Genomic DNA, 55,081 nt, shown 5'->3' on the forward strand with positions numbered 1-55,081 from the left:
GCGGTACTCCGGGTCCTCGGTGTGCTTGTCCTTGTCGAACTCGGGGGAGCCCTTGATCTGGTCCTTGGTGCGACCGATCCAGACGGTCTCCTCGGTGGCGTCGACCCGGGTGATGGTGCCGGCGGGGAGGAGGACCTCCTTGCCGAAGATCCACGGGCCGGTGTCCACCACGATGTAGGAGGAGTCGACGTCCTCGGTGTGCTTGTCGATCTTGCCGATGTGACCGTCCGTGGCCTCGACCCGGTACCCGGTCAGGTCGGTGCCCGCCACGTAGCCGCCGGCCCCCTCGTAGCCCCACAGTCCGCTGGTCATCGCTGCCTCCTCGGTGTTGCGTTCTCGCTGACGCTGGGTCGGCTACCCGGACCGCCGGAGCGCATTCGTCCTCTTTGCGCGTTCCCGTTGTCCTCCGGCCAGCGGGGGCCGGTGCGTCAACCATGAGGGTGGCCGCGGGTGTTGGCGGCGCGAGCGGGGGCAGGCGGTGGCGCACCAGACCACCCCCAGTCCAGGCCCTCGTGGCGGCGGATGGCGGCAAGGGTGCGCCCGAGCGAGCGGACGTCCCGGCTCAGCGTTCCACCGCGAGCCCGGTGCGTGCTCGCAGGCTCTCCGAACTCGGCGCCGGGAGACGCCCGGTACTCGGTGCCGTTGACCGTCACCGTCCCGCTTCTTCCGGTTGCTCGAACGCCCGCCATCATCACATGGCGGCCTGACTGGGCCGGGCGGCTCGCTTCGGCCCGGTGCGGGCCGTGTGGTATCCAGGTGTCCGCATGATCGCGCCCCGGCTTCGGGGCTGGACAGGGGGACGATCCGTGACCGCACAACCGCCGGGGCCACCGCCCGCGCCGAACCGCATTCCGCCACAGCCCGCAACCCCGCCCTCGGCTGGCCCCCACCCGCCGTCCCGGCGCCAGCTGGACCTCCAGGGCTGGGGGACGATGATCACCGCCGTGGTGGGGCTGGTGACAGCTGGCGCGGGATTCGCCGGCGGGTTCTTCACGCAGTCGCAGGTCGGCGAGGCCAGGCCGCAGCCCACCGTCACGGTGACCGTGCCCGGCCCCACGGTCACCGTGACCACTCCGGCCTCTCCGGCCGCTGCCACTGCTGCTACGGCCCCGGCCTCCGGGGCGTCGGTGAAGGCCCTGCCGTCCGGTGCCGCGCCGAGCCCTTCGGCCACTGGCCGCCCGCTTCTGTCGGCGTCGCCGGATGCGGGCAAGGGCGGTACCAAGGTCCTCGTGGCCGGCACCGGCTTCCCACCGGGTGACGCGGTGCGGGTGTCGTTCGTGGTGAAGGACTCGACGATCGGGGATCTTGAAATCCGCGATCTCCGCGACACGATGTCGGGCAGCGACGGCGCCTTCTCGGTGGAGGTTCTGATCCCGTCGGATCTGAGCTCCTTCGCGACCTACAACACCTACCTGCGGGTGAAGGGCGCCACCGGGCAGAGCGAGACGGTGTTCGACCTGACCCGCTGAACCGTTCGCGGTGTGCCGGCCAGGGGATGCGGGCGTGATCCGCAAGCGACGGCGTCGTTGAAGGGGATGCACGCCCGCATCCCCCGGCCGTTCCCGGCGCGGCCCTGACACTTCTTCGGCGCTCGGACGGTTGGACGGTGATCTGCTTCTGGCCGGTGGGGCCAAGGCGCCCATGTGCCGGTGCGTGCGCCTTCAGACCGTACTGCGGTGGTCAGGCCGACTGTCGGGTGAAGGTCCGAAGGAGACCTGAGATCATCGCCGCCGCCGACCACGAGTACCGGGCAGCCTGGGACACGCAGCGCCGGCCCGGTTCGGCCCGGTGTCCGGTCGCGGTGGCGCCGGTGAAGCTTCGGCGCCTCGGGTAGGGGCGTGGTGGGCGTCCACGGCCCGCGGCTGCCCACCACGGCCCGGGGCGACACCTCGGGGGACGGGAGAGGAGCGGAGTCATGGGAGTGTCGACCGACCACATCACCGGAACCGCCGATACAGAGGTGGACCTGCTCTGGTTCACCAGCTCGTGCCTGGACAACGTCCTGCGCCTGGCCTCCTGCGTCAGGAACGCCGAGGACTCCGGCGACACCGACGCGGCGGAGCTGTTCCGTAAGGCTCAGCACGCGAGCCGCCGGGGCGCGGAGACCGGCAAGCGCCTGCTCGCCGCCCGCCTGGCCCCCCTGGCCGAGCAACCCGGCGGCGAACGGACCCGCGAGGGGCAGCCCGAGGGCGGGTCGGAGGATTTCGCGGACGAGCGCCCGGCCGGACGCGAGGCCTGGGCGCCCGACGTGCGCGGCGAGAGCCCGCCCGAACACGAGCCCACCGACGCCGGCACGGACAGCCGGCTGCCCCAGGACCCGGAAAAGCCCTGACACAGCCTGCCACTGCCCTGCCCCCGCCGGGCTGCGCCGGGCCCGCGTCCGAAGGACCGCACCCACCAGGACAATAGGTCTCACCGGCCGTTGACCGACCGAGTGCGCGCGTGACATCTCCGCCGGGGTTGCTGGTGCGGCGCCTCAGCTGAGCGCGAAGCCGGCACTGGACGGGCCCGGCGGCGAGCAGGCCCGGAACTGCGGCTCCGGCCGCCCGGTATCAGTCGCGGGGCGGGCGGGTGGCGGTGTCGAGGTAGAAGGCGTCGATGCTCTGCACCGCCTGCTCGAACTCGGCGAGGTTGACCGGCTTGGTGACGTAGGCGTTGGCGTGGCTGCTGTAGGCGCCGTTGACGTCGTCGGGGGCGGCGGAGGTGGTGAGGACGACCACGGGGATGGTGCGCAGGTCTTCGTCGGTCTTGAGGACCCGCAGCAGGTCGCGGCCGTTCATCCGGGGCATGTTGAGGTCAAGGACGATCAGGTCGGGGCGGACCGTGCCGGGGGTGCGCAGGTGCTCGAGGGCGGCGAGGCCGTCGGTGACCTGGACGAGGTTGCGGGCGCCGCGCTCGGTGAGGGCCTCCTCGATGAGGATGGCGTCGGCCGCGTCGTCCTCGACGAGCAGGACGTCGAAGGCGCGGTCGGGGCTGGTCATGGTCAAGGTCTCCGTGGGTGCTTCATCGGAATGGTCGAAGATGCCCGGCCAGCGCAGCCGGGCGCCCTGGCGGGTGAGCCCGCAGGCCGAGCCGAGCTGCGGATAGCCGGCCCCGGCGCGCGCGGCGGTGACCGCGGCCTGGCGCTGGAGGCGCTCGGCGGCCCGCTGGACCTGGTCCAGCATGTGAAGCGCGCTCAGCGCCGGCGCCATGCCGCCAGCGCCAAGGGACGCGGGCTCCTCCAGGAGTTGCAGCACGAGGCGCTGCGCGAGGCGGGCCACCGCCGCTTCCGCGACGGCGGCCGTCTCCTCCGGAGTGGAGCGGAGCACGAAGTTCTTACCGGGCATGACCGGTACCTTAGGCCGCGATCCGACCCTCGACAACACCGCTTGTCGCGATGGCTCTACAGTATGCGCTGGCCTCCCCGCCGGGACGGCCGCCACCTGGAGAGGCACACGATGCACGACGACCGCAGGCCGCCGCGTACGCGGTCCCTGTCCACCTGGACGACCAGGCGCTGGCTGCGCGTCGGCGTCGCCCTGGCCCTGACCGTCCTGGCCGCGCTCGGCCTCACCGGGGCGTGGGTGCTCCAGCGGACCGAGGACATCAGCGTCGAGCTGGTGGACACCCGCTCACCCGCGCTGACGTCCTCGTTCCGCCTGGAAGCGGCGATGCTCAACCAGGAGACCGGCATCCGTGGCTACGGGCTGACCGGCAACCCCGACTTCCTGCAGCCCTACCGGCAGGGGACGGCCGACCAGGCCACCTACGTCAACCGGCTCACCGAACTGCTTCCCGACGACCAGGACGCCCTCGGCGACCTGGACCGCGTCAAGTCGGCCATCGCCGCCTGGCAGGAGAAGGTCGCCCGCCCGATCGCCGCCGAACCCCCCGGCGCCCCCAGCCCGCTGGCCACCAGTCTGTCGGCCGACGGCAAGACCTCCTTCGACGCGCTGCGCGCCGCGATGACCGCCCAGCAGGACCGCCTGCGCACCGACCGCACCGCCTCCCGGGACGCCCTGACCTCCACCTTCGACCTGCGCAACTGGATCTTCACCGCCATCGCCGCCGTCATCGCCCTGCTCACCGTTCTCGTCTTCGAGGGGCTGCGCCGGGGCATCAACCAGCCCCTGGAGCAGCTGGGTTCGGATGCGCGCCGGATCACCAGGGGCGACTTCGAGCACCCCATCGCCCAGACCGGGCCGGCCGACCTGCGACACCTGAGCGCCGACGTCGACTCGATGCGGCGGCGCCTGGTGCGCGAGCTCGCCTTCACCGAGGAGGCGAGGATGCGCCTGGACGCCCAGGCCGCCGACCTCCAACGCTCCAACACCGAGCTGGAGCAGTTCGCCTACGTCGCCTCGCACGACCTCCAGGAGCCGCTGCGCAAGGTCTCCAGCTTCACCCAGCTGCTCCAGCGCCGCTACGGCGGGCACCTGGACGCCCGGGCCGACCAGTACATCGACTTCGCCGTGGACGGCGCCAACCGGATGCAGACGCTGATCAACGACCTGCTGGACTTCTCCCGGGTCGGCCGGGTCCTGCACACCACCGACGAGGTCGACCTGGAGGAGACCCTGGAGCAGACCCTGGACGCGCTCAGCGTCAGCGTCCAGGAGGCGGGCGCCGACATCACCCACGACCCGCTGCCGGCCCTGGTCGCGGACTCCACCCAGATGGGCATGCTGTTCCAGAACCTGATCGGCAACGCGGTGAAGTTCCACCGCCCTGGCCAGCAGCCCCACATCCACATCACCGCCGAACGCGAAGGTGTGCTGTGGCGCTTCACCGTCACCGACGACGGCATCGGCATCGCCCCCGAGTTCGCCGACAAGGTCTTCGTCATCTTCCAGCGCCTGCACACCAAGGACGCGTTCAGCGGCAGCGGCATCGGCCTGGCCATGTGCCGCAAGATCGTCGAATTCCACGGCGGCACCATCACCGTCGACCCCGAGTACCGTGACGGCACCCGCATCGTCTTCACCCTCGTCGCCGAACCGCAGCACACCCCCGGCGCTGCCGCCCTGCCCGAGGCCGTCCGCGCCGGATCCGAAGCGGAGCAGCAAACGCCATGAACGGCATCACCGCGCCCGGCCCCGCCCCGGCGGACGAGCTGTACCGGGTCCTGCTGATCGAGGACGACGACGCCGACGCCATGCTGGTGGAGGAGCTGCTGCTCGACACCGGCCTGCGCTTCGAGCTCACCGTCGCCACCACCATGGCCCAGGCCCGCACCACCCTGGCCGTCCAGCCGATCGACTGCGTGCTGCTGGACCTGCACCTGCCGGATGCGGCAGGCACCGCTGCCGTCACCGCAGTGCGTGAACTCGCGCCCGGCCACGCGGTGATCGTGCTGACCGGCCTCGCCGAGGCCCGGGCCGGCACCGAGGCGATGGCCGCCGGCGCCCAGGACTACCTGGTCAAGGGCAAGGTGGAGCCCGACCTGCTGCGCCGTACCCTGCGCTACGCGGTGTACCGCAGCCGCACCGAACGGCTCGCGATGGAGGCGCAGTCGGTCCGGCTGCGGGCGGAGGAGAACGCCCGGCTGGAGCGCGGCCTGCTGCCGCCGCCGATCCTCGGAACCTCGACCGTGCAGGTCACCAGCCGGTACCTGCCCGGTGTCGCGATGGCCCTGCTCGGCGGCGACTTCCTCGACGTCGTCGTCGGTGACGACGGCCTGCTGCACGCGGTCGTCGGCGACGTCAGCGGCCACGGCCGCGACGCCGCCGCCCTCGGCGTCCTGCTGCGGGCATCCTGGCGCGCGCTGGTTCTCGGCGGACACCACGGGGAGGACCTGCTGCACCTGATGGAGCGGGTGCTGGTCGCCGAACGCGGCAGCGACTCCCACTTCGCCACCGTCACCCTGCTCACCCTCGACCAGGACAAGGGCACCGCCACCGTGTTCCTGGCAGGCCACCACGAGCCTCTGCTCACCAGCCAGGGCGGCACCACTGAGGTGCGCGCCGCCCACGGCATCGCGCTCGGCATCCTGCCGGGCCTGCGGAACTGGCCGAGCACCACCGTCCCGCTCCCGGCGGCCGGCGCACTGACCCTCTACACCGACGGCCTCACCGAAGGCCACAACGGCACCACCGGCGAGCGCCTCGGCGTCGAAGGACTGCTCAACCTGATCAACACCGCCGCCCCGGCCGACGCGGCCACCCACGTCGACCTGCTCATCAAGCAGACCCAGGCCCTGAACGCCGGGCGGCACACCGACGACCTCGCCGTCCTCCACCTCCAGTGGAGTCTGCCGTAAGGCGGAGAGTGTGCCCAGGCCACTCGCCGCTGCGGGACGGGCAGGGCTGGTCTACGAGTGCGGGCTCGTCGCCGCCAGGGACGGCAACGCCGCCCTGCCCCGGCTCGGCCGAGCCCGGGCGCCCGACCGAACCCGACCCGACCCGATGCGGAGCCGGGGCTGCCGCCCAGACCGTCATCGTCGCAGTTCTCGACGCCCTCGGTCACCGAGGCCCGGCCCTGGCGGAGATCAAGGAGATCACGGGCAGACCACGCCTCCCTGGCCGGCGCAGCAGGGCGGGGCCGTGTCTGCTGTCCGGGGCCGGTGCTGTGGGTCGGGCTTCGCGTGGCGCGTCGGTCCGTGCGTAGCGTCGAAGGATGCGGTTCGGTGAGCGGCCCACCGCTTCGGCCGGATCGTGCGAGGTTCGGGCGGAGGTGGTTTCTGTGGTGCAGCAGGTGCTGGTGGTGCGTTCGGAGCTGACGATGACCGATCCCGAGGCCGCGTACGAGTTCATCCGCAGCACCTACGTCGATCTCCGTGTACGTGCTGCCGGCGCCCGGCAGGGCAGTACCGGATGTCGGTGCGCAGCCTCGCCAGCGGGGCGTTCTCGATCAACGACATCCACTATCCGATCCGGGTGGAGATGGACACCGCCCAGTTCGCGCTGATTCCGTTCGTCTACCTGCGCACGGGGCGGCTGAAGGCGGCGGCGGGCCGGGAGGAGCACCGGTGGCTTCCGGGCGGCTGGGGGAGCTACCGGCCGGGTGATCCACTGGACTTCGACATGGACTGCCCGGACGTGCGGGTGGTGGCGCTGCCTCCGGAAGTGCTGGTGCGGGCAGCGGCCACGCTCGACGGCGACGGTGGGCCGCTGCGGTTCACCGGGTGGGCGCCGGTGTCGGCGTTCCGGTTCCGGCTGTGGCACGAGACGGTGGAGCTGGCCTACCGTCAGCTCGCCGCGCAGGACAGCGCGTTGGAGGAGCTGCTGGTGCGCGAGCGGATGCTCGACCTGCCGGCCGCCGCAGCGCTGGCCGCCTTCCCGAACTCCACCATGGCCCACGTCTACGAGCCGGGGCCGGGCCGGGGCGACGGCGAGGGTGAGGGCGGCGGCGGTGAGCGCGCACAGCGCGGTGATCTTGTTCATGACGACGACGTAACCAGGCGACTTGCCCGGTGGCGACGGCCGCTGTGCCAGGTTGCCCAGCCCACGCCGCTTCACCCCCGGCGGCCGTGGGCTGGGCCACCTGGGGCGGGAGTGCCGGGCACGGCCCACTACAGCCCCGTCCAGTCGACCGGTAGCCTGCCTTCGCCCGAGAGCAGGTGCCACATCGCGGCCCGTCACGCCGGGACCGGTGGCGACCACGGCACGACAGGCCGCGGCGAGTGGGTGGGGCAGGGCGCGGTGTTGACCCACCCGGTGATGCCTTCGCTGACATCGCCCTGGGGCTGGCGCTGGAGAACCTCGGCCGTTCTGGTGGTGTGGATCCGGTCGTCGGTCGAGGACTTGTGGAGCCGGGGCAGGGCGATCCGGCCGAGGAGATCGAGCACCAACGGCAGAGCGTGCGGCCACGCGGGGGGCTACTGGGTCACCGGGAGGGCCGTTTGGTGGCGAAGGTCCAGCGGTTGGCGGCCAGCGGGTCGTCGTGGACCGGGCGGGGCGCGCGCGGGTGGTCGGGCAGGTGGTCGAACGGGGTGGTCACCGTGACGTGCCAGCGGCGCTGCTCCAGGTCGGTCGCGGTGTCGGGTCTGGGCCCGGGGGCGAAGAGGGTGAGGAGGTCGATGCCGATCCGCTCGCGGGCCGCGCGGTAGGTCGTGCCGGAGCGGACGGCGGTGCTCTCGATGGCGAGTTTGACCTCGTAGGCGAGGGTGCTGCCGGGGGCGCTCAGGGTGTCGACGGCTGCGATCAGCCGTTGCTCGGCGGCGCCCGGCAGGTACAGCAGCAGTCCCTCGGCGAGCCAGGCGGTGGGCTGGGCCCGGTCGTGGCCGGCCGCGCTCAGGGCGGCGGGCCAGTCCTCCCGGAGGTCGGTGGCGACGGTGCGCCGGCGCGCGGCCGGTTCGGCGCCGAGGCCGTCCAGGACCCGTTGTTTGAAGGCGAGCACCTCGGGGCGGTCCAGTTCCCACACCGTCGTCCCGGCGGGCCACTCCAGCCGGTGGGCGCGGGAGTCCAGCCCCGCTCCGAGGAGCACCACCTGGCGGATGCCGGACCGGGGCGCGGCCAGGAGGTGCTCGTCCAGGATCCGGGTGCGCAGGGCGAAGTAGCCGGCCAGGCGGCCCCAGAGCGGGTCGTCGGGGTCCACCCGGGCGGGGTGCGCCGGCCAGTCGGCGCACCCCGGTTCGGCCTGGACGAAGTGTTCGGCGTAGGGGTCGCGGGCGAGGGCGTCGGGGCGGTGGGTCTCGATGGCGCGGGCGGCGGCGGTCAGCAGTGCGGTGCGGCCGATCGCGGTGGTGACTCCCGGAGAGTGGGCGGCCTGGGTGCTCACCTGCCGCCTCCGGCCGCGATAGGCGTCAACTGGGCTGCGGTGAAGTCGAGTTGGTCGAGGTCGGTGACGCGGGCGCCGTAGACCCGGGCCATGAAGCCCAGGATGTCGTCGTCGCTCAGGTGCAGGGCCGCCGTGCAGTCCCGCAGCACGGTGAGGTGGAAGCCGCGCTGGAAGGCGGTACGGGCGGTGGAGTCCACGCAGACGTCGGTGAAGAGCCCGGCCAGGACGAGGTGCTCGATGCCCCGGCGGCGCAGGTGGGGCTCGAACTCCGGGTCGAGGAAGGCGTCGAAGCAGGCGAGCTTGGTGAAGACCGCTTCGCCGGGCAGGGGGCGTACCGCGTGGAAGTCCGCCCCGGGGGTGCCCTCGACGCACTTGGGCTGCTTGCCGAGTGCGGCGTCCCGACGGCGCCAGGCCGGCCCTTGGTGGGCCGGGTCGCCGAGGAAGCGGACGAAGGTGACCTCGGTGCCGGCGCGGCGGGCGGCGTCCACTGCGCGGGCGCAGCGTTCGGCGGTCGTAGCGAGGCGGGCCGGGTCGCCGGGGTAGCGGGCCGCTGCCACCGGTCCGGCACAGAAGTCGTTCTGGAGGTCGATGACGACCAGTGCCGTGCGGTCCGGCTGTTCCCGGGCGTCGGCGGTCTGGTGCGGTCCGGAGTGCGGGCTCATCGCGCTCACCTCGGCAGCGCGGTGGCGACCGGCGCCGGGCCGGCGGGAGCGGGCACGGCCGGCCCCGGGGGGCGGTCGAGTTCGGACAGCAGTGTGTCCAGCACCTGGGTGGTGGAGGCCGTGCCGCCGAAGTCCGGGGTGCGGACCCCGCGGGCGTGGACGGCGGCGAGCGCGGTTTCGACGACGGTGCTCGCTCCCGGGCACCGCGCGTGCTGCTCGGCGATCCGGGCGGCGGCACGGATGGTGGCGACGGGGTTGACCAGATCGCGACCGGCGAGGTCGTCGGCGGAGCCGTGCACGGTCTGGTACTCCGTCAGGCCGTGCAGGTCCGGGTGGAGGTAGGTGTTCTCGGTGAAACGGCGCTCCTGTTGCTCGAAGCCGAAGCGGTCGAGCAGCACCACGTGCATGATGTCGGCCCACTCGTTGCCCGCCACCAGCACGGTGCGGTCCCGCAGTCCGTGGGCGATCAGGTTCCGGTTGACCGTGTCGGGCTGGTAGAGCGTGATCTCGACGCCGAGCTCGTCCGCGAGGCCGGCCGTCCAGTTGTCGAGCGCGCCGTCCAGCAGGTGGTGCTTGTAGGCCATCACCACCGTCGCCGGGCCGCTGTCGGGCCATGCCCGGCGGGCTCGCAGGACCGCGTGCCGGACGACCTGCCGGGTGACGGCACGGCTGAACTCGGTGGTGCGCACCACCCGGTCCAGGGTGTGCAGGTTGGCTCCGGTGTAGAAGCCCTGTGCCTGGTCGCGGACGAGCAGCAGCCTGGCTCCGTCCGCGTGCAGTTCCTCGACCTTGACGGCGGCCAGGTGCTCGCGGACCAGGTAGAGCGACTGGGCGTTCACGGCGGTGCGGAAGACGGCCTGGGTGCCGGCGGCGGCCTGCTCACGGCAGAACGTCTCGTAGTGGGCGGCGTCCTGCTGGGTCAGGCGGGCGGCCCGTTCGGTGTCGTCGGTCTCGGCGCGCAGCGAGGCGTAGGAGTGGTAGGTCCGGGGGGAGCGCAGGATGTCGACGTGGACGCCGTGCTGTCGTGCGATCCGGTGTAAGACGCGCTCGAAGACGGTGGCGAGTTCGGCGCCGGTGCCCCGGCCGACGGCCAGGGCGATACGGGCTGTGTCCATGCGGGGTGTCCTTCGGATAGGGCCGGCGGGGCCGGCCCAGGCAGTGGGCCGGCCCGGTGGCGGTCAGGCCTGGAGGGTGACCAGTCGGTCGCCGGGGATGCCGGTCTTGTCGGGCGCGTAGTAGTCGCGGATGGCGTCGGCCCAGGTGGTGACCGGGATCCGGTCGGCCCCGCCCTGCGCCAAGGCGTCGAAGAGCGCGTCGGTGTTCGCCGGATCGAAGCCGATCGCGGTCATCAGCGCGAGGAAGCGGGGCCGCTCGATCAGGCCGTCGCCGTCCGGATCGCCGAGCGTGGCGAGGGCGTCGGCGAACGCCGAGGCCGTCGGGGCGAAACGCTCCGCGTCCAGGACGAAGCCTTCGAACTCCGCAGGGCTGATCACCCCGTCGCCATCGGTGTCCAGCGCATCTGCCAGGACCTGCCAGTAAGCGCTCAGGCTGTCGGCCAGCGCCTGCCGCTCCTCATCGGCAGAGTCACCGGCCACCGCCGACACCCGCCGTGTCATCAGGTCGAAGTCCTGGACGTCCAGCACCCCGTTCCCATTGACGTCGAACACCTTGAACACCAGCGCCGCGCGCTGGATCGCCTCGTCTCCCACCGCTCCGTCCTTCCCTGAGCTATCTGCCTCCGGCCGGGAAGTCCCCGGACCGGCCACGGTCCGGGCGCTCCACGCGGCCCGGACCGGCTTCCCACCCTCGTGGCCCCTGCGGCAGGATCGGCGCGTTCCGGAGGATCTTCACCCGGGCGAGTGAAGTGATGCGATGAGACGACATGGGGCCGAGTGACATCACGTCGATGCGGCATCCCGAAGAGCGCACGTACGGGCGATCTGAAAGTGCCCGGCCACGGCGATTCACCCGCCAGGAGCTGCCCGCCGCCCCACAGGGGTGACCACCGGACCGAACGGCTCGTTGTGGCAGACATGACCAGAGGGCCTCGGCGAACCGTTGCTCCTGCTGGACGCCACCCCTGCCGTCCGCCTCCGGTCAGCGCCGGGCGCTCACCGGTGCGCGAACGAAGGGGCTCCGGACGGGCATTGGCCGCGTCCGCCTGCCCAAGTACCGTCAGCTCAGTGGACCCGGGTGCTCACTCCTTCGGCGTCGGGCTCGGGACGGATCCGGTTCCGACGGGGGCCAGGTAGTGGACTGGGTGGGCATGCAGTCGGGCGCCGGGCTCTGCATCAGACCGGCCTCAAGGTGGCGGAAGCCCTCCTGCGGGTCGGTCTTGGCGAGCGGCAGGTAGATGTGGAGGATCAGATCGGCGCGGATCACGCCGGGACGGATGGCAAGGACCTCCCGGTGGCCTCCCGAGCCCGTCGCCGGGCGTATGTCCCAGCCGTAGGCCGCCAGCCGGTCATGCTCGGCCTTGGCCGAGGTCTCCGGTGCGAAGGCGGGCAGAGCCGGGAGAGGGGCATCGCATCCGGGTTCGCCGGCGTAGACGCGGCTTCGGACGCCGACGCGGCCTGGCGTGTCTTTCGGCGCCGGGAATGTCCCGCACAGGCTGGTCGCGGGTGCGCGACCAGCCTGTGCGGGTCAGAGCGCGATGTCCGGGTGCAGTCGTGCGACGGTCCACACCCGCCGGCGGTGGACAGCCACGGTGGTCAGTGCCAGGAACGCGACTCCGAAGGCGAGCAGCACCACGCCGTCGCGCAGCAGGTGGGCCGACTGTCCGCCGGAGACGGTGACCCGTAGGCCGTCGATCAGATACGTCATCGGGAGCAGCGGATGGATCGCCTTGAAGAACGCCGGGGCGGTGGACACCGGGTAGAGGCCGCCGGCTGCGGTGAGCTGGAGGATCAGCAGCACCAGGGAGAGGACGTCGCCGGCCACTCCGAGCCAGGTCCGCAGGAAGTGGTCGACGGCGACGAAGGAGGCGGCGCCCAGGACCAGGAGGCCGACGGTGGCCCATGGATGCGCCGCGTGCAGGCCGAGGGCCAGGTCCACCACCGCGTAGAGGACGGTGGCGGCCACCGCGCCGAGCAGGGCGGCCGGGAGCCAGCCTGCGGCGGCGATGTTCCACGAGCGGGCCCGGCCGGCCAGCGCCCGCAGGTTGACCGGCCGCAGCAGCAGGTAGGCGAACAGCCCGAACACCCACAGCGCGATGCCGAAGAAGAACGGTGCCATCCCGCGTCCGTACACGCCGGCGGGGTGCAGGTTGGTGCGGTCGATGCGGGCCGGGGTGCCCAGCACCCGGGCGGCGTCGGCGGTCTGCTGGTCCGTCAGGTCGGGGATGCGGTGCAGCCCGTTGTCGACGGTGTCGGCGAGCCGGGTGGCACCGTCGTGTGCCTGGTCGGCGGCGGAGGCTGCTGTACCGGTCGCCGAGCGGAGCGAGTCCAGGCCGCCGGCCACGGTCGCGGTGCCTGCCGCCACATCGGATGTCCCCGAGTCCAGGAGCCGCAGCGGTGCGTTCAGCGCTGAGGCGTCGCGGCGCACCGCCTCGGCGGTGCGCTCCAGCTCCCGGGCCGAGGCCAGCTGGCGCTGGGCAGCGGTGTCGGCGGCCCCCGCGCGCTCGTCGATCCCGGCAGTAGTGGCATCCACCTGCTCGGCGTCCCGCAGGGCTCGCGCGAACAGCGGGTCCTGATTCAACTCGGAGTGGGAGGAGACAAGTTGGCGCAGGTCGGCGAGGGTGGCGGCCGTGCCCTGGCGGACCTGCGAGGTGCCGGTGTGCACGGCGCTGACGCCTTCGGCGGCCACCGAGGCGGCGGTCACCAGCTGGGCGGCGGCCTGCGGCAGTCGGTCGGCCGCCGCGCGGTTGAGGGTCTCGGCGGCCCGGTCGACCTGTCCGACGGCTTGGCTGATCTGCTCCGCCCCGGCCGCGATCCGCGCGCTGCCGTCGTGCGCCCCGCTCGCGGCGTCGGCGAGCGCCGCAGCGCCCTGGCGTGCGGTGGTGGTGGCACCGACCAGCTGGTGCGCGCCCTCCGACGCCGCCTTCAACTCCTGCCGGAAGTCGGCGAGTTCGCCGTAGATGGCGCGCACGTACGCCTCATGCACCGCCGAATCGACCTGGGACTGCAGCTTCGACTGGACCACCTCCGTCATCATGCCGGCGATGTAGTTGTTCGCATCGTCGAGCCGCAGCAGGACGCCGCTCTGCTGCGGGTGGGTGTCGGTCGCGGTGGCCAGCCTGCCGCTGAAGTCCGGCGGGATCTCGACCGTGAACGCGTACCGGCCGCTGCGCAGCCCGGCGTCGGCCGTGGCGGGGTCGACGAACTGCCAGCCGAAGGTGCCCGACGCCTTGAGCTGCTCCACCAACTGCGCGCCGGCGTCCACTGGCCGGCCCTCGGCGGCCACGGCGGGCTGGTCGAGGTTCACCACGGCGACCGGGATCCGGGCGGTCTTGCCGTACGGGTCCCAGTTGGCCCACAGGTACATGGCGCCGTAGAGCAGGGGGATCAGGCACAGCAGGAGCGGCACCAGCCGCCGCAGCGGGCCGCGGAAGCGGCGCAGTTCGAGCAGGGCGAGCCGGAGGGCGGTCACGCGGTCACCTCGCGGGCGGGGGTGGCGTGGGCCGCGCGGCCGACGGGCAGCCCGGTCGAGCGGTGCGGCAGGGCGAGCAGGACGGCGCCTTCGGGCAGAGGCACGGGGGGCTGGGCGGCGGTGCTCAGGACGGTGCGGCCGGTGGCCGTCACCGCGGCCAGTGCCTGCCAGGCCTGGTCGCGGTCATGGCCGGTGAAGTCCCGGTCGACCGCGTCGACGGCGAGCACCGGCGGACCGGCCGCGAGCGCAAGGGCCAGGTCGAGCAGCAGGGCGTCGAGTGGTGGGAGGTCCTCGATCAGCGTTGCCGCGCGCAGGTGCAGGCCGAGTGGGCGGGCGGCCTCGACGACCGCGCGCCGGGTGACGCCCGGTTCCAGCCAGCAGCGTTCGGCTATCAACTCCCTGACCCGCAAACGGCCTTCGGCGGCGACGGCGCCGTCCGCCCGGGCGACCGCGACCAACTGTCGCACCCGCCCGGCGGCTGCCCCCGAAGCCCGGTGCCGTCCGACCCGCACCGTGCCCGTGTGCAGCCGCATCCGTCCGGACAGCGCCAGCAGTGCACTGGTGCGCCCCGATCCGGCGGGCCCGTGCACGACGAGCAGGCCGCCGGCCGGGACGTTCACGTCCACGTTCTCGAACACCGGCCCGCGCGGGCCGTGCACACTGATTCCCCGAGCCGTCACGGCTTCCCCAAGCACAGTCACTACTCACGGGTAACCGCAATCGGCCCGAACATGCGCCCCTCCGGCCCGCATGTTCGCGTCAAGACTGCGAGCGACCGCTCACGCCCCCTGACCCCCTCACGGCCGGACCGCGAGCACCGTCCCGCCCGCGAGGAGCCGGAACAAGCAAGGGGCGGCTTGACGGGCGGTCAGTTGCCGTGCGGCGAGGCCCGGACCATGTCGCCCAGCAGGGCGCCGGGCCGGAGTCCCTCGCAGGCTCCGGCGAGGGTCACGCGCTTGTAGGTGAGCAGGTGGGCGAGGATGAGGCTCTCGGACTGGCGGATCAGGACGTAACGGGGCCCGGCCGGGCCGTGCGGGCCAGTGTCGTGGGCGGAGCCGGGTCCGAAGTAGGCGTACAGGCGGCGCAGTTCGCGCTCCCGGTCGCGAGTGAACGCGGTCAGTGCCTCGGTGTAGCCGGGTTCGGTGACCAGCCACCGCACCGCGTAGAGGACGAGGCCGGTGAGCTCCCCGTTCAAGGTCCGCTCGCCGACCAGGCCGTGGAACAGCTCCTCCATCACGGCGTTGGCGTCGCGCAGCTCGGGGATGGGCGAGGGCGGAGTGAAATGGATCGGCGGATTGGGTGCGGACGGAACGGTGATGCCACCGCCCCAGGCATCGCGCGCCAGGTCCGACACCTTACCCGGACCACACACCGGGAAGGCAGGCAACCCCGAGCAGGTCACGGCACACGACAGCACCCCGCGCGCCGGAAGGGACTCGATCACCTGACGCAACGTCATTGCGCCGGTAGCATCGCACTGTCCGAGGCAACCAGGGCGCGAGACGGCGGTGGAGCTACCCGTGCGACTGTGGATCAAGGTCCACGAGGACGACTGGTCGGGGTTCCACCAACCGATGGGCACGGAGTTCACCCGGGGGCTGACCCCGTGGAACGGCGGCTGGCCGGCCCTGGGCGCGGAGCCCGAGCGGAACGTCCTCGAACTCTCGGTACCCGACGCCACGCCCGTCCGTGAGCTGATCGACGCCGCCACCGCCGAAGCCCGCAACCGTGGACTCGCCGAGCCGCTCGATCCGGCCGTCCCGCCGCTCCGAGTCTGGCTGGACGACCCGGCGACCAACACCCGGCTCCCCGATCACCGGCGGCTGGACGAACTCGGCGTGGAGGACGGCGACCTGCTGTTCCTGTGCATCGAACAACCCGCTCGCGCCGCGTACAGCATGGGCGCGGCCCGTAACCCGGCGGCGCTGCTGGAGACCCTCCAGCTGGCGATGAACCTTCCGGACCTCGAGGGCGAGCCCCGGCTGTGGGGCGTCCTGCTCTACACCGACGCCGACCCGGAGCTGGCCACCTACGTCCGGACCCACTTCCACGACCTGCACGCCCTCTCCGGGCCGGCCACCCGGGTGTTCGTCATCGAGCGGTACCCGCCCTGGACCGAGGCGCGGCGGTACTGGAGACGCCGGCTGGAGCCCAGGCTCTTCCGCCGGTTCGCGGCCATGCAGTGGCTGCGCTGGCAACCGTACGACCCGGCCGGTGCCTACCAGATCGCCGCCCGGTTACGGGTGGACCCGGCCCTGCTGCCCTGCCTGGTGCTCCTGCCCACCACCGGGCCGGGCGAGCGGTCCGACCGGCGGATCATCTTCCCGGTCGAGGAGGCGACACCTCGGTACTTCCGAAACCTCTTCGGCGGGATCGCCGAGGCACTCGGGCCGAATCCACCAGACCCGCGCTCCCCCGGGCCGCTCGACACCTACGCGGAACACCAGCGACGCCTCCCGGCGGTCACCCGGGCGAGCACCGTTGCGCGGGCCCTGCACGCCGTGACCACCCCGCGCCCGGAAGCCGCACCGGACGCGTTCGCCCGCGTACTCGCCGCCGAAGCCGCCATCCGGGCACGGCTACGACCCGCCCACCCGGCCGCCACCTCACGGCCCGGCCCGCCGCACCTGCACTTCACCGACTGCCGTGTCGTCCTCACCTCAGGAGCCTCCGTGACCGAGAACTTCTACTTCCAGGGCACCAACACCACCTTCATCAACCGCCCGACGGATACCGTCGTCCGGGACTTCCAGCACACGTACGCCGGCGCCTCCGGCACCCCGGAACTCGGCCGCCTGCTCACCCTGCTGCTCACCAGCCGCGACCTGTCCGACACCGACCGGGAGACCGCGGCGCAGCTCGTCCACGAGATCGCCCGCGACCCGGCTGCCGCCGAGCCGGCCGGACCCACCCGGATGGAGCGCCTCCGGGCGATCCTCGCCTCCGCCGCCGACATCGCCCAACCCGCCCTCGCCCTCCTCGCCGCAGCAGCAACCGCCTTCGGCGGCTGAACCGCCGGCCGGACCCATCGGGCAGGAGCGGCCCCGTCATGGCCTCGCTCCGACCGTGCCGACTGCGACCGCCGCCTGGAGATGGTGTCGGGCAGGTGGGCGCTGAAGACCGGGTGCCGCCGACGGAGGGCCCCGGCCCCGCCCGGCTGCCGCAACCGCTTCTCCTGGACGGAGCGCAGCCGAGGCGACTCGTCCAGGCCGTCCAGGTCCGAGTCGAGCTCCTCCAGCAACTCGCGGCGTAGCGCGGTCACCGGGTCTTCGCCGGACTCGACCAAGCCGCCGGGCAGCGAAAGCTGCGCACCTCGAAGACCCGCGCACGCTCGGCCGCCCGGCGGGCCTACCGATCGTCCAGACTGGCACGCCTGCCACCGCAGTCCACGCGGCAATGGAGGACACGCTGCCGGCCGCCGAGCAGGCACATCTTCGAACTTCTGGCCGCCGCACCGGTGGGCGCCGCCCACTTCGGGGCCCGGTCGGGCCGGCCAGGAGCGGCGACTGAGGCAGCAGATCGGCGGCCGCCCCGGCAACCTCCCGGTCTCCGTCGGGCACGGCAGGCACCGTCCGGCCGTTCTGCCGTTCGACCGCCCGGCACCGTCCGGCCGTTCTGCCGTTCGACCGCCCGGCACCTGCGGCGCTCCGCTGACAGGTCCGTCCCCACGGCACCCGCCCAGCGCACGAAGTCCGGGGCGGGTGCCCCGCCTGGGCGCCCCGCCCCAACGAAGGAGAGGACCCCCGGTGGATAACCCCCGTCCGACGATCCGCCCGTACCGCCCCGCCGACCGCGAGGCGGTGTACGAGATCTGCGTCCGTACCGCCGAGGCCGGGGGCGACGCCACCGGCCTGTACAAGAACGAGCAGGTGCTTCCCGACAACTTCGCCGGGCCCTACCTCGAGCTCGAACCCGGCCTCGCGTACGTCCTGGACGACGGACGGGGCACTGCGGTCGGGTACGTGCTGGGGACCTCCGACACCACCCGCTTCGCCGCCGAGCTGCGCGAGCGCTGGCTGCCCCGGGTCGGTCATCTCTACCCGCCGCCGGTAGGGGATCCGGCCGACGGCGACGAGCTGATGGCCATGCTGCTGCACACCCCCGAGCGGATGATCCTGCCCGAACTGGCCGACTACCCCGCCCACCTGCACATCGACCTGCTCCCGCCGTTCCAGGGCCTCGGCTTCGGACGCCGGCTGATCGAGTGCCTGCTCGACGCCCTGCGCGAGGCCGGCGCGGGGCAGGTGCACCTCGGAATGGTGAGCGCCAACACCGGCGCCCGCGCCTTCTACGACCGCACCGGCTTCCACGTCATCCCCGTAGCCGACCCAGGACCGCTGACGTACCTGGGTCGCTCGACCGCGCGCTGACCAGGCCCCGGGCACATCGGTGCGCGCAGAGCGGATCGACGGCGGTCCGGAGCAGCCCGCTGCTGGTGGGCAGGCCGGGCGGGTCCGGGCAGCACGACCGCCACACCACGGTGTGGGGCCCTGTCGGTCGACGACCTCGCCGGCCTCCACCTTCAGTGGGCCGGCCCCAGAGAAGTCGGCCGCCCTCGATGGTTGCGGCGTGGGCACCAGGAGCGGCCTGGTACCCATGCCGCTCGTCGATCGACTGTGGTGGCGGGCCGCGCCGCCCTGCCGCCGGTCAGCTGGTGGGCGGGTCGGGGGTGCTCTTGAGGCGGCGGGCGAGGTGGGCGGTGTTGGGGGCAAGGGTGAAGCCGACGTCGTTGAGGCCGGCGGATCCGACCGCTCCGCCGAGGCTGAGGACCACGGCCCTGTTCGCGGCGCCGGTCGGCATGACGTTGACGTCGGTGTCGTTGCAGCGGCGCATCGCGGCTGCCGTTCTGATCCGAACCGTGGTCATATCGCACAGTGGCGGCCGTTCTGAGGGGCGTTCGCCGAGGTTGGCGTGTCAGGCGATGGCGCAGGGGCAGACGCCCGGTCATGAGGCTGCTGAACACTCCCGGTGTCTACCGGGCGCAGGACGACACGGACCTGCTGGTCGGGTGTCTTGGCCGCGAGAGGATCGGCTCGGGCACCGCGGTGCTCGATCTGGGAACGGGTAGCGGTGCGGTGGCGCTGGCTGCGGCCGGCACGGGGGCCCGGGTGACCGCTGTCGACGTCTCGCGGCGGGCGCTGGCTGCCGCGCGGCTCAACAGTGTGCTGAACGGGCGGTGGATCCGGCTGCGGCACGGTGATCTGCTGGAGCCGGTTCGGGGATGCCGCTTCGACCTGGTGGTCTCCAATCCGCTCTACGTGCCGGCCGCTGAGGCGGTGGTGCCGGTGCGGGGGCTCGCCCGGGCCTGGGATGCCGGTCACGACGGGCGCGCGCTGGTGGACCGGATCTGCCGTCAGGCGCCGGGTGTGCTTGGCCCGGGCGGAGTGCTGCTGATGGTGCACTCCGCACTGTGCGGGGTCGAACGGAGCCTGGACCTGCTGGAGCAGGCCGGCCTGGGCGCCGAGGTGGTGGCCCGGCATCGGATCCCGTTCGGTCCGGTGCTGACCGGGCGGGCCGCCTGGCTGGAGGACCAAGGCCTGATCGCTCCCGGTGAGCGGATGGAGGAACTGGTGGTGATCCGCGGTGTCCGGTGAAGCTGAGCGTCCTGCGGTCCGGGTCACCATGCCGGGCGAGATCGGTCCCCTCCTCGTGGAGGGGCCGGTCGAGGTCCAACTACCGGACGGCACTCTGGTGGTGAGCGAGCGTCCGGTGGTGGCCCTGTGCATGTGCCGGCGCAGCCGCCGGTACCCCTTCTGCGACACCAGCCACCGACGCCGATCCCAGCCGTCGGCCAGGCCCCCGACACCGGGCGAAGGCTCCTGAAGAGGTGAGCCCCGCCCGGGCCGCCGGACGGATCAGGCGGCCCGGCCGGGCGCGTCCGGCAACGGGGAGAGCAGCGAACTGTGCTGCGCCTGCCAGCTGCTGACGAGGTGCCGGGCGAGGCGTTCCTCCAGCAGGGACGACGCCGCGAGACCGAACGCAATGTCCGCTTCCAGGGCGGGCTCGTCGCGCACCAGGGCCTCGATCACCCCGTGGCGGACCAGCTGTTCGTGGACGGCGTCCGCTTCGACGCGCTCGCGGTAGAAGGCCGTGCCGTCCGGGCCTGCTCCGAGCCGCTCGAACGCCTCGACCAGGCGGGCGGATCCGGGGGAGGAGGTGATCTCGACACCCGCGAACTGGCCCACCAAGGCGCCCCGGTGAGCGCGGTGCAGGGCGAAGAGCGACATCAGGTTCACCACCGCCAGCGCGGGTGCGGGTACGGCGTCGAGGTAGTGCCCGTAGCCGCTCTCCAGGCCGAAGTCCACCATCATCGCGGCGTACAGAGCGGAGTGCACGCGCTCGGGACGGCCGGCTCCGTACTCGTCGTGCTCGATGGCCACCAGTGCCGCCTGGGCTGCGCCGTGCAGGCGGGGGATCACCCAGGCCTGGGGGTCGGCCTCCTTGAGGTGGTAGAGCGAGCGGTGGACGAGGTACTCCCTCGCCTGCCAGTACCGGCCTTCCTTCAGGAGGAAGTGGGAGACTCCGTCACCGTCCGCAGGTTCCACCAGAAGCGCGTCGAGCTGCTCGGCGAGCGGTGGCACGGGACCCAGCTCGGCGCGTACGGCGCTCAGGAATCGGTCCTCCAGGCGGTGACGCACCGTCAGCAGGCCGGGGTCCCACTCCCACGCTGCGGCGACGTTCGCGAAGCCCCGGTAGTGGAGCTCGTAGCAGAGGTAAAGGGTGAGGTGGAGGTCCTCGTCCCATCCGGTCGCCGCCCCGAGATCGGTGGGCACCGGTACCCCGGACAGTGGCGAGCGTTCTCGCACGAGGTCGATCACCGCCCTCGAGAGCGGCCCCCGGGGCTTGGGCAGAGAGGGTGGGGATCCTGCTGCGCTGACACCCATCGGCGGTGCTCCCTTCCACGTCGTGGTCCATCCGGCGGTCTTCGCCTACCCGGCCCCTTCCGGCCGAAGCCGGGCGGTCGGGGTCGGGCGGTCAGTGGGACCGTCAGGCGGGGCCGGGGCGCCGCGCAGCTCCAGAACGCAGCACTTCGGGCCGCCGCCGGCCTTGCCCAGTTCCGTGACGTCCACCGGGCGGGGCAGGTAGCCGCGGGCCGCGAGCTTGCCGGCCAGTGCGTGGGCGGCGGCCGGGAGGATGACGTTGCGGCCGTCGCTGATGGCGTTCATCCCGAAGACCGCCGCGTCGTCCTCGCTCGCCTCGAGGGCGTCGGGGAAGAGCCGGTGCAGGCGCCGGAGGCTGCTCGGGGAGAACGCTCCGGGCCAGTACATGACGTCGTCCGTGTCCAGGACCGCGAGAGCGGTGTCCAGGTGGTAGAAGCGCGGGTCGACCAGGGTGAGGCCGAGCACCGGGTGCCCGAGGTACTCCTGCGTCTCGGCGTTGGCGGACGGAGCGGTGCGCGGGCCGTTGCCGGCCAGGAGCACGCCGCTCGCGAGCAGGTGGTCGCCTTCGCCCTCGTTGACGCTGGCAGCGCGGCGCACCCGCCGAAAGCCCCGGTCGCGGAACCAGGCCTCGAAGCGTGCGGATTCCCCCGCGCGCTGCGGGTGGCGGAAGGTGGCCACCAGCACCTTCCCGTCGAGCACCACGGCGGCGTTCGCGGCGAACACCATGTCCGGCAGCGAGGGTGCCGGAGCGGCGACCTCGACGCGGTGGCCCACCGCGCTCAGGGTGTCCCGCAGGCTCTGCCACTGCTGGATCGCCCGGGCGCGGTCAGGGCGCCGGGCGGTGTCCATCCACGGGTTGATGGAGTACGCGACGTCGAAGTAGGACGGCGGGCACATGAGGTAGCGGCGGGTACGGGCACCGCCGGACGCTTCTTGCATGGTCGGTCCTCCTGGCGTTCCGCAGCGGAGCGGCGGGTCTGCCCGGGGCCGCGTCCGTGTCCAGGCGTCTGTCCGGTTCGCGGGAGCCGACGCATGCGAGGCCGCCCGGATCACTGCTGCCGGCCGCCACCGTCGGTGCCGGCGGTGGTGGCGGTCCCGGTCCCCGCGTTCTCCCCGAGGCCTGGGGGCACCGATCCGGGGCCCCCGAGCCCGAGGGCGACCTTGGTCCAGCCGCTCTCGCGGCGGTCGAAGGACTCGTACGCCGCGACAGCGTCCTGGACGGCCGACCAGCGGGTGGTCAGCGGTGTGGGGTCCAGGGCGCCGGTGGCCACCAGGGACACCAGGTGCGGGAGGTAGCGGCGGTGGTGGCAGTTGCCGGTCTTCAGCGTGAGGTTCTTCATGAACGCCTCGCCGATGGGGTAGTGCTCCACCTGCGGCGGATAGACACCGACCATGCCGACCGTCCCCGCCTTGGCGACGGCCCGGACGGCCCAACGGGCGGCCTGGGTGGGCGCGTTGCCGGGTATCCAGGTGCGGCCCCGCGGGGCACGGTCGGGAGCGGCCTCCTCCCGCTCCCGCTCGAACCGCTCGCGCTCGTCGTCGCCGGGGGCGGCGGGGCCGCGGTCGGGCCGTTCGGCGTCCACACCCACCGCGTCGATCACCCGGTCGACGCCGATGCCGCCGGTCAGCTCGCGGATCGCCTCCACCGGGTCCTCCGCGTTGAAGTCGATCGTCTCCGCGTGCTGGCGGCGGGCCAGCTCCAGCCGGTCGGCGACACCGTCCACCACCAGGACGCGCCCGGCCCCTTGGAGGCGGGCGCAGGCGATCGCGGCCTGGCCGACCGGGCCCGCGCCGAAGATCGCCACGGTGTCGCCGAGGCGGACCTCGGCGAGCTCGGCCCCGAACCAGGCGGTGGGGTAGATGTCGGACAGCAGGATCGCCTGCGCGTCGTCGACGGTGTCGGGCAGCGGAACCAGGCCGACGTGCGCGTACGGCACCCGCGCGTACTCGGCCTGCAGGCCGTCCAGGCCGCCGGCCGCCTCGGGGCCGCCGAAGAACGTCGTGCCGGCCAGCGGGCCGCCGGGGTTGGCCCGGTCGCACTGCGCGTGGTACCCGGCCCGGCAGTAGCTGCAGGCACCGCAGGCCACCGTGGAGGGCACCACGACCCGGTCGCCCGGGCGCAGGTTGCGCACTCCGGGGCCGACCTCCTCGACGATGCCCACGGCTTCGTGGCCCAGCACCCTGCCTTCCCGCATCCCGGGCATGGTGCCGCGCACGAAGTGCAGATCCGTACCGCAGATCGCCGACGCGGTGATCCGCACGATCGCGTCGAAGCGGTCCGAGATCTTCGGCTCGGGCACGTCCTCCAGCCCGATGTCCCCTATCGCGCGCCACACAACGGCCTTCATGTCCTCAGCCCCTCGTCGCCTGGTGAGCAGCTGCCGGTCACCCGCCGGAGCTGCCGCACGGCCACACCTGCCTGAGGGACCACCCGCTCGAAGGAGCGCTCACACTGAAGCGGGCACCTTCCGAGGGGCGGCCGCAGGGGCGGGCCGTGCGCTGCGCCTGCCCGTACGTTCGACCACGAAACGGCCACAGTGGTGCGTCCCGCCCTGTCCGAGCCCGTCCGGCGGCCATCCGCCCTGGGCCCGTCACGCGCGGGGGCGGTTGTCCGGTCGTCAGCTGCGGCTCCGCCGGCCGAGCTTCATGCCACCGAAGACCAAGGCCAGGACGAAGAGCACCGCGCCGATCACCAGCAGCCAGATCATGCCCTTCACCAGCGCGCCGACGAAGCCGAAGACCACGGCGAGCAGGACGGCGAACAAGAACAGAACCATGCCGGCCTCCAGGTGACAGGGGCACCGCTGCGCGCCGCCGGGATGCGGGTGGAGGGCCCGCCGCCTCTGCCGCGTCAGCTCGGCCGGCGGCGGGACCGTCCTCGACGCTGCCACCTGCCCGGGCGGATCGCCATCGGCCGTCCTCCGTCCGGCTGATCCGCGCCAGGGAGGGCCGAAACCCGGTCGCCACAAATGCTGCGACCCAGAGCGGAGCCGGGGACACGACAGTTCCGGCGCCCTTCGAGGGCATGCTCGGATCTGGAGGGTAGTAGACGCCGCACCAGCCCTCGGCGCCGGACACCACACCTCCAGCTCCGAGAGGGACAACGAAGAGGCCGCGATGTCCGAGCACAACGACCCGCCCCGCCGCAGGAGGCCGAATCTGCGAACGAGGACACGGGGCAGCCGGTCCGCTGGAGCGCCGAGCAGGTACTGGTCGGAGGGCGGGACGCGGCCGCGGGCTGGCAGGTGATCTGGCGGGCCGAGTCCGCGGTCGACAGTGGCGCGGGGCTGATGCAGCTCTCCAGAGCAGGCCGTACCGTGTCGGTTCTTCACCCACGATGGCGCGTTCCGCTACGCCCGCGACGAGAGCGGACCCGGTAGCGGCGAGCTGGAACAGGAGCGTGAGCAGGTTCTGAGCGTGATCGACGAGCCTGCCCCTGCCGCGGTCCCGCCAGAGGAGACTCCGGACGGCGAGAGCAGCACGACCGCCGGGATCTCCATCCCCGAGCCGCCGGAAGTCCGGACAGCGTGGGGAGCATGGCCACTCGTGCTGGTGGCCCTGATGGTGCAGTGCGTGCTCGGCTTCTTGATCGGGCGGATCTTCCGCTGGTAGCCGACCACGGCCCGCGCCCGCCTCGATCCCAGCCGGATCGGCGTGAGGCACCGTCGCGGGCGGTCTACTTCTCCGGAGGCCAGCTCTTTCCGCGAACGTCAGTGCTGTCGTCGGTGGACGGGGCGTCCTCCTGCGGTGGCGGTACACGGGCTGCCGAGGGTCACTGCGGCCCTCGGCAGCCGCCGGTGCCGGCGGGGCGTGGTCAGCGTTCATCGGGGTCGTCGGGGATCAGGTGGACGGCGGCCTCCTCGGCTCCTGCGGCGCCCCCGTCGATGCCGACATCGGCGGCCACCATGTCCTTCTCGGTGTCGGCACGCACGCCCTCGTCGGGGGCGACCAGGCGGCCTGCCCTGCGGCCTCCTGCGGCCGACGGGTCGATCGGTTCGCCGTCCCCGCCCGGCAGATCGCCGATGCCGTCGCCGGGGTCGGCCCCGACGTCCGGGACCTCTTGGGCGAGGCGCTGGTCCAGTGTCTCGCCGGCCTGCTGTTCGGCGGGCGTCAGCCCCGGCTTGCCCAGGCCCAGCGGGCGCTCGGGCGGCGAGTAGCCCTGGTCGAGCAGGTCGTCCTGGTCCGGCTCGTCCACCGCGTCGTCGAGGTCCAGCGGAGCGGCATCGGCCTGCTCCTCCATGCCGTCGGTCGGCTGGTAGACGTCGTCTCCCATGCCCGTGTCGCTCATGCTCCTACCCTTTCGGTCGTGTCCGCGCCCGGGGCGCGGCTCTGCGTCGTCACCGGTCCGCTCGGCGCCCGGCCGGTCAGTGCCCGAAGTGCGGGCGGTGCTCGCGGCGGGACGCGGCCGGCCCGACGGCCGGGCCCTGACCGTCCGCCGTCGTCGGCGGGATTTCCGGTCGTGGTGTCCTTGACGTCCCGGCTACCCCAGGACTCCACCCTCACCCCACGCGGCTGCGGACACCCGCCGGCCAACGCCGGGGGCGCGTGACCGGGCGGTCCTGTTCCGCGTCCGACAGGGCCCGCCAGGGCTGACGGCGAGGTCCCGGCTCACGGGGCCACCGGGCTCGGTCCGGCGCCGGTGCCGCCGGGCATCACCCCGCGTCGTGGGGGTATCCGAACGCCGTCATCGGCCTCTCCCGGTCCGCCGCCCTGTCTCACGTGACTGTCCACTCGCGTGTAGGCAGCACACGAGTGTCTCCCCGCACACAAGCAGCCCGAAGGAGGAACTTTGGAGCCCGCAGCGCCCGAGGACGCTCCCGTCCCCGTCCTGACTCCCACACGACGCGCCGCCGGTCCCCGCACGCGGCCACCGGCCACGGGCCGCCGGATACTCAGAGCAAAGTCGTGGTTCGGCCTCGGCTTCGCGGTCGCCCTCGGCGCGCTGCTCGCCTGGCACCTGGTCGACGCGGTCCTCCAACTCAGCTCGCTGCTCACGCTGTTGCTCCTGTCCGTGTTCATCGCTGTGAGCCTGGAGCCGCTGGTCGCCTGGCTGGAACGCTGCGGACTGCGCCGCGCCTGGTCGGTGACGGTCGTCGCCATCGGTCTGACCGGGGTGCTGGCCGGGGTGCTGGCGGTGGTCATCCCTCCGGTCAGCGAGGAGGTGAGCGCCTTCGTCGCGGCCGTCCCGGGCTGGCTCCAGCAGGTGCACGACCACCAGTCGACGCTGGGCCGGATCGAGGACCACTACCACCTGGTCGAACGGGCCAAATCGCAGTTGAGCGACGCCGGTTCGACCTCGGGAGTGTTCGGGGGAGTCCTCGGAGCGGGACGCCTCCTGGTGAGCACCGTGACAGCCGCCGTGATCGTGATCAGCGTGACCCTGTACGTGATGGCGGCCCTGCCTGCCATCAAGACGTTCTGCTACCGGTTCGTCCCCAACAGTCGACGCCCGGAGGTGGAGCGGATCACCGAGGAGATCCTCGGCCGAACCGGCCGCTACATGCTCGGCAACCTGGTGACCTCGGCCCTCGCGGGAGTGGCGACCTTCGTCTGGTGCGCGGCCACCGGCGTCCCCTACGCCGGCGCCCTCGGAGTCTTCGTGGCGGTGATGGACATGGTCCCGATGGTCGGCTCCACCATCGGCGGCATCGTGGTCAGCCTGGTCGCGCTGACCGTCTCCGTGCCCGTCGCGCTGGCGACCGCCGGCTTCTACATCGCGTTCCGACTCCTCGAGGACTACCTGATCATGCCCAGGGCGATGAAGTTCGTGGTGGACGTGCACCCGATCGTCACCGTGGTGGCCGTGTTGGTCGGCGGGGCGCTCCTCGGCCTGGTGGGAGCCTTGGTCGCGGTCCCCGCCGCGGTGGCACTCGGCCTCGTCCTCGACGAGTACGTCTTCCCTCGCACCGACCGCGCGTGACCCCCGCAGCACACCTCGTTCCCCTCGCTTCGGAGGCCAGAGGGACCGTCCTCCAGCTGGTGATCGGCCGGACTCGTCGCATCGAGGTCCGCGGCATGGGCGGCAGCCAGAAGGGCAGCACGCGGCCTCGACGGCAGGAGTCGGGATGGACGTCACAGGCCGGCTCGCCGCACAGCTCCAAGGCCTTGCCGTCTGCCCGCAGGGGGCCGTGCGGGTGGGGGACCGGTTGGACCTACGACGCGCCCATCGTCCGTTCTGCAAGCACCTGGGAGCTGGACGGCTTCGGCGACGGGGACGGCGAGCGGACCAGCGCGACAGCACGCAGAAGCGCGCCTCCCGGCGGGCACAGGCAGACGGCGCCCATCTCTCCGAGCACGCACTGGCAAAAGAGTGCGTACGATCCGGAAAGGGGGGTAGCCGAGTACGGACCGTTGCAGCTCGTAGAAAGGGACCGACATGGCTGTGGCCAGTGACGAACTCCGCCAGGATGCCTGCACCGCCGCCGAGGCGGAGGTGGCTGCCCTGCCTGCCCGGTCCTTCGACGTGGCGCCGGAGCTGGAGGGGATCGACAAACTGCGGCAGGTCGCCCCCACCGACGCCCGCGACATGACCCGAGTGCTGCTCGTGCGGCTCGCCGCGCTGGAGGAGGGCACCCGCGAGTACTCCTACGTCCGCGCCTCCCTGGTGGAGCTCAACCTCTCCCTGGTGCGCTTCGTCCTGCGCCGCTTCGGCTCCCACCGCGAGAACACCGAGGACCTGATGCAGGTCGGCTCGGTCGGCCTGATCAAGGCCATCGACCGCTTCGACCCCGAGCGTGGCGTGGAGTTCACCACCTTCGCCGTCCCCACCATCCTCGGCGAGATCCGCCGCCACTTCCGCGACACCACCTGGGCCGTCCACGTCCCCCGTCGCCTGCAGGAACTGCGCCTGACCCTGGCCAAGGCCCAGGACGAGCTCTCCCAGAAGCTCGACCGCTCGGCGACGGTCGCCGAACTCGCCGCCCACGTCGATCTCTCCCAGGAAGAGGTCATTGAGGGGCTGAACGCCGCCAACGCCCACACCACCGACTCCCTGGACCCGCCGACCGGGGATGACGAGGAGGGCCCGGGCGCGCTCGCCGCCGGCCTCGGCGACACCGACGACCGCTTCGACCTGGTGGAGAACCTGGTCTCGCTGCGGCCGCTGATCGCCGCCCTCCCGGAGCGCGAGCGCCTCATCCTCTCCATGCGCTTCACCCAGGAGATGACGCAGTCCCAGATCGGCGAACGCCTCGGCCTCTCCCAGATGCACGTCTCCCGCCTGCTGTCCCGCACCCTCACCCGGCTCCGCGAGGGTCTGGAAGCAGCCTGACCAGCATGCCTGCGGGGCTGGGGCCCGGCGAGATCGCCGGGCCCCAGCCCCGCGAGTGTGCTCACCGCACCGACCCGAGCTTCAGGAGGGGATGACGATGACCGCGCACGACGACACGACCACACCCGCCACCACGAGCCCGGCCGGCCCGTACGGCGACCCGGACCTGCACGTCGACGTGATCCCCGCAGCCGACCACACCGTGGTCACCATTACCGGCGACCTCGACGTCGAAACCCTCGCCCCCGCCAAGGCCGCACTGGAGCGCGCCTTCTGGGACAACCAGGTCGTCGTCGCCGACCTCGAACACGTCACCTTCTGCGACTCCTCCGGCCTCAACCTCCTCCTCAAGGTCCGCGCCGACGCCCTCGCCGCCGGCGCCCAACTGCGCCTGGCCGCGATCTCCCGGCCCGTGCGCCGACTGCTGGAGATCACCGGCGCCGACGCCGCCTTCGACGTCCACCCCACCGTGCGGGCCGCCCTCGCCCACACCCCGTGACCCCGACCTCCACCACGTGCGGTTTGGTGACAGGACCAACAGGGTGCCCGCGCGTATCAGCCGCACCACAGCGGGCAGGCGCACAACCTGCGACCACCTCTGCCACGAAGGGCTGACCGCATGAGCACCCCCCGCCAAGCCCTGAACGGCCACCAGCCCCCACGCCCGCTGCCCACCCTGCCACCTGGCGGCCAGCGCCGCCGCCTCCCACTCTCCGGCCGCCACCGCCCCGTCGCCCTCGCCCGCGAATACACCCGCACCGCCCTCACCGACTGGGCATGGCCCGAGCCGGACGACGTCCAGCTGCTGGTCGCCGAACTCATCGCCAACGCGACACTCCACGGCGGCGGCCCCCTCGACCTCCTCCTCCACGCCGACGAGCACCGGCTGCGCATCGAGGTCAACGACGCCTCGGTGTTCCTGCCCGCCCCGCGCGAACCCCACCAGCCCGCCCACCCCGGAGGCCACGGCCTCATCGTCGTCGCCCGCACCTGCGACCGCTGGGGTGCCACCCCCCAGCCCTGGGGCAAGACGGTCTGGGCCGAGATCGACACCCCCACCCCGCCGCGCTGAACCACCGGCTCCAACGGTGTGGTCAGAACCGGCCCGGTGCTGCGGCCACGGGGCGTGCGACGACGGGATCCGCCGGGGCTCCGGCCGGGACTGTGACCCGTGAGTCGCGTCCGGAGGACCGCCGGTCGACTCGAGGCGCGGTGGCCGGCCAGGTCCTGGGCGAGATGCCCGACGCCACCGACCGCGAGCGCCAGGCCGAGTACGAGCGACGCCTGCACGACCTCGCGGATGCGCCGGGACGGACCGGGCCTGGCGGCGGACGCACGCGCGTCCACCCGCCAGACCCGGGTGCTGATCCGGGGCGGTTCCTCAACTCCCGGAGCGCTTCCGGACGTTCTCCAGGTGCTCAGTGTCCTCGCCCAGTGCCCGAAGGATGTAGAAGGCGCGTTCGGAGCCGCCCGGCGTGCTCTCGGCCATCAGCTCCCGGTAGAAGAGCGGGATCCCGCGCCGGACGGCGTCGCAGCACTCCTCGTCGATGTCGGGGTGCCCGCTCGCCGAGGCGCTGAAGTCTGCCTCACCCTCGACGCACGCCATCAGCAGGTCGAGGACCTGGAACCGGGCAGGGGCCGACAGGGGCTCCCGCTCCAGCGCGAGGAGGAGCAGCGAGGCCAACGGCAGCGCCGCCTCCGACAGGAACCCCCGGGACTCGACGTCGTTCGCGAGGCCGCGGCCCGACGCCTCCTCGGGCGTGCGGGCCGCCACCAGCCGGGCGAAGTCGTCCGGCACGTGACGGGCCCCGCGGGGGCAGCAGCAGGCGATGCGTGACCACGCGTGGCGCGCGGCCTCCTGCTCCCACCCCTCCCGGGGCGGGGTCGCGAGGTGCCTGGGCGCCGCGCGTGATCCCAGGCGGTGCGAGCGGGCCAGCAGCGCACCCGTCCGCACGTCCCAGAGGCAGACCTCGCCGTCGCCGTCCCCGGCGACGAGTTGGGCGCCGTCGGCGACGAAACGCAGCGCGAGGACCCAGCCGTTGAGGTCGTCCAGCGCGTGCAGGACCTTGGCGGTGGCGGTCTCCCACACCCATACCAACCGATCGAGCCCGCCGGTCACGGCCCGGGCCCCGTCCGGAGCGACCGCGCCGGCGAGCACCAGCTGAGGGTGGCCGGCGAGCAGCGCCCGGTCGCGGCCGTCTGCGGGGTCGCGCAGCTGCGCCGTGCCCCCGCCGACCGTCAGCAGGACGTCGGCTCGTGCGGCGAAGGAGACGGACACCGCCTTCGCCGGGACTTCGGCAGCCTGGTGCACGGCGGTCGGCGTCCGGTCGGGGCCGAGGAACAACCGGCCGCCCGCCGTGACGGCGGCGAACCTGCCGTCCGCCCGTACCGCGAGCGCTGAGACCTGCGTCCCGAACGGCTCACGGAGGTCGAGGTCGATCCGGTGTTCGGCCAGGCGCGTTCGGGTGTTCCACACCGTCACGGAGCCGTCCGCGTCGCCCGAGAGCAACAGCCCCCCACCCCCGAACGCGAGGGCGGTGACCCGTGCGCTGTGGCCGGTGTGCTGGTGCACGAGGCCGTCCCCCGGCGACCAGGTGTGAACCCCGCCCGCAGCGTCGCCCAGCGCGAGGACGGGTACTGCGCTGTCCTCGGAGAACGCCAGGGCGGTCGGTTCCGCACCCGTTGCGGGGGATGCGACCGTCCTCCCGGTCGGGCGGAGCCACACCTGGCAGGCGCCATCTGCGACCTCGGCGACCAGGTTCCCGTCGGGGCTGATCGCGAGCAGGGCCCTCGCGGGGTTCGGCGCCGGGTCGCGGCTCATGTCGTGCCCCCGTCCTGGTGGTTGGTCCTCGCGCATCGTATGTCCCTCCGACGATCTTCGGGTCGGTCTCTCCCCGGGTCGTTCCGTCGGGGAACCGGTGCGGGGCGTGGTCCAGGACGCACCTGTCGCGGATCGGGACGTGGGACCAGCATGGTCCGGGCCGGGCGCGGGTGCGTCGGCTTGCTGGGTCGGCCGGTTGAGGCGGTTTTCTTCAACGTGTGGGAGGTTGCCGTAGCCGGACTGGGGCAGTGGCCGAGTTCGGCTCGGGTGCGGCAGCGCCACGTGACGTCGAAGGGGCAGGGTCGGCTGTTGACGGGTGGGCGGCGTCTCTTCCTGGCACGCAGGAGGGGCTGCATCGCGCCGCGACAGTAGGGGCATTGCCGTGTAGCCGCTCACGGAGTAGCGGGGGAGCCGGCGGCTGTCGATGGTGGTGCTGACCCGGATGTAGATCAACGCCCGCCGGATCGCGCTGCGCACGGTCGCCGTCATGTCCTCCCCTCGCCGGTTCCGGGTTGGGCCGGGTCACGGTGTTTCAGCCTGGACGGGGCGTCGGCGGCGGCTCACCGTGCTGGGCAGGAAGGGCCGTTGAGGGAGCGTCAGGCGGGAGCACGAGCACGTGGGGGAGGGCGGCGGTCGCGACGAGCTGCGGCCCCGGGCGGACCCCCGACCCTCTACCGGCTCACCGACCGCGCCACCGCCCGTCAGGCACAGCTCGAACTCCGCCTCATTCCCGGGCTCCAGGCCGTCACCTTCGGCCGGAGCCGCGCGCTGCTCAGTAGACGTCGCGTACGTAGCGCTTGTCCGCGGCCAGTTGGCGGACGTAGGCGGTGGCGGCGTCCGGGGCGAGGCCGCCGTGGGTGGTGGCGATGTCGCGCAGGGCCCGGTCGACGTCCTTGGCCATGCGGCCGGCGTCGCCGCAGACGTAGAAATGGGCTCCGTCCTGGAGCCAGCGCCAGAGCTGCGAGCCGTGTTCGCGCATGCGGTCCTGCACGTAGACCTTGTTGCGCTGGTCGCGGGAGAAGGCGAGGTCGAGGCGGTCGAGGTAGTCGGCGGCCTGGTACTCCTGGAGTTCCTGGCGGTAGTAGAAGTCGGTGGCCTGGTGCTGCTCGCCGAAGAACAGCCAGTTGGGGCCGGTGTGTCCGCGGGCGGTGCGGTCTTCGAGGAAGCCGATGAACGGCGCGACACCGGTGCCGGGGCCGACCATGATCATGGGGGTGGTGGGGTCGGCGGGGGGCTTGAAGTGCGGGGAGCGTTGGACGAAGACCTGCACCGGGCCGTCGTCGGCGCAGTCGGCGAGGTAGGTGGAGCAGACGCCCCTGCGGTCCCGGCCGCGGTCGTTGGTGTAGCGGACCACCGACACGGTCAGGCGCACCTCGCTCGGGTGGGCGAGCGGGCTGGAGGAGATCGAGTAGAGGCGGGGCTGGAGCCGCTTCAGGACGCCGGCCCACTCGGTGGCGGAGGCGCGGACGGGGAAGGTGCCGAGCAGGTCGGCGGCCTGGCGGCCCCAACTCCACTTGGCCAGTTCGTCCTTGTTGTCGGGGCGCAGGAGTCGCTTGAGGTCGCGGTGGTCGGTGCGTTCGGCGACGAATCGGAGCAGGTCGGGGGTGATGCGGGCGATGTCGAGGCGGGTGCGCAGTGCCTCGGCGAAGGGGAGGTCCCCGTCGCCGGGCAGGCTGACGATGTCCCCGGGGTCGGCGCCGGTCAGGGTGAGCCATTCGGTGACGAGTTCGCCCCCGTTGACGGGCCAGACGCCGAGGGCGTCGCCCGCCTCGTAGGCGAGCTCGCCGTCGCGGGTGTCGAACGAGAACTGCCGCACCTCCTTCTCCGATCCGGGGAGGCTGAGTACCCGGTTGCCGATCAGGAGCGTGGTGAAGGGGGACGCCTTGGTGGGCCCGGTGGGCCCGGTGGGCCCGGTGGGCCCGGTGGGTGCGGTGGGCCGGACGACCGTCGCGGTGGTGCGGGCGGCCGGGGCGGTGGCGGCGGGGCCCGCGTGGGAGGAGACGGAGGCCAGGGCGGGGACGGCCTCGTGCTCGGCGGGTGTGGTGAGGGCTGCGGTGACCTGGTCGAGCCAGTGGGCCGCGCTGTCGTCGAAGTCGGGTTCGCAGTCCGTGCGCGGGCACAGGCGGGTGGCGCCGAGTGCGGCGAGCCGTTCGTCGAGGCGGCGGCCGTGGCCGCAGAAGTCGTCGTAGGCGGAGTCGCCGAATGCCAGTACCGAGTACCGCACGCCGTCCAGCCGGGGTGCGCCGTCGGCGGTCAGCGCGCGCCAGAAGTCGGTGCCGTTGTCGGGTGCTTCGCCGTCGCCGAAGGTGCTGGTGATGAGGAGCAGGTCGGTGTCGGCGGTGAGCCGTTCCGGAGAGGTGTCGGCCATGGGGAGCAGGGTGGCGGTACGGCCGGCGGTGGTGAGGCGGGCCGCTGCCGTGGTGGCGTAGTCCTCGGCGTTGCCGGTCTGGGAGGCCCAGGCGACGAGCAACTGCCGGGAGGGCGTGGCAGCGGGGCCGTTCGTCGGTGCGGCTGCCGGGTCCGTGAGCGCGGGCCGCCCTGGCGCGGCGGACACGGTGGTACGGGAGAACGCGCCGGCCAGCACGCCGTCGACCCACAGGGAGGTGGCCGGGGCGAACGGGGCGTCGGCGGGCAGCAGCGGGACTCCGCCGGCCGGGGCGGCGGCCATCCCGGAGAGGTACCCGGCGAGGTAGCGGCGCTCGGTGTCGGCGAGGGCGGGCGGGGTGAGGTCGGGGATGCCGAACAGGGCGGCGAGGGCAGTGACGGTGTCGTCGCCGACGGGAAGGGCCGCGGCCCGGTGCGGGACGGGAACGGCCGGGGACTGCGGGTGGCCGGGAGCTTCGGGGTGGGCGCTGCCCGGCACGAGGGTGCCTTCCTTCGGGGCCGGGGTCGGAGCCGGGGCCGGCACCACGCGCAGGGCGACCGCGCAGACCTTCAACTCGGGTTGGTGGGACAGGGGATCGACCGCGTCGTTGGTGACGGCGTTGATGGACAGGTACTCGCCGAACAGGTCGTTCCAGTGGAACGGGGCGAAGCAACTGCCGGGCTGGACCCGGTCGGTGACCACGGCGGGCAGTACGGCGCGGCCCCGGCGGGAGGCGATTTCGAGGTGGTCCTCGCCGGCGACGCCCAGGCGCTGGGCGTCCTCGGGGTGGATCTCGACGAACGGGCCGGGGTTGAGCCTGTTGAGCTTGGCGACCTTGCCGGTTTTGGTGAGGGTGTGCCACTGGTGCTGGAGACGGCCGGTGTTCAGGACGAACGGGTAGTCGTCGTCGGGGAGTTCGGCGGCCGGCAGGTGGGGGCGTGCGAAGAACCGCGCCCGGCCGTTCGCGGTGGGGAAGACCAGCCGGGGTCGGGTGCCGTCGGGGCGCTCGACCAGGGTCTGGCTCACTCCGTCGTTGAGGTAGCGGATGGGGTTGCGCGCGGCTGCTCCCGGGGCGGCGGGCCACTGGACCGGACCCTCGCGCAGCTGCGGGTAGCCGGCTCCGCGCAGGTCCCAGCCGGTGCTGGGGTTCCAGGCCCGGCGCAGCTCGTCGAACACCTCCTCGGCGCTGGCGTAGGTGAAGGCGTCGGTGTAGCCCATCGCGCAGGCGACGCGGGCGATCAACTGCCAGTCGGGGGTGGCCTGTCCGGGCGGGGTGACGACACCGGGCACCAGGGTGAGGTTCCGCTCGGAGTTGATCATCACGCCGTCGGACTCGGCCCACAGCGTCCCCGGCAGGACCAGGTCCGCGTACGCGTTGGTCTCGGTCTCGGTGAACACGTCCTGGGTGATGACGAGTTCGGCGGCCTCCAGGCCCTGGATGACCGTCGCGCGGTTGCCGACGGAGGCGACGGGGTTGGTGCAGATGATCCAGCACGCCTTGATGGCCCCGGCGGCCATCTGCTCGAACATCTCGACCGTGCCGCGGCCGACGTCGGTGCGCAGCGAGCCCTGCTCGATGCCCCAGAGCTCCTCGACGAAGGCCCGGTCCGCGTCGACCAGCACCGAGCGCTGACCGGGCAGGCCGGGGCCCATGTAGCCCATCTCCCGGCCGCCCATCGCGTTCGGCTGCCCGGTCAGCGACAGCGGCCCGGAGCCGGGGCGGCAGATCGCGCCGGTGGCCAGGTGCAGGTTGACCAGGGCGTTGGTGTTCCAGGTGCCGTGGGTGGACTGGTTGAGGCCCATGGTCCAGCAGCTCATCCACTCGCCCGCCTCGCCGATCCACCGCGCGGCCCGGCGGATGTCGGCTTCGGGGATGCCGGTGATCTCCGCGACGGTGGCAGGCGGGTAGTCGGCGAGGAAGGCGGGCATCTCGCCCCAGCCGTCGGTGTACTCGGCGATGAAGCCGGGGTCGGTGTGGCCGTTCTCGACCAGCAGGTGGAGCAGGCCGTTCAGCAAGGCCAGGTCGGTGCCGGGCCGGATCTGCAGGAACAGGTCCGCCTTGTCGGCGGTCGCGTTGCGGCGGGGGTCGACGACGATGAGCTTGGCACCGGCGTTCTTGATCCGGTCCGTCATCCGCAGGAACAGGATCGGGTGGCAGTCGGCCATGTTGGCGCCGATCACGAAGAACACGTCGGCGCGTTCGAAGTCCTCGTAGGAGCCGGGCGGGCCGTCCGCGCCGAGCGAGAGCTTGTAGCCGGTGCCCGCGCTGGCCATGCACAGGCGCGAGTTGGACTCGATGTTGTTGGTCCGCCAGAAGCCCTTGGCGAGCTTGTTGGCCAGGTACTGGGCCTCGATCGACATCTGCCCCGAGACGTAGAGCGAGAGCGCGTCCGGCCCGTGCTCGTCCAGCACCGCCCGCAGCCGGGCGCCGGCGGTGGCCACCGCCTCGTCCACGTCCACCGGCACCGCGGGCTCGCCCCGGCTCGCGCGCGCCAGGGCGCTCTCCAGGCGGCCGGGGGCGGCGAGCAGGTCCGCGTGGGTGGCGCCCTTGGTGCACAGGCGACCGCCGTTGGCCGGGTGCTCCTTGTCGCCGGAGACCTTGGCCACCGTCCGACGTCCGTCGGCACCGGTCCTGAGGTCGAGGACGATTCCGCACCCGACCCCGCAGTACGAACAGACCGTCCTGGCCGTGTCGTTGCCGCTTGCGCCCACGCGCCACCCCTCCACCCGGCGGGGCCCGCACCCCGCTCCTCGCACCGATCGGCACGCCGTCGGGCCCTCACGCTAGGAAGGGCGTGTTGCGCACGGCTGCGAAGATCACGTCGCCCCGGTTACACCGCCCGCACTGCGCGTCCGGGCGGCTGTGAGGACCCCGGGACGACCTGTGCCGCCTGCGGCCAGGTGTCGGATATGAGAGAAGGAGTCAACCATTATCCTTGTATATGCAAGGAGGAACAACCCCTTGCGTTCGTACCGCACCCAGTGGGGGATCGCATGGCCGACCAGTTGTTGTTCTCGTACGGCACGCTCAGGCTGCCGCAGGTGCAGCTCGCCCGGTTCGGCCGTGAACTCGCCGGGCACGCGGACGCCCTGACGGGCTTCCGGCTGGATGAGGTGCTGATCACCGACCCGGCGGTGATCGCCGACAGCGGCACCGACCGCCACCCGCTGGCCGTGCGCTCGGACGATCCCGCCGACGCGATCGAGGGCACCGTCCTGACCCTCACCGCCGCCGAGTTGGAGGCCGCCGACCGGTACGAGGTCGAGGACTACCTGCGCATCAAGGCCGAGCTGCGCTCGGGGAAGCGGGCGTGGGTCTACATCGACACCGCGACGGCGGAGGACTTCCGGGCCCGGCGTCTGATCGAGGCCCAGGAGAAGGCCGAGATCCTGTTCGAGGAGGTCACCGCGCGCGGGATCGTGGCGGCCGGGGTGAGCGAACAGACCGTTAGCAACGCCATCCGCGACCTGGCGAACGAACTGTTCGGCACCACCTGGCACTGGCACAAGCGGATCGTCCGCTCCGGCCCGCACACCCTCTTCCCCTACACCGAGAACCCGCCGGACCGGATCCTGGAGGCGGACGACATCGCCTTCGCCGACTTCGGCCCGATCTTCGAGGAGTTCGAGGCCGACCTCGGCCGCACCTTCGTCCTCGGCACCGACCCCGGCAAGCTGCGCCTGGCGGCGGACCTGCCCGTGGTCTTCGAGGCCGGCCGCCGCTACTTCGCCGACCGCCCCGACATCACCGGTGCCCAACTGCACGCCGAGATCACCCGCCTGGCGCACGCGGCGGGTTGGACGCTCGGCGGCTCCGGCCACGCCGGGCACCTGGTCGGCGAGTTCCCGCACGAGCGGATCGACGCCGCCGAGATCGAGTCCTACATCGCGCCGGGCAACACCACCGCGATGCACCGCACCGACCGGGCCGGCCGCCGCTGCCACTGGATCCTGGAGGTGCACCTGGTGGACGCCGAGCGCGGCTTCGGCGGCTTCCACGAGCAGTTGCTCGACCTCGGCTGACCGATCGAGAGGGCGGACCCGCGGGAGGACCGAACGGTTGGGGACACCACCCGAGGGACCGGCCGGCCGGGGACACCGCCCGGGGACCGGCCGGCCGGGCACACCGCCCGGACGGTCACACGGTGGTGGCCACCGCGAGCCGGGCGATCTCGGCAGCGACCTCCGCCGGCTCGGCGGGGACGGTGACGTGGGCGATGCCGTCCAGGCCGGGGTGGGCACCGACGCGGACCGCGTGGCGCGCGTTGCGCAGCAGGTCGAGGTCGTTGATGTCGTTGCCGAAGGCGGCGTACTCGGTGATGCCGAGGTCCCGCAGGGCGCTCCACTTGGTGGTGGTGCCGGGGGCGAAGTCGAGGATGGCCTCGTCGAGGTGGTGGTTCGGCGTGAAGCCGAGCGTGCGGGCGGCGTCGGCGAGGGCGGCGAGGTCGGTGGCGCCGACGACGAGGAACTTGACCACCTGCGGCAGTTCGGCGAGCCCGACCCGGGCGGCGAGAACTCCCTGGTCGACGCGGCCGAGGATCGGATGGCCGGCCGGGCCGGTGTAGGCGTAGTCCCAGGGGCCGTCGGCCAGGTAGGTGCCCTCGAAGCGGGCCACCACGTCGGTCAGCCGGGCGAGCGCGTCGGGGTCGAAGGCGGCCCGGGCCCGCACCTGGCCGTCGACCGAGACGAGGCTGCCGTTGCCGCCGATCAGGGTCGCGTCGGGGAAGGCGCCGCCGAGGACGGGCAGCAGGTCGCGCACGGGCCGGGCCGAGGCGAACACCAGCGCGTGGCCGGCGCGTTCGCAGTCCTGAAGGGCCGTCAGGATGCGTGCGTCGATGGTGCGGCCGTCGAAGCAGAGGGTGCCGTCGATGTCGAGGACCAGGGTGCGGGCACGAAGGTTGATCATGATCGGATCGTATCCGGCCCGATCTGCCGCTCAGAGCTCGACCAGGGTGACCTCGGTCGCCTTCAGGCTGGCGAAGACCTCGCTGCCGTCGCCGAGAGCGAGATCGGCGGCGGCCTGCGGGGTGATCTCCGCGACCAGGTCCGGGATCTGACCGGAGGTCAGCAGGACGCGCAGGCGGCTGCCGACCACGGTGATCTCGCGGACGGTGGCCGGCCAGACGTTGCGGGGGCTGCCGGTGGGCCGCTCGGTGTGCAGGGAGACGGACTCCGGGGTGATGATCGCCAGCGCCGAGGCCCCTGCGGGCAGCGGGTCGGCGGCGATCAGCGTGCCGCCGCCGTCCAGCCGGAGGCCGTCCCGGGTGGCGGTGCAGGGCCAGGCGTTGCGGCCCAGCATCCGGGCCACCCAGGCGGACCGCGGGTGGCGGGTGACCTCGGCGGGCGCGGCGTCCTGGAGGGCACGGCCGCCGTCCAGGACCAGCACCCGGTCGGCGAGCGACACGGCTTCGACGGGGTCGTGGGTGACGATCAGGCAGACGCCGCCGAAGCCGGCGAGGTGGCGGCGCAGGGTGTGGCGGACGTGGGCCCGGGTGGTCTGGTCGAGGGCGGCGAGCGGCTCGTCCAGCAGGAGCAGACGGGGGCGGGCGGCCAAGGCCCTTGCCAGGGCGACGCGTTGGGCCTGGCCCCCGGAGAGCTGGTGCGGCTTGCGGTGGGCGAGGTGGCCGACGCCGAGGCGCTCCAGCCAGTGCTGGGCCTCCTGCCGGGCGCGGGCCTTGGGGGTGCCGTGGGCGCGCAGACCGTAGGCCGTGTTGGCCAGGGCGCTCAGGTGGGGGAAGAGCGCGCCGGCCTGGGGGACCCAGGCGACGTGGCGCTTGTGCGGGGGGAGGGCGGTGACGTCGAGGTCGCCGAGCCGGAGTTCGGCGTGGGCGCGGGGGGTGAGGCCGAGCAGGGCGCGCAGCAGGGTGGTCTTGCCGGCGCCGTTCTCGCCGACCACCGCGATGGTCGTCCCCGGTTCGGCGTCCAGCGTGAGCCGGTTGAAGCCGGTGACCTCGGCGTGCATCGGCCACGGCCGGCCCTTGTCGAGGACGACCGGAGGCTCGGCGGTGGTGAGAGTCGCGGCAGCCGGTTCGGGCCGGCTGGTGTGGCGGGGGCGGCTGGTGGAGCCGGTCCAGCGCCCGCGCAGGCCGATGAGGACGGCCATCGCGATGGCCAGCAGGAGCAGCGAGACGGAGGTGGCGGCCTCGGGGGAGTCCTGGAGCAGGAGGTAGACCTGGAGCGGGAGGGTCTGGGTCGCGCCGGGCAGGTTGCCGGCGAAGGTGATGGTGGCGCCGAACTCGCCGAGCGCGCGGGCCCAGGAGAGCGCGGCACCCGCCGCCACCCCGGGGGCGACCATCGGCAGCGTGACGGTGAAGAACACCCGGGCCGGGGAGGCGCCGAGCGAGGAGGCGGTCTCCTCGTAGGCGGGCTTGAGGCCGGCCAGGGTGCCTTCGAGGCTGATCACCAGGAACGGCATCGCGACGAAGGTGGCGGCCAGGATCGCACCGGAGGTGTGGAAGGGCAGCACGATGCCGAAGGTGGACTCCAGCCAGGGGCCGAGCAGGCCGCGACGGCCGAAGCCGAGCAGCAGGGCGACACCGCCGACGGTGGGTGGCAGCACCATCGGCAGCAGGACCAGGGAGCGGACCAGGGTCTTGCCGGGGAAGTCGACCCGGGCGAGCAGCCACGCCAGCGGCACACCGAGCAGTAGCGAGAGTCCGAGCGCGGAGAAGGAGACCAGGAGGGAGAGCTTCAGGGCCTCCACCACGGGCGGACTGGTGAGGTGCTCGCCGAGTGCACTCCACTGGGTGCGGGCCAGGATCCCGGCCAGCGGAACCAGCAGGAACGCCACCGCCAGCAGGGCCGGGACGGCCAGCACGAGGGAGGGGCGCGCGCCGGAGACCCGGCGGCCAGGCAGCTTCACGACGGGGTCCTCGGCAGACATCGGAGCGGGAGCGGTGTCGGTAGCGGCAGCGCGGCAGCCGCGTACGGCGCGGGGCGGCCGGTGCACTCCGCACGGGGGAGAGCGCACCGGCGCGGTGCGGCTAGGGCTGCTGGAAGCCCGCGTCGCGCAGGAACTTCTGCGCTTCGGGGGTGGCGAGCCAGGCCACGAACGCGTCTGCCGCTGCCGCGTTCTTCGACGCCTTCAGGCTGGCCGCGGGGTAGGAGGCGACCGCGTTCTGGTCGTCCGGGATGTCGATGGTGGAGACCTTGTCCTTCGCGGTGGCCGCGTCGGTGGCGTAGACGATGCCGGCGTCCGCCTCACCGAGCTCGACCTTGGAGAGCACCGCGCGCACGTTGGGTTCCTGGGAGACCGGCTTGACGGTGACGTTCTGGGCGGCCAGGACCTGCTGGCTGTAGCGGCCGACGGGCACCTCGGGAGCGGCGAGCACCACCTTGATCTTGGAGTCCGCCAGGTCCTTCAACGAAGCGATCTTGAACGGGTTGTCCTTGCCCGCCACCATCACCAGGCGGTTCTTCGCGATGATCCTCGGGTCGCCGGTCTCCGCCTTGAGGCCGTCCATGGTCTTGGTGTCGGCCGTGACCAGGACGTCGGCGGGCGCGCCCTGCTTGACCTGGGCGGCGAGCTCCTGGGAGCCGGCGAAGGAGAAGTTCACCTTGGTGCCCGGGTGGTCCTTCTCGTACGCGGCGCCCGCGGTCTTGAACACGTCGGTCAGCGACGCGGCGGCCAGGACCGTCAGGTTCGCCGACGGCACCGACGAGGACGACGCGGAGGCGGAGGTGGTGCCGGAGCTGCTGTCGCTGGAGCATCCGGTGATCGCGGTGATCACCAGGCCACCGGCGAGCAGTCCGGCGGCGGTACGACGGGGGGTGAGGACGGTGGGCATGGCGGAGATCTCCTGAAGGGGTGGGGGCAGAGGTGCGCGCGGGGGTGGACTGACCGTGTGCGGAGCGGGGGTCAGGGGCAGTCGATGTGGACGCTGGTGGATTTCACCCGGGCGGTCGCCTGCATTCCGACTTCCAGTCCGAGTTCCTCAGCGGCCTCGCGGGTGAGCAGGGAGACCAGGCGGTGGGGGCCGGCCTGGATTTCGACCTGGGCCGCGACGTCGCCGAGTTTCACGGCCGTGATGATCCCGGGAAAGGAATTGCGGACCGAACTGTGGACCGGTGGATCCTCCGCCGGGATGCGCTGTGCGAGGTCGGCGGCGAAGGCCGCCAGGTCCCGGCCGTCGATGAGACGGCGCCCGGCTCCCTCGGGCCCTTCGCGCTGGGTGGCGAGGCGACCGGCATCCGCCCAGCGTCGGGCCGTGTCGGGGCTGACCCCGAGCACGCGTGCGGCCTGGCCCACGGTGTAGTGCTGCATGTGCGGCACATTAGGGATGAAAAGCGGGCATTTGCAATTCTGCCGCACGTCTACATATCAGATGAGGATCTTGCCCGGGTTGTCGGAAGCCCTGAAATGGAAGGCCTGAAGTCCCCCATTCTTGTGACATTCGGCCGGGACGAAAATGCGACGCATCCGGCCCCTCCGCCCTGGCGCATGCGAGGGGCTGTCTGCGGCGGCCGGTGCGCGCGGTTAGCGTGACTGGTGGCGGCCCGACAGCCGCGAATTCCGACCGACCCGAGTGAGGCGTGACCCCCCATGAGCCTGAGCATCCGTAACCAGATCCCCGGTACCGTCACTTCCGTCACCTCGGGTGAGGCGATGTCCACGGTGAGGGTCCGGCTGACGGGCGGTCAGGACATCACCGCCGCGATCACCACCGATGCGGTGAAGGACCTCGGCATCGCCGAGGGCACGGCCGTGAAGGCGCTGGTGAAGTCGACCGAGGTCTCCCTCGCCACCGCCGCCGTCGAGGGCATCTCGATCCGCAACCAGATCGCCGGCACCGTCACCGACGTCGCCACCGGCGGCGCCATGGGCTCGGTCAAGGTCGACGTCCAGGGCGGCGAGCTCACCGCCGCCATCACCAAGGACGCCGTCGAGGCCCTCGGCCTGGCGGCCGGCACCCCGGTCGTCGCCCTGATCAAGTCGACCGAGATCTCCCTCTCGCTCTGACCCGGCTACGGCCGATCGGCTCCCCGGCGCCGCTCCGACGCACATCCGCCTCGGAGCGGCGCCGCCGCATCCCCCGCCGACCTGACCCGACCGAACCGCGACGTTCACAGTGGGCGGGTCATCACCACGCTCCGATACGTCTTACCCGGCCACTGGACCTCGTCGGCCACCGTGAACCCCCAGGCGGTGTACAGCCGGACCAAGCGCTCGGCCGGTCGCGCGGTGTCCAGCCCGACCGAGGTCGCCCCCGCTCGGCGGGCCCAGTCGAACCCGGTGTCGCGCAGCAGCCTCGCCAGTCCCTCGCCGCGCCGGTCGGGGTCGACCGCGAGCTGGTTGAGCCAGGCGCGATCCGGTGCGCGCGCCTCCGCCGTCAGACCCCGCAGGCCGTCCTCCGGCGGCAGCGACACCGTGCTGGTCGCCACGATCCGCCCCTGATGCACCAGCACCCACGACGCCCCGGCCGACGACCTGCGCAGCGTCACCGCCTCGCTCTGGTCCACCGCCGTGAAATTCAGCCCCGCAACGCCGAGTTCACGGTAGGCGCGGTGCAGCAATCCGGTCACCTCGGGCGCATCCGCCGGCTCGAACGGACGGACCTCCCACGTAGTCCCCATCACGCCAACCTATCGCCGATGGCTACCGCCACGGCAGACAGGCAGTGGGCGGCGGTGCGGCATCGGGCCATCGCCCTGCCCGGCAGCAGCGCCCCTCGGGCGCGAGTCAAGGGATCGTCACCGGCCACAGCGGGTTTCCGGGCGGTGTCGCTCATCGCACCCGTGGCCCGACCCCCTGCCCCCGCTTCGCGTTGAACTCGACCACGGAGCGCGGACGTTCGCCTCGACTCACCCGCCCACCACTGGGGGAGGCCGCAACCGCAGGCGTGAGCTGGTGATCTCTCCACCTGCCTCGAACAGAGCCGTGCCACAGGAGGTGATCGTGACCGGTCGGCAACCGGCCGGGTGTGCAGGCCGGGCACCGGTGGCGGCCCACCCCGCACACCCGGTGACGGTCCGTCCTGCGGCGAACGACGCGGCATCGGCCGGCGCGGCGGTCTTGGACAGGGACTGCGCTGCCGGACTGTCCGGCGGATCCGTCGCCGTGCCCGCCGGGGTCGTGCGGAGCGCCGTTGCCCCCGACAGCACCGCCGCCACGGCTGCGAGTGCCCAGGTCGGCCGGCGCCGCACGCGGCACCTCACCACGACCGAACCCCCTCCTGCTCTCGCGGCGCCGCCCGGCCGGCCGAACCGATGGTCCGTCACACCGCTCGTCGTGGACGGCGGATGAGGGAGGTGCCGGGTCGGCTCGGGGTGCTGGGCCCTCGCCGAGGAGGGGTGTTCGTGCCACGGGCGGTGGACGCGCTCGCACCAGGCGGTGCGTCGGCCCCTGTTGGTTCACCGCGTGCTTCCCCCGGGTCGGTTGCTGGAGTCGCTGCGCGAGCTCAGCGGCTGATCGAGATGGCGAAGGGCGCGAATCCGCTGGAGCGGATGACGTGGGGGACGAACAGGATCGCGGCCTCGGTGGCACGGGCGGTCCGGATGCCCCCGAGGTCGGTGATCCACTCCGGCTGCCAGCCGAGGTCGGTGAGCAGGGCGTGGACGGTCCGCTTCGCCTGCTGGTCCTCGCCGGAGAGGAAGACGGTCGGGGCCTGGGCGAGCGAGGCGGGTGCGGTCATCACCGGGAAGAGCATCGTGTTGAGCGTCTTGACGACGGACGTGTCGGGGAGCGCTTCCTGGAGCAGCTCGGCCAGGCTGGAGCCGGGGTGGATCAGGTCGGCGGGCAGACCGTCGGGGCCGTCGGTGGTGGCGTTGGAGACGTCGACGAGGATCTTGCCGCGCAGTTCCTCGCGCAGGTCGGTCAGCCGCTCCAGCGAGCCGGCGCCGGGGGTGGCGTTGATGACGACATCGGCCGCGCGAGCGGCGTCGGCGGCGGCGCCCGGTTCACGGTCCACAGCGGTCACCTGGTGGCCTGCTCGGAGGAGGGCCCGGGCGAGGTTGCCGCCGACGCGGCCGTTTCCGAGAACTGCGATCGTGGTCATGGTGGAGTGGTCCTTCCGTGGATGGGGTGAGGGTGCGGGGTCAGCGGGAGAGCGTGGTCACGGCGGCGGTGTGGACGCCCGGGGCGGCGGCCAGGAAGCTGTCGCTCTGCGGGGTCCAGGGGCGGCCCTGGGCGTCGGTGACGCGTCCGCCGGCCTCGGTGACGAGCAGGGCGCCGGGGAGCAGGTCGGCGCGGGCGCCGGCGAACTGCCAGAAGGCATCGATCCGGCCGGCGGCCACGTTCGCCAGGTGCAGGGTCGCCGGGACCGCGGTGCGCACCACGAGCGCGTCGAGCAGCATCGCGGTGATCGAAGCGCCGACGCGGCGCACGACGCTCTCGTCCTCGTCGGGGCGGGCCTGGCTGGTGGCGACGAGGGCCAGGCCGAGGTCCGCGGTCGGGGCGACGCGCAGCGGGCGGCCGTCGAGGCGGGCTCCGGCGCCGGTGAGCGCGGTGTAGGTCTGGTCGGTCAGCGGCAGGTGCACCACGGTGAGCACGGGCCGGTTCTCCCGCACCAGGGTGGCGGTGACCGCCCACTCCGGCAGACCGTGCAGGTGGTTGACGTTGCCCTCGGCCGGGTCCACCACCCACCACTCGCCGGGCGGCAGCGCTCCGCCGTCGAGCTCGTCCTCCACCCAGCGGGCCTGCGGACGGAGTCGGGTGAGGGCGGGCCGCAGGATGTCGAGGGCGGCATCGTCATTGGCGGCGAGGGCGCGCATCAGGTCCTCGCGGCCCTCGTGGTGGACCACCTGGCCGAAGCGCTCGCGCAGGACGGCGCCTGCCGCGCGCACGGCGGCTTCCGTGCCTGCGAGCAGCGCGGTGTCGGTGTCCTGGAGGGTGGCGGACATGGCGAACTCCCTTGTGTTTGAGGGGTGATGAGGATGACTCAGTCGGGCCGTACGCTCCGACCGGCTCTCTGGTGTCGAAGGTAGAGGTGGCGATCGTTAACCTCAAGTGCATGTCATTCACTGCTGGGATGACTCTCGTGCAATCGGGCGTGCTGCCTTCGGGTGGCCCCGGTCGGCTCCTTACGGATCGCGGATCGCGGATGACGGTCTCGCGGGACGAGCCAGGTGCCCGGATCGGTCGCCAGCACGGCCCCTGCCCGTCCGGCGAGTTGTCGAAGGCATCGCGCGCATGCTCGATGGGGGCATGTGCCGTGAGGCCCAGCCCAGGAGTGCGACGCCGAGGTGCCTGAGGCGCCTGGTCGGGAGGGTCGGCCCGGTGCGGGCCGAGCGGAGTCGGTCCCGTGCTCGATGACCCCGTTGCGCTTGAGCCGCCGAAGTGTCGCGGTCAGCGACTTGCGGGTGACGTGGGGATGGACTGCGCGAGCCGGCCGAAGAGGTGGCCTAGGCACGACGCAAGACTTCCGTCGGAGCGTCGTTAGCGGGCGTCCTGTGCCTGGCGTCGTACGTGGCCGGATGGTGCCCGGACCGGTGGGCGCGCTGTCGCTGAACGGGCTTACAGAACCGTCGAGTTCGCGCGCCGGCAGGCTGAATACGGCCGACCGGGGTCGACCACGGCCCCGCCGCCCTGACGGCCCCTCACCTCATCGCGGTTGCGTCCCGCGCCCGTCGTGCGGTCGGTCCTCGGCGCCCGGCGTCGTGAACAGCTCCTGGAGGGTCCGGGTCGCCAGGTCGAGCAGCCAGGCGTGGGCGGGGTCGTCCTCGTAACGCTGGTGCCAGAGCAGGTAGAGGGGAACGGGCGGCAGCTCGAATGGCAACGGCAGCATGGTCAGGCCCAGTTGCTCACGGGCGGAGCGGGTGACCGCCTCGGGCAGGGTGACCACGACGTCGGTGTCGCGGGCGAGCTGCAGCGCGGTGTCCGTCGCGGGGGCGGCGACGATGACACGGCGCTCGTGGCCGAGCGCGGCGACGACCTCGTCGACCCGGTCACGCAGCTCACCGCGCCGGGACACGGTCACGTGCTCGGAGGCCGCGTACCTCTCGACGGTCAGCGGCCCCTCGGTGAGCGGATGCCCCGCGCGGAGAGCAAGGACGATCCTGTCCTGACCGATGAGGCGGTGACGGATGTCCGGCTGGGGCGGCGGTCCCGAGCTGGAGGCCAGATCGACCTCACCACGACGCAACTCGGGCGTGTCGTGGCCCGGTTCGACCGTGAGGCGTATCCGCACCTTCGGGGCTTGGCGGCGCACCGCGGCGACGAGCGCACTCCCGCAGGCGGTGGTGAGGGCGTCGTGCAGGCGGACCGTGAACACCCGCTCCAGCCCCGCCAGGTCGAGGCCCGGACGGGAGGACAGCAACCGGTGGGCCTGCTGCACCAGGGCGTGGACCTCCGTGCGCAGGGCGAGTGCGTGGGGAGTGGGCGTCATGGTGCGTCCGGTGCGGACCAGGATCTGGTCACCGGTGGCTTTGCGGATCCGGCCCAGCGACCGGCTCATCGCCGGCGCGGTGACGTGGAGCCGCTCTGCTGCTCCGGCCACACTCCCCTCCTCCAGCAGCGCGTCCAAGGCCGTGAGCAGGTTCAAGTCCAACTGCATGGCGATCACTATAGGAGGGAAAGCCATGCACGTACTGTCCGGGCCATGGGCGCGCTGTCCGCGGCGCTGTCGCTCATCCCGATCGGCACGCTGCTGCCGGCCGCCCTCGCGGCCCCGGCTCACCCGCAGGTACGGCGCCCGGGCCCTGATCACCGCCGGGATGCTGACGACGACGGTCGGGTTCCTGGTCCTCGCCCCGCTCGACGTCCACCGCGCGACCATCGCCCAGCACGCGGGCCTCGCCGCCCTGGGCGTCGGCCTGGGCCTGGCCATGCCGCCCGCGACCACCGCGATCCTCGAGAGCCTCCCACCCGCGCTGCACGGCGTCGCCTCGGCCTCCAACGACCTCGCCCGCGAACTCGGCGCCGTCCTCGGCATCGCCGCCTTCGCCACCACCAGCACCTCGGTCCACCGCATCAACCTCGTGGCAGCCGGCCCGCCCTCCGCCGAGCGCACCGCCGCCCTCGACTCCCTCCCAGCCGCCCTCACCCTGTCTCCACCGCTGCCCGCCGAAGCCGCGCACGCCGCCACCACCGGCTTCCTGGTCACCCTGACAGCCACCTCCGCACGCACCCTCGCCACAGCCGGCATCGCTCTGCTGCTCCTGCGCACCGTCCCGTCGAGGTGATGACGTGGGCGTGCTCGGAGTACCAGGACGTGCGCTCCTCCCGCACCGATCGGGCCGCGCCGGGCTTCGTCTTGGCCGGGAGGAGGTCAGCGGCCTCGCAGCAGCCATCCGGGGTCAGGAACCGGAGCTTGCGCCCGTCCGGCAGCTGCAGTTCGGCGCGGGCCCACCCGGCGTCGGCTAGGTCGATCAGGGTGTCGCCGACCGAGCGGTCACAGCGTTGGTGGGGCAGCACGAGCGGCCGCGGCTCGCGCTCGGTGGTGCGCAGGAACCAGTCAAGGGCGGCAAGCGCCCGGCCTCGGACCGGGGCGGTCGATCGGGGCCTACCCCTCCCACTCCCTCTTCCGACACCCCTCCGGTCTTCAACAGGTGGTCCGCCGGTCCCGGGTCGGGGCTGCTCAGCGACCGAGGGGCGCGTACGGCGGGCGGTGTCGGAGCGGTTGAGAACATCGATGGCCGCGCCGACAGCGGTGGGTCCGGGGCTGGGTGGAGGCAACGCCGCAGAGGCAGCGATCCGCACCGCTTCGACGCCGAGCTACTGGCGCTGGGCCCGCCGGACACCGGAGAGACAGGCCCCCCAGGAACGCGCGGACTCCTCTGCCGTCTCGCCGAGGGAATCGGGGTGGGCGTGCACCCGACCGACCTCCACGCCGCCTCTGCCCTCAGCGGCCAGCTGCGCCCGGACCCGGGCTGATCACCCGGGCCGCGATCACGCTGATGACCAGGCGCATCACCCAGCGGCAGTCCCGGCGGTCCGGCCGGTCTCCCGCGAAGCCCAACGAGACTGACTCGCCGTCACCAACAGGCCCCCCGAGGGCAACCGGCTTGGCCCGCACTCCCGCGGCCACCGAGCGCCCATCCAGCCGATCGCGCCAGGGTGCTCCGGCACCGCCGCCGTCACCACCGCGTCGATCGGGCGGAGTCGGATGGATCGAAAGCTCAGTGCTGCGTGCTGGGTTGGTACGGCACGACGACGATCTGGTGGTCATCCTCGTAGACGACTGCTCCCGGATCGGTGGAGCGGAGGATGTCGCATCCCACCCCGTGCAGAGCGAGGATGTCCAGGTGGCCGGCGACGTGTGCAATGTGGTCGGCCGCCGACTCCTTGAACCAGGCTTCCGCTCCGTGGTTGAGGTCACGGTCGTAGACCGTGGGGTCGATGTCGGAGGGGTTTGCGAGGTTCGCGTCGTACCAGTCGTAACTGGAGCGGCGGAAGGACTCTTGTGCGGGGGTGAGCTTTCCTGCGGCTGCCAGGCCGTTCACCAGGGCGAAGACTCCGGGGAATGTGCCGCGCTGATTGGCATCCCTTGCCTGGAACCGAACGTACAACCTGTCCCCCTGGTTTTGTGGCGCGCCTGCGTCCTGTAGTGATCCTGCCAGAGCGAGGACAGCGGTGGTCGAGAGGCTTGCCCGCAAGCTCTGATCTCGGCCGTGCTCGATCTCTGACCTCAGGCCAACGCCGTCAGGGGCTTCGCAATCAGGTACCCGTAGATTCTCGACCGGCTTCGAGACGCCTCGGTTGAGGCACGGTTCATGCCATCCCGCCGCCGCGCGAGGCGCGGCTCCAGGCCCGAGAACGGCTGCGGCCTCCACCCTCTCGGAGAGGGTGGAGGCCGCGGTCATGCGGGGTGCTCAGAGCCCGGTTCCGGTGCCGTAGTAGCCGGCGAGGCGGTTGCGGTAGTCGAGGTCGTCGGTGTGCTGGTCCTTGACGTACTCGGGGGAGTTCTTGATCTCGTCCTTGGTGCGGTTCACCCACACCGTCTCCTCGTTCACGTCGACCCGGGTGATGGTGCCGGCCGGGAGGAGGACCTCCTTGCCGAAGATCCACGGGCCGGTGTCCACCACGATGTGCGCGGAGTCGACGTCCACGGTGTGCTTGTCGACCTTGCCGATGTGGCCGTCGGTGGCCTCGACCCGGTAGCCGGTCAGGTCGGCGCCCTCCACGTAGCCCTCGGCGCCCTCGTAGCCCCACAGTCCGCTGCTCACAACTGCCTCCTCGGTGGTTCGTCGATGCTCTGACGGTCCGTCGGCTACCCCGGGTGTCCGAGGTGCATTCGTGCGAAATTCCGCAGCTCATGGCTCCCCGGTCACCAAGCACCGGCTCAGCAACTGTCCGCGACCGGTGGGGTGTTGGCGCGGGAATCCGGGGCAGGCGATCGGCTCCGCGACGATCTCTGAGCTGGAGGAACCGCCCATGATGCTTCTGCTGATGCTCGCCGTGCTCGCGCTGGTCGTGGTGGCCACCGTCGAAGCCGCCAGGAGCTCCGGCGGGCGCCACCGCGGCGCCCGCCGGCTCACGGCTCCCGAGACCGGCCACCACCCGGCCCGCCACGCTCGCTGAACACTGCCGAGGAAGCGGCGCCGGAGGAGGCCGCAGCGGCAGGGAAGCGGGCGGGTGCCCGGACCCGAAACCCTCGCCGACCGGTGCCCGGCGAAGCCGACGACCCGGCCGTACTGGCGGGCACCGTCGTGGCGGTGGTGCCCCGGATCGACCCGGCCGGGGGCGGTGAGCTGGACACCGAGGACCAGTACCGGCTGACCGACCTGCCATCCGGGGTTCCCGGCCAACTTGCCAGGTCAGCCGGTTACCTGACGGTGAGGCAGGTAGGGCAAGGCCGGGAAGCGTTCCGACCGGAACGCTTCCCGGACCTGCGTTCGGCTCTCCCGCTCCGGGTCTTCGTCGAGCATCTGTCCCGGCTGGTCGGCGGACTCGGAGCCGTGCTCGCGGACACGGCGGAGCCGCTCGGCTCGTAGTACCGGCCAGTGCCCCTGGCTTGCCTCGGGCCGACTGTCGCACCTCCGGTCCGAGCGGTGCCCCTGGCTCGCCGCACTGCTCCGTACCCACGCCCATCGCACCGTTACCGCCTTCCCGCTCATCGCCGGGTTCGGACGTCACCACGGCGCACTGAAAGGGGACTTGGTGGATGGTCAGGGGCGGGATGGCCCAGGGGCGTGGTCGCCGAGTACGAGCGCAGCCGGCCAGCTCTCGCGCAGGACCCGGGCCAGCAGTGGGTGTTCGGAGTCGAGCACGTCGCTGAGCCGGATCGAGCCGTCCGCCTCGATCCGCTGTCCGCCGAGCAGGACGCGGGCCTGGAGCAGTTCGTCGCCCCACGGTTCGATGGCGTTGCAGAACAGGCCCTCGAAGCGGTGATCGGCCAGGGTGCCGTCGTGCACCCGGCGGGTGTAGTCCTCGATCACATCGGCGGGCAGGTACACCCAGGCCAGGTGGATGACGGTGCGGCCGTCGTCGAGGCGGATCGGCAGCCGGACCTTGAGGAAGTTGCCGACACCCCGGGCGACCATCACCGCGCCGGTGTCAGTGGTGACCCGCTCCGCCCGTTCGGCCGGGGAGAGTTCGGCGATCAGGTGGGGGAGGGGGTGGGCGAAGCCGGGATGGTCCGGGTCCAGGGTGCCGCCGCAGTCGCATCCGCACCCGCCGGCCGCGTGCTCGTGCTGCTGCTGGCCGGAGTCGACGGGCAGTACCAAGGTGAAGGACCGGGCGACGGTGAAGACCGTCGGCTCAGGCAGGCCGAGTGCGGCCAGCGCGGCGGAGGCGGCCTCGTGCCGCTCGCCGTTGACCCGGACCTCGGCCTCCACCGCGCCCGGGACACCGCCGTAGAAGACCCGGACACCGTTGAACCAGGGTGACTCCAGGTCGGCGGTGAAGGTGTCGGCGATCTCGCGGAGCACGTCCACCTCCAGCAGGGCGTCCTGGAGTCGGAGGTTCTCCTGGTCGGAGGGCCCGTAGGCGAGCACACCCGCAGTGATGGAGCGCCACCCCGGCACGCCGTGCTCCTCGGAGGGGCCCCAGCGCTCGGCGATCCGCCCGTGCCCGTCGACCAGTTCGAGCAGGCAGGATCCGGCGGAGCGGGCCCACAGCAGGGCTGCGTCGCGCGGGGTGGTGACCACGGTGACGCAGTCCACGAAGCACGGAACCTCGGGCTGGATGCTCACATCCGGAAAGGCGATGAGGTCGTAGTGCCGGTCGCCGCCCCCGTGCCCATCAGGGGCGAAGGCGATGGCCCAACCCCGAGGGCTGAGCAGTGAATTGCCGTTGAACCTGACACCCGCCGTAGAGCCGGGGGCGACCTCTTCCAGGGCGTCGCGGAGCAGGGCGAGGAAGTCGCGGTCGGGCAGCCGACCTTCGCCGGGCCCGTCGGGCGTGGTGGGCTCGGTGGGCGGTTCAGCGGCACGCGGGCGGCGGCGTATCCAGGACATGCGGGGCATCATACGGAGGCTGTGACCATGGCCCACCAGAATTTCCATGCTCGAGGTACGGGCGGTGGCGGTCGCGGTGGAGGGCCGGCCGTGCCGAGCTGTCGGTACCCCGGACGTGCCCAACGTGTCTGACGAACCATCGGACAGCCGTCAGGCATGGCCGCCGGGGCGGGCAGGCACATCGTGGTGGACACGCCCGTGGATCTTCGGCCGCGAGTTCCTCCTGCTCGTCACCGCCATCACCCGGGTGGATGCCGAGGAGGAGACGGTGGGGCTCGACCACAGCAAGGAGCAGGTCAAGAACGCCACCGGGTTCGACGAGGACCACCACGCCGACCACCGCGAGCACGACGACTACCAGGCCGGTGGGTTCGCGAGCGAACCCCACCTCTGACCGCGACCGGCGGCACCGGGGCGAGTCCGCTGGTTGTGGCGGCCCCGCTCCCTGCCCGCACGCACGCGGGGGCGGCCCATCCGAAGCCGGACGGGTCAGTGGCCGAAGTGCAGGCGGTGCTTGCGACGGGTCGCGTCCGTTCCGGTGATCGGCAGCGCGCCCTCCTGCGCCGACGGCTCGGCGATCGGCGGCGTCTCTGCGGCGGCCCGGGAGGCCGCAGCGGCAAGGGCCGCGCGCTCGCGCGAGCGGCGGCGGGCCCGCATGCCGCCGGTGAGCAGCAGCAGGAGCGCGATGCCGAACAGCAGGGTGAGGGCGATGCCCGCGAGGAAGATCGACAGGCTGTTCATGGTGGCGATGTCGTTGCCGAGGACGGTGACCGTGTACGACGGGCCGCCGTCGAGGTTGTCGGCGATCACCAGCCCGGTGAAGGCGGCGACCGCGCCCAGCAGGAGCAGTCCGAGGAGAACCATGGCGTCCTCTCCCATCGGTTGGCGTCGAGCCGCGCATGCCCGATCGCGGCCGGGCCAACCAGTGCGCCTACCGTCGGATCCGCCACCGCCGTCCAGGGCGTGGGCATGGCCTTCCGCGCTGCGGCCAAGGTGCCCGGAGCGGCCCCGCGTGGTAGGCGGAATTACCTGGCGAACCAGTGCGGGCCTGTTTCGTTCGAGTGCGATCGGAAATCCGCAGGGCGTTGTCCCAACGGAAGGAGAGCACCCGATGTTCAACGAAGCGCAGCTGTCGAGCGTGCTGGACCACCCCGTCCTCGACTCCGACGGCAAGAAGATCGGCAAGGCGGACCACGTCTTCTACGACGACGCCACCGGCCGCCCCGAGTGGGTGAGCATCAAGACCGGCCTGTTCGGCACGAGCGAGTCCTTCGTGCCCATCACCGGCGCCCACCTGGTGGAGGACCACCTCGAAGTGCCCTGGACCAAGGACAAGGTCAAGGACGCCCCGAACGTCGACGTCGACTCCGGCGGCCACCTCTCCGAGAGCGAGGAGCACCGCCTCTACGACCACTACGGCATCGCCTGGGAGGAGTCCTGGCGGCAGGCCAACGAGAGCGGTGAGGGCGGATGGGCCCAGGCCCATCCCGACAACCAGGCCGGCGAAGCCGCTGTGGCCGGCGGCGCGGGTGGCGCAGGCGGCGAGGCGGCCTGGGCCGCCTCGGACCGCCAGGTCGCGGCGGCGGACCCCGACCGCGTCGCCGGGCAGGACGCGATGACCCGCTCCGAGGAGCGGATGAGTGTCGGCGTCGAGCGCCAGGAGGCCGGCCGCGCCCGGCTGCGCAAGTACGTGGTGACCGAGGAGCAGCAGCAGACCGTTCCCCTGCGCCACGAAGAGGTCCGGATCGAGCGGGAGCCGATCACCGAGGCCAACCGGGACGCGGCGATGACCGGGCAGCCGATCACCGAGGCCGAGCACGAGGTGGTCCTGCACGCCGAGCACGCCGTGGTCGACGTCGAGGCCGTTCCGGTGGAGCGCGTGCGCCTGACCACCGAAGAGGTCGTCGAGGAGCAGACCGTCACCGGGCAGGTCCGCAAGGAGAAGGTCGAGCTCGACCTCCCCGACACCGACGACCCCGGCCGCTGAACCGACGGTCGCGCCACCCACCGGCTGAGGGCCCACCCGCTCCTGCGGGTGGGCCCTCAGCTGTCGCGTCCTCTGGGGCGGCGGGGTCCGGGCCGGGACGTACGGCCCGAAAGGCACGTCCTGCGCCGATCAGTCCGGTGGCTCCTCTTCGGTGGTCGCCTCGGTCGTCTTGGCCGGGGCTCGTTCGCGATCGCTGTCCGGGGCGTCCGGGTCGCGGCGGTCGTCAGCCGATGGCGGCACGATGTCGGGGGCCTTCACCCCGTCCGGGGGCGGCAGGTCGGGGGTCATGGGCGTCTGGCCGGGGTCGGTCATGGTGCATCCTCACGAGTCACGTCGTCTCTGCGGTGATCGCCTGCCCGGCGCGCCGTGGACTACGCACCGCCCGCGGACGGCACCGACGTGATCGGCACCTGCGGACCTCGGCAGAAACACCGCCCGACCCGCCCCTGGGCCCGGCCGTTTCCGGAACGCTCGCGGGGGCAGCCGCGAGCTGAGGCGACGTCAGGAGAGGTCGTCCGCACCGGCGTACGAGGGGGAATGGACGTTGATCGCCATAGCGGTCGTGGTGTTCGTGATCGGGCTGATCCAGGTGATCCGCCCTCAGCTCCTGTGGGGGATGAACCGGCGGCTACAGAAGGGATGGGTCAAGGACCCCGACGCGGCCGAGCCCACCGCCAAGGGCTACGCGCTCCAGCGCGTCGTCGGAGTGGCGTTCATCGGCGCCGCCGCCTGGATGCTGCTCACCCACCTGTGACGAGCGCGCCGCACCCCACGCCCGCCCGGCGGCCCGGGCAGGCCGGCCCCTCTGCGGAATCAAGCCGCACGGCCCGTGGATGCGCGGGCACGGGCCGGGTAGGCGCGGCTGACAGCAGGTTCGGCCCGGTAGCCATCGCGGGTCGGCCGTCCTGGCCGACCGGTGACGAGCGGGATGAGGAAGGCAAGGTGAGGACGCGTGAGCAGCACGGATCGGTGGGGTCATGAGGCCGCCGACGAGTCGGTGGGCGCGCTGGTGTCCCGGGCATCGCAGCAGATGTCGGAGCTGGTGCGCGAGGAGATGCAGCTGGCACGGGCGGAGATGACCGAGAAGGGCAGGCGGTACGGAGCGGGCGGTGGCCTGTTCGGCGGGGCCGGCCTGCTCGGTTTCCTGGCGGCGCAGGCCCTCGTCTGCGCGGGGATCGCGGCGCTGGCCGGGCTGCTGCCCGTGTGGGCGGCGGCGCTGGTCGTGGCCGCTGTCCTGGCCGGGGCAGCAGCCATGGCGGCGCTGGCGGGGAAGAAGCAGATCGCCAAGGCGGGTGCGCCCGCGCCGGAGCAGACCATCGACAGCGTCAAGGCCGACGTGGCCGAGATCAAGGAGCACGCACACCGATGAGCACCCAGCACCCCGACCACGAGAGCGCACCCACCCCCGAGCGCCTGCGCGAGCAGATCGAGCACACCCGTGACGAACTCGGCCACACCATCGAGGCCCTGGCCGGCAA

Annotated in this window: 54 protein-coding genes and 2 pseudogenes (1 of these 56 cut by a window edge); 25 read left to right on the forward strand and 31 right to left on the reverse strand. The window is 72.6% G+C overall.

The window, feature by feature from the left end; genetic code table 11:
- The coding region (locus ACIRBX_RS22220) for a PRC-barrel domain containing protein (RefSeq protein ID WP_402298805.1) at positions 1-312 on the reverse strand (312 nt) is incomplete at its 3' end.
- A gap of 620 nt (positions 313-932) precedes the next feature.
- Here ACIRBX_RS22220 and ACIRBX_RS22225 point away from each other — a divergent pair.
- Positions 933-1,469, forward strand: a complete 537-nt coding sequence (locus ACIRBX_RS22225) for a hypothetical protein (RefSeq protein WP_402298806.1) — start codon at positions 933-935, stop codon at positions 1,467-1,469.
- Between the two features lie 446 nt (positions 1,470-1,915).
- Positions 1,916-2,332: a hypothetical protein gene (locus tag ACIRBX_RS22230; protein WP_402298807.1), complete on the forward strand. Its 417-nt coding sequence runs from the start codon at positions 1,916-1,918 to the stop codon at positions 2,330-2,332.
- Between the two features lie 220 nt (positions 2,333-2,552).
- Here ACIRBX_RS22230 and ACIRBX_RS22235 read toward each other — a convergent pair whose 3' ends face one another.
- Positions 2,553-3,326, reverse strand: a complete 774-nt coding sequence (locus tag ACIRBX_RS22235) for a response regulator (RefSeq protein WP_402298808.1) — start codon at positions 3,324-3,326, stop codon at positions 2,553-2,555.
- 111 nt (positions 3,327-3,437) lie between these two features.
- Between ACIRBX_RS22235 and ACIRBX_RS22240 the strand changes: the two genes are divergently transcribed.
- The 3 genes from ACIRBX_RS22240 to ACIRBX_RS22250 all read left to right on the forward strand — a co-directional run bounded on the left by ACIRBX_RS22240 (position 3,438) and on the right by ACIRBX_RS22250 (position 7,922).
- Positions 3,438-5,054, forward strand: a complete 1,617-nt coding sequence (locus ACIRBX_RS22240) for an ATP-binding protein (RefSeq protein ID WP_402298809.1) — start codon at positions 3,438-3,440, stop codon at positions 5,052-5,054.
- Positions 5,051-6,238, forward strand: a complete 1,188-nt coding sequence (locus ACIRBX_RS22245) for a PP2C family protein-serine/threonine phosphatase (protein ID WP_402298810.1) — start codon at positions 5,051-5,053, stop codon at positions 6,236-6,238. The genes ACIRBX_RS22240 and ACIRBX_RS22245 overlap by 4 nt, the downstream gene beginning before the upstream one ends.
- Before the next feature lie 553 nt (positions 6,239-6,791).
- Entirely contained in the window at positions 6,792-7,922 is a 1,131-nt protein-coding gene (locus ACIRBX_RS22250) for a hypothetical protein (protein WP_402298811.1), read from the forward strand.
- On the opposite strand, the gene ACIRBX_RS22255 is transcribed toward ACIRBX_RS22250, so the two are convergent.
- From ACIRBX_RS22255 to ACIRBX_RS22285, 7 genes are all read right to left on the reverse strand, one after another.
- Positions 7,804-8,697 (reverse strand): SAM-dependent methyltransferase, encoded by an 894-nt coding sequence (locus ACIRBX_RS22255; protein ID WP_402298812.1) that lies wholly within the window; start codon positions 8,695-8,697, stop codon positions 7,804-7,806. The two genes, ACIRBX_RS22250 and ACIRBX_RS22255, sit on opposite strands and share 119 nt — an antisense overlap.
- A complete protein-coding gene (locus ACIRBX_RS22260; protein ID WP_402298813.1) occupies positions 8,694-9,359 on the reverse strand; it encodes a cysteine hydrolase family protein in 666 nt (221 codons plus the stop codon). Before ACIRBX_RS22260 ends, ACIRBX_RS22255 begins: the two co-directional genes overlap by 4 nt.
- Positions 9,360-9,364: 5 nt before the next feature.
- Positions 9,365-10,474, reverse strand: a complete 1,110-nt coding sequence (locus ACIRBX_RS22265) for an isocitrate/isopropylmalate family dehydrogenase (RefSeq protein ID WP_402298814.1) — start codon at positions 10,472-10,474, stop codon at positions 9,365-9,367.
- Between the two features lie 63 nt (positions 10,475-10,537).
- A complete protein-coding gene (locus ACIRBX_RS22270; protein WP_402298815.1) occupies positions 10,538-11,068 on the reverse strand; it encodes an EF-hand domain-containing protein in 531 nt (176 codons plus the stop codon).
- Positions 11,069-12,002: 934 nt separating this feature from the next.
- Positions 12,003-13,946, reverse strand: coding sequence for a YhgE/Pip family protein (locus tag ACIRBX_RS22275; RefSeq protein ID WP_402298816.1), 1,944 nt, complete (start codon positions 13,944-13,946; stop codon positions 12,003-12,005).
- The gene (locus tag ACIRBX_RS22280; RefSeq protein ID WP_402298817.1) at positions 13,943-14,626 is read right to left on the reverse strand and encodes an ATP-binding cassette domain-containing protein; all 684 of its coding nucleotides are present in this window, start codon (positions 14,624-14,626) and stop codon (positions 13,943-13,945) included. The genes ACIRBX_RS22275 and ACIRBX_RS22280 overlap by 4 nt, the downstream gene beginning before the upstream one ends.
- Positions 14,627-14,814: 188 nt before the next feature.
- Positions 14,815-15,300 carry a hypothetical protein gene (locus ACIRBX_RS22285; protein ID WP_402298818.1) on the reverse strand — a complete coding sequence of 162 codons (486 nt, stop codon included), beginning with the start codon at positions 15,298-15,300 and terminating at the stop codon, positions 14,815-14,817.
- Positions 15,301-15,466: 166 nt separating this feature from the next.
- On the opposite strand from ACIRBX_RS22285, the gene ACIRBX_RS22290 reads away from it, so the two are divergent.
- Positions 15,467-16,957, forward strand: coding sequence for an EsaB/YukD family protein (locus tag ACIRBX_RS22290; RefSeq protein WP_402298819.1), 1,491 nt, complete (start codon positions 15,467-15,469; stop codon positions 16,955-16,957).
- A gap of 131 nt (positions 16,958-17,088) precedes the next feature.
- On the opposite strand, the pseudogene ACIRBX_RS22295 reads toward ACIRBX_RS22290, so the two are convergent.
- Positions 17,089-17,793 (reverse strand): annotated as a pseudogene (locus ACIRBX_RS22295) (NUDIX domain-containing protein); the annotation flags it as partial.
- On the opposite strand from ACIRBX_RS22295, the gene ACIRBX_RS22300 reads away from it, so the two are divergent.
- A complete protein-coding gene (locus ACIRBX_RS22300) occupies positions 17,693-18,316 on the forward strand; it encodes a GNAT family N-acetyltransferase (protein WP_402298820.1) in 624 nt (207 codons plus the stop codon). The pseudogene ACIRBX_RS22295 and the gene ACIRBX_RS22300 overlap by 101 nt on opposite strands.
- 277 nt (positions 18,317-18,593) lie before the next feature.
- On the opposite strand, the gene ACIRBX_RS22305 is transcribed toward ACIRBX_RS22300, so the two are convergent.
- Positions 18,594-18,812, reverse strand: coding sequence for a hypothetical protein (locus ACIRBX_RS22305; protein WP_402298821.1), 219 nt, complete (start codon positions 18,810-18,812; stop codon positions 18,594-18,596).
- An 80-nt stretch (positions 18,813-18,892) separates the two neighbouring features.
- Between ACIRBX_RS22305 and ACIRBX_RS22310 the strand changes: the two genes are divergently transcribed.
- Both ACIRBX_RS22310 and ACIRBX_RS22315 read left to right on the forward strand, forming a co-directional pair.
- Positions 18,893-19,540, forward strand: coding sequence for a HemK2/MTQ2 family protein methyltransferase (locus ACIRBX_RS22310; RefSeq protein ID WP_402298822.1), 648 nt, complete (start codon positions 18,893-18,895; stop codon positions 19,538-19,540).
- Positions 19,541-19,568: 28 nt separating this feature from the next.
- A complete protein-coding gene (locus ACIRBX_RS22315) occupies positions 19,569-19,769 on the forward strand; it encodes a CDGSH iron-sulfur domain-containing protein (protein WP_402299216.1) in 201 nt (66 codons plus the stop codon).
- A gap of 32 nt (positions 19,770-19,801) precedes the next feature.
- Here the strand turns inward: ACIRBX_RS22315 and ACIRBX_RS22320 are convergent, their stop codons facing one another.
- The 4 genes from ACIRBX_RS22320 to ACIRBX_RS22335 all read right to left on the reverse strand — a co-directional run bounded on the left by ACIRBX_RS22320 (position 19,802) and on the right by ACIRBX_RS22335 (position 23,604).
- On the reverse strand, positions 19,802-20,830 hold the full coding sequence (locus tag ACIRBX_RS22320) for an iron-containing redox enzyme family protein (protein ID WP_402298823.1): 1,029 nt from the start codon (positions 20,828-20,830) through the stop codon (positions 19,802-19,804).
- A 45-nt stretch (positions 20,831-20,875) separates the two neighbouring features.
- Positions 20,876-21,766 (reverse strand): dimethylargininase, encoded by an 891-nt coding sequence (gene ddaH / locus ACIRBX_RS22325; protein WP_402298824.1) that lies wholly within the window; start codon positions 21,764-21,766, stop codon positions 20,876-20,878.
- 110 nt (positions 21,767-21,876) lie between these two features.
- Entirely contained in the window at positions 21,877-23,175 is a 1,299-nt protein-coding gene (locus tag ACIRBX_RS22330) for an alcohol dehydrogenase catalytic domain-containing protein (RefSeq protein WP_402298825.1), read from the reverse strand.
- 270 nt (positions 23,176-23,445) lie between these two features.
- Entirely contained in the window at positions 23,446-23,604 is a 159-nt protein-coding gene (locus ACIRBX_RS22335; protein ID WP_402298826.1) for a hypothetical protein, read from the reverse strand.
- A 640-nt stretch (positions 23,605-24,244) separates the two neighbouring features.
- Here ACIRBX_RS22335 and ACIRBX_RS22340 point away from each other — a divergent pair.
- Positions 24,245-24,439 (forward strand): DUF6480 family protein, encoded by a 195-nt coding sequence (locus ACIRBX_RS22340; protein ID WP_402298827.1) that lies wholly within the window; start codon positions 24,245-24,247, stop codon positions 24,437-24,439.
- Positions 24,440-24,641: 202 nt separating this feature from the next.
- Here ACIRBX_RS22340 and ACIRBX_RS22345 read toward each other — a convergent pair whose 3' ends face one another.
- A complete protein-coding gene (locus ACIRBX_RS22345; RefSeq protein WP_402298828.1) occupies positions 24,642-25,115 on the reverse strand; it encodes a DUF5709 domain-containing protein in 474 nt (157 codons plus the stop codon).
- Positions 25,116-25,616: 501 nt separating this feature from the next.
- Here ACIRBX_RS22345 and ACIRBX_RS22350 point away from each other — a divergent pair.
- From ACIRBX_RS22350 to ACIRBX_RS22365, 4 genes are all read left to right on the forward strand, one after another.
- Positions 25,617-26,747, forward strand: a complete 1,131-nt coding sequence (locus ACIRBX_RS22350) for an AI-2E family transporter (protein ID WP_402298829.1) — start codon at positions 25,617-25,619, stop codon at positions 26,745-26,747.
- A 456-nt stretch (positions 26,748-27,203) separates the two neighbouring features.
- A complete protein-coding gene (locus ACIRBX_RS22355; RefSeq protein WP_402298830.1) occupies positions 27,204-28,097 on the forward strand; it encodes an RNA polymerase sigma factor SigF in 894 nt (297 codons plus the stop codon).
- 97 nt (positions 28,098-28,194) lie between these two features.
- Positions 28,195-28,596 carry an STAS domain-containing protein gene (locus ACIRBX_RS22360; protein ID WP_402298831.1) on the forward strand — a complete coding sequence of 134 codons (402 nt, stop codon included), beginning with the start codon at positions 28,195-28,197 and terminating at the stop codon, positions 28,594-28,596.
- 120 nt (positions 28,597-28,716) lie between these two features.
- Positions 28,717-29,169, forward strand: a complete 453-nt coding sequence (locus ACIRBX_RS22365) for an ATP-binding protein (RefSeq protein WP_402298832.1) — start codon at positions 28,717-28,719, stop codon at positions 29,167-29,169.
- Positions 29,170-29,478: 309 nt separating this feature from the next.
- Here ACIRBX_RS22365 and ACIRBX_RS22370 read toward each other — a convergent pair whose 3' ends face one another.
- Positions 29,479-30,918 (reverse strand): WD40 repeat domain-containing protein, encoded by a 1,440-nt coding sequence (locus ACIRBX_RS22370; RefSeq protein WP_402298833.1) that lies wholly within the window; start codon positions 30,916-30,918, stop codon positions 29,479-29,481.
- 772 nt (positions 30,919-31,690) lie between these two features.
- A complete protein-coding gene (locus tag ACIRBX_RS22375) occupies positions 31,691-36,010 on the reverse strand; it encodes a molybdopterin-dependent oxidoreductase (protein WP_402298834.1) in 4,320 nt (1,439 codons plus the stop codon).
- Between the two features lie 267 nt (positions 36,011-36,277).
- Here ACIRBX_RS22375 and ACIRBX_RS22380 point away from each other — a divergent pair.
- Both ACIRBX_RS22380 and ACIRBX_RS22385 read left to right on the forward strand, forming a co-directional pair.
- Positions 36,278-36,598, forward strand: a pseudogene (locus ACIRBX_RS22380) (gamma-glutamylcyclotransferase family protein); the annotation flags it as partial.
- A gap of 6 nt (positions 36,599-36,604) precedes the next feature.
- Positions 36,605-37,306, forward strand: coding sequence for a M24 family metallopeptidase (locus ACIRBX_RS22385; RefSeq protein ID WP_402299218.1), 702 nt, complete (start codon positions 36,605-36,607; stop codon positions 37,304-37,306).
- Between the two features lie 115 nt (positions 37,307-37,421).
- On the opposite strand, the gene ACIRBX_RS22390 is transcribed toward ACIRBX_RS22385, so the two are convergent.
- The 4 genes from ACIRBX_RS22390 to ACIRBX_RS22405 form a co-directional block, all read right to left on the reverse strand.
- On the reverse strand, positions 37,422-38,189 hold the full coding sequence (locus ACIRBX_RS22390; protein ID WP_402298835.1) for an HAD family hydrolase: 768 nt from the start codon (positions 38,187-38,189) through the stop codon (positions 37,422-37,424).
- Between the two features lie 30 nt (positions 38,190-38,219).
- The gene (locus tag ACIRBX_RS22395; RefSeq protein WP_402298836.1) at positions 38,220-40,145 is read right to left on the reverse strand and encodes an ABC transporter permease; all 1,926 of its coding nucleotides are present in this window, start codon (positions 40,143-40,145) and stop codon (positions 38,220-38,222) included.
- A gap of 121 nt (positions 40,146-40,266) precedes the next feature.
- Entirely contained in the window at positions 40,267-41,070 is an 804-nt protein-coding gene (gene modA / locus ACIRBX_RS22400) for a molybdate ABC transporter substrate-binding protein (RefSeq protein ID WP_402298837.1), read from the reverse strand.
- Positions 41,071-41,141: 71 nt separating this feature from the next.
- Positions 41,142-41,546, reverse strand: coding sequence for a molybdopterin-binding protein (locus ACIRBX_RS22405; protein WP_402298838.1), 405 nt, complete (start codon positions 41,544-41,546; stop codon positions 41,142-41,144).
- Positions 41,547-41,825: 279 nt separating this feature from the next.
- Between ACIRBX_RS22405 and ACIRBX_RS22410 the strand changes: the two genes are divergently transcribed.
- Entirely contained in the window at positions 41,826-42,242 is a 417-nt protein-coding gene (locus ACIRBX_RS22410) for a molybdopterin-binding protein (protein WP_402298839.1), read from the forward strand.
- 104 nt (positions 42,243-42,346) lie between these two features.
- Here ACIRBX_RS22410 and ACIRBX_RS22415 read toward each other — a convergent pair whose 3' ends face one another.
- From ACIRBX_RS22415 to ACIRBX_RS22430, 4 genes are all read right to left on the reverse strand, one after another.
- On the reverse strand, positions 42,347-42,856 hold the full coding sequence (locus ACIRBX_RS22415; RefSeq protein ID WP_402298840.1) for a GNAT family N-acetyltransferase: 510 nt from the start codon (positions 42,854-42,856) through the stop codon (positions 42,347-42,349).
- An 824-nt stretch (positions 42,857-43,680) separates the two neighbouring features.
- Positions 43,681-44,277 (reverse strand): NADPH-dependent F420 reductase, encoded by a 597-nt coding sequence (locus ACIRBX_RS22420; protein ID WP_402298841.1) that lies wholly within the window; start codon positions 44,275-44,277, stop codon positions 43,681-43,683.
- A gap of 40 nt (positions 44,278-44,317) precedes the next feature.
- Complete coding sequence (locus tag ACIRBX_RS22425) at positions 44,318-45,121, reverse strand: inositol monophosphatase family protein (RefSeq protein WP_402298842.1); 804 nt, start codon at positions 45,119-45,121, stop codon at positions 44,318-44,320.
- A 701-nt stretch (positions 45,122-45,822) separates the two neighbouring features.
- The gene (locus ACIRBX_RS22430; RefSeq protein WP_402298843.1) at positions 45,823-46,773 is read right to left on the reverse strand and encodes a LysR family transcriptional regulator; all 951 of its coding nucleotides are present in this window, start codon (positions 46,771-46,773) and stop codon (positions 45,823-45,825) included.
- A 25-nt stretch (positions 46,774-46,798) separates the two neighbouring features.
- Between ACIRBX_RS22430 and ACIRBX_RS22435 the strand changes: the two genes are divergently transcribed.
- Positions 46,799-47,401: an MFS transporter gene (locus tag ACIRBX_RS22435; protein WP_402298844.1), complete on the forward strand. Its 603-nt coding sequence runs from the start codon at positions 46,799-46,801 to the stop codon at positions 47,399-47,401.
- A gap of 936 nt (positions 47,402-48,337) precedes the next feature.
- Here the strand turns inward: ACIRBX_RS22435 and ACIRBX_RS22440 are convergent.
- On the reverse strand, positions 48,338-48,727 hold the full coding sequence (locus tag ACIRBX_RS22440; protein ID WP_402298845.1) for a hypothetical protein: 390 nt from the start codon (positions 48,725-48,727) through the stop codon (positions 48,338-48,340).
- A gap of 303 nt (positions 48,728-49,030) precedes the next feature.
- Entirely contained in the window at positions 49,031-49,384 is a 354-nt protein-coding gene (locus tag ACIRBX_RS22445) for a PRC-barrel domain containing protein (protein WP_402298846.1), read from the reverse strand.
- 208 nt (positions 49,385-49,592) lie between these two features.
- Here ACIRBX_RS22445 and ACIRBX_RS22450 point away from each other — a divergent pair, with 208 nt between their 5' ends.
- Entirely contained in the window at positions 49,593-49,739 is a 147-nt protein-coding gene (locus ACIRBX_RS22450) for a hypothetical protein (RefSeq protein ID WP_402298847.1), read from the forward strand.
- A gap of 83 nt (positions 49,740-49,822) precedes the next feature.
- Positions 49,823-50,152, forward strand: coding sequence for a hypothetical protein (locus tag ACIRBX_RS22455; protein ID WP_402298848.1), 330 nt, complete (start codon positions 49,823-49,825; stop codon positions 50,150-50,152).
- A gap of 174 nt (positions 50,153-50,326) precedes the next feature.
- On the opposite strand, the gene ACIRBX_RS22460 is transcribed toward ACIRBX_RS22455, so the two are convergent.
- On the reverse strand, positions 50,327-51,616 hold the full coding sequence (locus tag ACIRBX_RS22460; protein WP_402298849.1) for a DUF6348 family protein: 1,290 nt from the start codon (positions 51,614-51,616) through the stop codon (positions 50,327-50,329).
- A 46-nt stretch (positions 51,617-51,662) separates the two neighbouring features.
- Between ACIRBX_RS22460 and ACIRBX_RS22465 the strand changes: the two genes are divergently transcribed.
- Positions 51,663-52,010: a hypothetical protein gene (locus ACIRBX_RS22465; protein ID WP_402298850.1), complete on the forward strand. Its 348-nt coding sequence runs from the start codon at positions 51,663-51,665 to the stop codon at positions 52,008-52,010.
- A gap of 95 nt (positions 52,011-52,105) precedes the next feature.
- On the opposite strand, the gene ACIRBX_RS22470 is transcribed toward ACIRBX_RS22465, so the two are convergent.
- Positions 52,106-52,480 carry a hypothetical protein gene (locus ACIRBX_RS22470; protein WP_402298851.1) on the reverse strand — a complete coding sequence of 125 codons (375 nt, stop codon included), beginning with the start codon at positions 52,478-52,480 and terminating at the stop codon, positions 52,106-52,108.
- A gap of 247 nt (positions 52,481-52,727) precedes the next feature.
- On the opposite strand from ACIRBX_RS22470, the gene ACIRBX_RS22475 reads away from it, so the two are divergent.
- On the forward strand, positions 52,728-53,603 hold the full coding sequence (locus ACIRBX_RS22475) for a PRC and DUF2382 domain-containing protein (RefSeq protein WP_402298852.1): 876 nt from the start codon (positions 52,728-52,730) through the stop codon (positions 53,601-53,603).
- 129 nt (positions 53,604-53,732) lie between these two features.
- On the opposite strand, the gene ACIRBX_RS22480 is transcribed toward ACIRBX_RS22475, so the two are convergent.
- On the reverse strand, positions 53,733-53,915 hold the full coding sequence (locus tag ACIRBX_RS22480) for a hypothetical protein (RefSeq protein ID WP_402298853.1): 183 nt from the start codon (positions 53,913-53,915) through the stop codon (positions 53,733-53,735).
- A gap of 232 nt (positions 53,916-54,147) precedes the next feature.
- On the opposite strand from ACIRBX_RS22480, the gene ACIRBX_RS22485 reads away from it, so the two are divergent.
- From ACIRBX_RS22485 to ACIRBX_RS22495, 3 genes are all read left to right on the forward strand, one after another.
- Entirely contained in the window at positions 54,148-54,357 is a 210-nt protein-coding gene (locus ACIRBX_RS22485) for a DUF6199 family natural product biosynthesis protein (RefSeq protein ID WP_402298854.1), read from the forward strand.
- A gap of 198 nt (positions 54,358-54,555) precedes the next feature.
- Positions 54,556-54,972 carry a phage holin family protein gene (locus tag ACIRBX_RS22490; RefSeq protein WP_402298855.1) on the forward strand — a complete coding sequence of 139 codons (417 nt, stop codon included), beginning with the start codon at positions 54,556-54,558 and terminating at the stop codon, positions 54,970-54,972.
- Positions 54,969-55,081 carry the 5' portion of a DUF3618 domain-containing protein gene (locus tag ACIRBX_RS22495; protein ID WP_402298856.1) on the forward strand. The gene runs 349 nt beyond the window's last position, so the window shows 113 of its 462 coding nt (coding positions 1-113); its start codon is at positions 54,969-54,971; its stop codon lies off the right edge, out of view. Before ACIRBX_RS22490 ends, ACIRBX_RS22495 begins: the two co-directional genes overlap by 4 nt.

It is taken from the genome of Kitasatospora sp. NPDC096147, assembly GCF_044763225.1.
Lineage (GTDB): Bacteria > Actinomycetota > Actinomycetes > Streptomycetales > Streptomycetaceae > Kitasatospora.

Excerpts from the sequence above, each read along its gene's own strand:
- ACIRBX_RS22305 (WP_402298821.1), bottom strand. The coding sequence starts at position 18,812 with ATGACCACGGTTCGGATCAGAACGGCAGCCGCGATGCGCCGCTGCAAC.
- ACIRBX_RS22410 (WP_402298839.1), top strand. The coding sequence starts at position 41,826 with ATGAGCCTGAGCATCCGTAACCAGATCCCCGGTACCGTCACTTCCGTC.
- ACIRBX_RS22420 (WP_402298841.1), bottom strand. The coding sequence starts at position 44,277 with ATGACCACGATCGCAGTTCTCGGAAACGGCCGCGTCGGCGGCAACCTC.
- ACIRBX_RS22260 (WP_402298813.1), bottom strand. The coding sequence starts at position 9,359 with ATGAGCCCGCACTCCGGACCGCACCAGACCGCCGACGCCCGGGAACAG.
- ACIRBX_RS22230 (WP_402298807.1), top strand. The coding sequence starts at position 1,916 with ATGGGAGTGTCGACCGACCACATCACCGGAACCGCCGATACAGAGGTG.
- ACIRBX_RS22225 (WP_402298806.1), top strand. The coding sequence starts at position 933 with ATGATCACCGCCGTGGTGGGGCTGGTGACAGCTGGCGCGGGATTCGCC.
- ACIRBX_RS22480 (WP_402298853.1), bottom strand. The coding sequence starts at position 53,915 with ATGACCGACCCCGGCCAGACGCCCATGACCCCCGACCTGCCGCCCCCG.
- ACIRBX_RS22240 (WP_402298809.1), top strand. The coding sequence starts at position 3,438 with ATGCACGACGACCGCAGGCCGCCGCGTACGCGGTCCCTGTCCACCTGG.
- ACIRBX_RS22320 (WP_402298823.1), bottom strand. The coding sequence starts at position 20,830 with ATGGGTGTCAGCGCAGCAGGATCCCCACCCTCTCTGCCCAAGCCCCGG.
- ACIRBX_RS22235 (WP_402298808.1), bottom strand. The coding sequence starts at position 3,326 with ATGCCCGGTAAGAACTTCGTGCTCCGCTCCACTCCGGAGGAGACGGCC.
- ACIRBX_RS22370 (WP_402298833.1), bottom strand. The coding sequence starts at position 30,918 with ATGAGCCGCGACCCGGCGCCGAACCCCGCGAGGGCCCTGCTCGCGATC.
- ACIRBX_RS22335 (WP_402298826.1), bottom strand. The coding sequence starts at position 23,604 with ATGGTTCTGTTCTTGTTCGCCGTCCTGCTCGCCGTGGTCTTCGGCTTC.
- ACIRBX_RS22435 (WP_402298844.1), top strand. The coding sequence starts at position 46,799 with ATGCACGTACTGTCCGGGCCATGGGCGCGCTGTCCGCGGCGCTGTCGC.
- ACIRBX_RS22415 (WP_402298840.1), bottom strand. The coding sequence starts at position 42,856 with ATGGGGACTACGTGGGAGGTCCGTCCGTTCGAGCCGGCGGATGCGCCC.
- ACIRBX_RS22245 (WP_402298810.1), top strand. The coding sequence starts at position 5,051 with ATGAACGGCATCACCGCGCCCGGCCCCGCCCCGGCGGACGAGCTGTAC.
- ACIRBX_RS22470 (WP_402298851.1), bottom strand. The coding sequence starts at position 52,480 with ATGGTTCTCCTCGGACTGCTCCTGCTGGGCGCGGTCGCCGCCTTCACC.
- ACIRBX_RS22460 (WP_402298849.1), bottom strand. The coding sequence starts at position 51,616 with ATGTCCTGGATACGCCGCCGCCCGCGTGCCGCTGAACCGCCCACCGAG.
- ddaH (WP_402298824.1), bottom strand. The coding sequence starts at position 21,766 with ATGCAAGAAGCGTCCGGCGGTGCCCGTACCCGCCGCTACCTCATGTGC.
- modA (WP_402298837.1), bottom strand. The coding sequence starts at position 41,070 with ATGCCCACCGTCCTCACCCCCCGTCGTACCGCCGCCGGACTGCTCGCC.
- ACIRBX_RS22315 (WP_402299216.1), top strand. The coding sequence starts at position 19,569 with ATGCCGGGCGAGATCGGTCCCCTCCTCGTGGAGGGGCCGGTCGAGGTC.
- ACIRBX_RS22310 (WP_402298822.1), top strand. The coding sequence starts at position 18,893 with ATGAGGCTGCTGAACACTCCCGGTGTCTACCGGGCGCAGGACGACACG.
- ACIRBX_RS22355 (WP_402298830.1), top strand. The coding sequence starts at position 27,204 with ATGGCTGTGGCCAGTGACGAACTCCGCCAGGATGCCTGCACCGCCGCC.
- ACIRBX_RS22360 (WP_402298831.1), top strand. The coding sequence starts at position 28,195 with ATGACCGCGCACGACGACACGACCACACCCGCCACCACGAGCCCGGCC.
- ACIRBX_RS22405 (WP_402298838.1), bottom strand. The coding sequence starts at position 41,546 with ATGCAGCACTACACCGTGGGCCAGGCCGCACGCGTGCTCGGGGTCAGC.
- ACIRBX_RS22265 (WP_402298814.1), bottom strand. The coding sequence starts at position 10,474 with ATGGACACAGCCCGTATCGCCCTGGCCGTCGGCCGGGGCACCGGCGCC.
- ACIRBX_RS22365 (WP_402298832.1), top strand. The coding sequence starts at position 28,717 with ATGAGCACCCCCCGCCAAGCCCTGAACGGCCACCAGCCCCCACGCCCG.
- ACIRBX_RS22450 (WP_402298847.1), top strand. The coding sequence starts at position 49,593 with ATGATGCTTCTGCTGATGCTCGCCGTGCTCGCGCTGGTCGTGGTGGCC.
- ACIRBX_RS22250 (WP_402298811.1), top strand. The coding sequence starts at position 6,792 with ATGTCGGTGCGCAGCCTCGCCAGCGGGGCGTTCTCGATCAACGACATC.
- ACIRBX_RS22330 (WP_402298825.1), bottom strand. The coding sequence starts at position 23,175 with ATGAAGGCCGTTGTGTGGCGCGCGATAGGGGACATCGGGCTGGAGGAC.
- ACIRBX_RS22465 (WP_402298850.1), top strand. The coding sequence starts at position 51,663 with ATGCTCGAGGTACGGGCGGTGGCGGTCGCGGTGGAGGGCCGGCCGTGC.
- ACIRBX_RS22475 (WP_402298852.1), top strand. The coding sequence starts at position 52,728 with ATGTTCAACGAAGCGCAGCTGTCGAGCGTGCTGGACCACCCCGTCCTC.
- ACIRBX_RS22425 (WP_402298842.1), bottom strand. The coding sequence starts at position 45,121 with ATGTCCGCCACCCTCCAGGACACCGACACCGCGCTGCTCGCAGGCACG.
- ACIRBX_RS22390 (WP_402298835.1), bottom strand. The coding sequence starts at position 38,189 with ATGATCAACCTTCGTGCCCGCACCCTGGTCCTCGACATCGACGGCACC.
- ACIRBX_RS22430 (WP_402298843.1), bottom strand. The coding sequence starts at position 46,773 with ATGCAGTTGGACTTGAACCTGCTCACGGCCTTGGACGCGCTGCTGGAG.
- ACIRBX_RS22345 (WP_402298828.1), bottom strand. The coding sequence starts at position 25,115 with ATGAGCGACACGGGCATGGGAGACGACGTCTACCAGCCGACCGACGGC.